We start from the raw sequence: 57,134 nt of genomic DNA on the forward strand, positions 1-57,134 counted from the left end.
GAAGCGCCTCCAGTCCTCGGCGTCGAGCGTCTCGATCTCGAAACGCACGCCGTCCGCCGAGCGGAAGGGCGGGGCACCGTACCCCGCCGGCCCGGCCGGGCCGGGTGAGCCGAGACCGGGCTCGGCGGTGGCCGCCGCGACGTACTGGGTGAGGGCCAGCAGCGCCGCCTGGGCGGCCGAGGTGGCCGCCGCCAGGGCCGGCCCACCGCGCAGCAGGGCCAGCACACCCGCGCTGACCGCCTGGACCGCGAGCACCCCGGCGCACACGGAGACGTAGTCCACGCGCAGCGGTCGTGGCCCGCCGGCGGCCCGCCCGTGGACCTGCATGATCCCGCAGGCGGCCTGCACGTCGCGTTCGCCGGCCATGGGCACGGCCACGGGCCCTGACCAGCCGATCCGGCACTCGGGCAGCGCACCGCCCATCGCCGCGAACGGAAGGCGGGTGACGCCCAGCCACCCCGCGGGTGCCCCGTCCGGCGGCGACTCGTTCCCCGTCTCGACGGCGCAGCCCAGCGCGCGCAGCCGCCGTACGGCGACCCGCAGCGCGGGTGAGTCGCCGAGCGCGCGCACGGCCGTCCCCGCCAGCGGCCGGCCCGCCGCCACCCCGGACCGGATTACGTCCACCGGCCCGTCCCGTGGGTCTCCCGCATCTCGCCGAGCCGGTCGCGCAGAGCCATCCGGCGGACCTTGCCGGTGCCGGTGCGCGGTATCTCATCCCAGGTCAGCACCACGGGGTCGGCCAGCCGCGGCAGATCGGCGGTGGCGCGCCGCCACGATCCGAGATCGAGTGCGCCGTTCTCGGTGACCACGACGGGCAGGGAGGGGCGCTCGGGAACGCTCAGGATGACGCACTCCAGCACCTCGGGGATACGGTCGTCGATGACGTCCTCCAACTCGACGCAGCTTCCCTCGGGGATGGCGTCCACCTCCCGATCCACGAAACGCATGCCGCCGCTGCGGGTGAGGGCGCCGACGTCGCCGGTGTTCCACCACTCGCCCGCCCGCTTGTCCTGCCAGCGGCTCTGCTCGCCGACGTATCCGAGGCACAGTGCCTTGGTCCGGCAGTACACCAGGCCGGTGGTGCCTCGCGGCACCGGTCGCAGTGTCTCGGGATCCACGACGCGCAGCCGGGTGCGGGTGGGGATCGGATGACCGAGGTCACGGGTGGTGGGGTGCCGGTCGTGCGCGGTGGCCATGGCGCGCCGGGTGAGGAAACGGAAGGTCAGCGGACCGGTCTCGCTCTGCCCCCAGCCCTGCAACCACACCGGGCGACGGTGCCGCGTGGTGTGCAGGAAGGCGCGCACGGTGGGCGGGTGCATGGCGTCGAAGGTGCTGATGTAGAGGCGGACGCGCTCGAACGGACCGCCCTGCTCCTCGGCGTGGCGCTGCCAGCGCACATAGGTCGCGGGCAGTGCTTCGAGGGTGGTGGGCCGATGCCGGTGCAGGAACGGGCCGGCCTCGGCCCAGTCGGGGGCGCAGACCGCCAGGAGTTTGGCGGGGGCCAGCCACAGCACGCTCGCGGCCTGGGCCAACGCGCGGCCGTGCGCGAAGGAGATCGCACTGGCCACGGTGTCGCCGGGACGGCTGCCGAGCACCGGCCAGCGGTGCGCCTCGAACCCGGCCAGGCGACGCATGATCGTACGGGTGGAGTGGACGACGAGTTTGGGCACGCCGGTGGTGCCGGAGGTGTGCATGATGGCCAGCGGGTCGTCGGCGGGCGGGCGGTACGCGGGCGGTGCGGCATGGCCGCGTACATCGTCGATGGACAGGGTGCCCTCGGCCGCGCCGTCGACGAGCAGGGTCCTGGTGGCGAAACAGGTCAGGTCGGTGCCGGCCTCGCGGCTCGACGCCAGCAGCGCGGAATCGGTGACCAGGAGGGCCGGCTCCAGTCGCTTCAGCAGCGTCTCCAGCACGTCGGGGGCCAGGTTCGCGGAGAGCGACGCGGGCACCGCGCCGATGCGCGCCGCCGCGCAGTTCAGCAGCACATAGTCCCAGTGGTTGCGCTTGGCGATGGCGACCCGGTCTCCGCGCCGCACCCCGGCGGCTGCGAGCCACCCGGCGACATCGCGGACGAGCCCGGCCAGGCCGGGAATGTTCAGCGCGGAACCCAGCGCGGGCGCGATGTCCAGCGGCCGGCTCAGGTGCACGGCCGTGGCGTGGCCTCGGTCGGCCAGATCGTCGAACAGGGTGCCCAACTCGATGGGCTTGGTGAGGAGTGCCATCTGCTCGCCTTCCGGTTCGGGGATGGGGGCGGGAAGCCGCGGCGCGGCCACGGCGGACGACCCCGGTCAGCCGGCGGGCGACAGGTGGGCGAGCACCCGCGCGGCGGCCCGCGCGGCGGAGGCGACCGCACCCTCGCTGCACGGGCGCAGCGCCGTCCAGTCGCCCGCGTACTCCACCGCCGAGGCCGGACGGGCCTCGAACGCGGCGCGCAGTTCGAGGGCACGCGGTGTCGCCTCGGGCAGGCCGTACCGGAACCGGTGCACGTGGGCGGAGGTGACGCACGCGGCCATCCCGGGCACGAAGTGTTCGGCACGGGCGGTGAGGCGGTCCTTCACCTCCTCGTCGGGGGCGTCGATCAGTTCGGCGGTACCCCGGGGTGAGGCGACGAGCGACACCAGGCCACGCCCCGCGGGCACCCGCCCGGGATGCTTGTGATGATCCACGGTGATCACGTTGACCAGGGGGTCCTCGGCGGCGGGGACGAGGGTGGCGAAGCCGCGCCGTACGCCCGTGGGGGCCATCGGCCGGTCCAGGACCAGGGTGAGACGGAGCATGGGCGCGTAGCCGCACGCATCCCGGTAGGCGCGTTCGACCGGCGGGGCGTCCGTGTGCAGGCGTGCCGCGACGGGGGCGGGCACGGCCAGTACCGCCGAGCGCGCGGTGACGGTACCGCCGGGCGACTCCAGCCGGACCTCGCCGGAGTCCGCGACCACCCGGGTCACGGTGTGCCCGGTGACCACGTCGAGCCGCGCGGCCAGCGCGCGAGCGAGGGTGTCCATGCCGTCGCGGTAGGTGTGCCAGCCGTTCGTGCTGCCCGAAGCCACCAGATGCGCGGCGAACGGGGCCGCCGCGGCGCGCTCGGGATCCCACCCGAAGAATCCGGCGACCAGCGGTTGGATGAGGTAGTCGCGAAGGTCGGGGTGATAGCGCCTGACGAGGTCGGCGACGGTGGCGGAGCCCAGTGGGCCGCGCTCCGGGCGGTCAGGGTCGAGGTCGCCGAGCCGGGCCAGGCGCGTCTGGAAGCGGAGCAGGTCCACCCGCGCGCGTGGCGGCAGCCCCGCCCCGGTGAGCAGTCCCAGCGGGCGACCGGCGTGTGGCCTGGATCGGCCGCCACGCCACACGGCGAGCGCGTCGCGCACCCGGGGCACGGCCTCGGGGTCGGCGTCGAGACCGAGGGCGGCGATGAGCCTCCAGGTGGCCGGGTAGCCCGCGGCTGAGGGGAGCATCTCGGCCCCGGTGTCGATCAGACAACCGTGGGCGCGCAGGGTGCGCATCCGCCCGCCGACCGCGTCGGCGGCCTCGAAGACTCTTACCGAGCACCCCGCCTCGGCGAGCGCGTAGGCGGCGGCCAGCCCGGCGGGACCCGCGCCGACCACCGCGACGTCCAGTGCGGAGGTCATGTGGCGGTGCCGGCGAGCAGGGGGGCGGCCAGGTTCGCGATGACCAGCAGGATCACCGTGACCCGGTGGGCGCGAATGGCGATCCGCCGGGCGCGCAGGATGTCACCTCGCACGGAGCCGATTACCAGGTGGGTCGCGCGCATGGCGAGAACCGGCACCAAGACGATCGGTAACCACCAGGGTGCGGCGCCGAGGAGGGGTCCGACGACGATGAGCAGGCCCGCGGCGGCGGTCATCACGGTGATGAACGCCGTGTTGACCCCGGCGGGCACCAGGGCCGCGACGGTGACGCGCCCGGCGCGACGGTCGCCGTCGATGTCGTGGGTGTTGGAGTAGAGCCCGAACAGCATCGGCCCGAATCCGAACAGCAGGGCCTGCACCAGAACCAGTTCGGTCACCTCGCCGGTGAGCAGGCCGTACGGCACCAGCACCCAGCCGACGCCCAGACCGATCAGGAAGATCTCTTGAAATCCTCGGTAGCTGATCTTCAGTCCCCAGGAGTACTGCACCGACGCCACGACGCACACCGCCGCCAGCACGACCGCCCACGGCGGGCGGTGTGGCGCGGCGGCCACCGCCAGCGCCCACAGCAGCACGCCGAGCGCGGTCGCCGCCCAGGCGAAACGGAGCGCCTGCGCCTCGGTGAGGGTGCCGGCGACCAGCGGTTTCCTGGCCAGGCGTCGCTTGGCGGCATCGGCGCCGTAGTTGGCCGCGTCGCTGCCGTCGCGGTAGCCGGTGATGTCGTCGAAGCCGACCATGGCGGCCACCACGGTGACCTCGGCGAGGCAGATCAGCACCAGTAGGCCGATGACGCCCGGCTCCCACCGGCCGGCGGGGGCGAGCAGCGTCCACACCAGTGGCAGGCCGATGTAGTAGTCGTAGACGTCGAGCTTGGCCAGGCGCGCGTAGGCCCCGAGGGTGCCGCGTGCGGTCGCGGCCGGAGCGGACTCCGCTTCCCTGCCGGTGAACTGATCGGTCATCGTGCTCCCCGGGTTTCGTGGGCGAAGGCGCAGACGGTGTCGGCGATGTGTTCCAGCTGGATGTCACTGAGGTGCGGATACAACGGCAGGGCGAGGTTGCGCCGGGCGGCCGAGGCCGCGTTGGGCCAATGTGTGTCGCGGGGCGCGTGCGGCGCGAACGCGGGCTGGGCGGGAAGGGTCCGCGGGTAGTAGACGTGCGAGTCGACGCCATGTGCGGCCAGGTGGGTTCTGAGCGCTTCGCGGTGGGTGGCCAGCACCGCGTAGACGTAGTGGCAGCGGCCGTCACCGCCGACGGGAGGTGCCGACACCCCGAGGGCGGCCAGGGAGGCGAACCGGGTGGAGTAGTAGTCGGCGATATCCGCCCGGCGCGCCAGCCGTCGGCCCAGACCGGCCAGCCGATGCGTCTGGAAGGCGGCCATCACCTCGTCGAAACGGCTGTTGTGCCCGATGCGGTGGTGGACGAATCGGCGCGTGCCGTCCTGGCCGTGATTGCGCAGCATCCGCACGCGCGTGGCCAGGTCGGCGTCGTCGGTGACCACCACACCGCCCTCACCCGGCATCCCGAACGTCTTGACCTGTACGAACGAGTAAACGCCCGCGTCACCCCAGCGACCCGCGGGACGTCCCAGCAGCGTGCCGCCCTGCGCGACCGCCGAGTCCTCCAGCAGGCGTAGGCCGTACCGGTCGGCCAGCTCACGGAAGCGGGGCATGTCCGCCATCGTCGAGAACATGTGCGCCGGCATCAGCGCCTTGGTACGCGGGGTGATGAGCGCCTCGGCGGCGGCGGGGTCCATGGTCAGCCGCACCGGGTCGACGTCGGCGAAGACCGGCCGGGCACCGATGTTGACGACGGTCGCGGCCAGTGGCGCGCAGCCGAAGGCGGGCACCACCACCTCGTCGCCGGGGCCGACCCCCATGGCGTTCAGCACCAGGGTGAGGGCGGCCGTGCCGCTGGAGCAGGCGACGACGTCGCCGGCACCCAGCCGGTCGCGCAGTTCCCGCTCGAACCGGGCCGTGTGCTCGCCCAGGATGAATCTTTGGGGGGCGGCGGTGCCGATGGTGCGCACCGTCTCCAGCAGTGCGTCGCGGTCCTCCTCGAACAGGTCGGGTGGGAAGAAGGGGATGGCCGTGGTGGTCGGGGCGGTCACCGTCGTCCTCCCGCGTAGAAGTTCTCGATCTCGTCGCACACCCGGTCCACCTGCCACTCGGCCAGGTCGGGATAGAGCGGTAGCGCGAGGGCTCTCGCGCAGGCCGCCTCGGCGCGTGGGAAGTCGCCGGGGGCGTGTCCCAGATGCGCGAAGCACGGCTGGAGATGCATCGGAACCGGGTAGTAGGTTTCGGACTCGATCCCCTTGGCGGCCAGATGCGCGACGAGGGCGTCGCGATCCCCGGCCTCGATGAGATGGACGTAACAGACCCGGTTGCCGCCGGGGTGCGGCGGGACGGCGCCGGGAACCGCGTACACCCCCGGGACACCGCGCAGCCGGTCGTCGTAGCGCGCCGAGAGCTCGTCTCGGCGGACGATGTCGGCGTCGAGGCGAGCGAGTTTGGCGAGCAGGACGGCGGCCTGGATATCGTCCATCTTGCTGTTGAGGCCGGAGAGCACCGTGGGGTTGGCGATACCGGGAAAGTGGTCCAGGGTGTGTCCGCCGCGACCGTGGTGGCGTAGCGCCCGCGCGGTCTCGGCGACGGCGTCGTCGTCGGTGAGCAGCGCCCCGGCGTCGCCGATGGCGCCGAGGGTCTTGGTCGGGAAGAACGACAGCACCCCGCCGACGCCGAGCAGCCCGGCGTGCGTGCCGTCCAGGCGCATGCCGATGGCTTCGGCGCTGTCCTCCAGGACGGTCAGCCCGTGTCTTCGCGCCACCTCGTGCACGCCCCGCATGTCCGCGAGGCGGTCGAACAGGTGTACCGGCATCACCATCCGGCTGCGGGGGGTCACCACGGCGTCCACGGACCGCGGATCGATCCCGTACCCGTGCTCCTCGATGTCCGCGAAGACGGGCACGCCTCCGGCGAGCACCACCGAGCCGGCCGTGGCGATGAAGGTGTAGGCGGGGACGATGACCTCGTCTCCGGGGCGCAGCCCGGCCGCGCGCAGCAGCAACACCAGTGCGTCGGTGCCGGAGTTGACACCGACGACGTGTCTCGCGCCGGTCCACCGGGCGAGCGCCCCCTCGAACTCCGCGACCTTGGCGCCGTGCGAGAACTTGCCCCGGTCCAGGATGTCGACGCAGTGAGCGCGGATCTCGGGCCACAGCTCATCGAACGATGCGGCCTGGGTGAAGAAGGGGATGGGCGCGGACTCGGTTCGCGCCGGGGATGTCGCGGGAGGAGGGAGGGGTCTCTCCATGGCTCTCTTCCTGTGCGGCATGGTCGGGGAGATCAGGTCCAGAGAGCACGGCGGCATGGCTCGGGAGGCCATGTGTCGGTTTCGCGCGTCCGGTCGCACCAGCCGTGGGCTGTCCGGGGCGCCTCCGGGCAGCCGCACGGCGGGCGCGCGGCGGACGCGTCTGGGTCAGCGGCCCAGCAGGGGGATGTCGTTCTTGCCGAGGTGGTAGTCGCGAACCGCGTCGATCAGCTCCGCCACGGAGAGCCGGCCGGTGCCGTCGGTGTCCAGCTCCCGGAACGCCTGGTCGGCCACGTCCGGCTCAAGGCCGATGGCCTCGAACCACTTGGTCATCTCCGTCTGGCTGACCTCGCCGTCGCCGTCGCTGTCCAGGACGTTGACGATGGCCTGGATGGTGGGGCCCACCACGCTGGCGAATCCGGCGTCGCCCTTGCTGATGATCTCCTGGTTGGCGGCCTGGATGAACTGGCCCTTGTCCATCTGGGGGGTGCCCGCGGCCCTGGACAGGCGGTCGAACATGGCCAGGTAGACCTGCCTGAGCTCGGCGCCCTTCGGGGTGCCCTGAGCGCCCAGGCCGGTGATGATGTCGTCGGCCTCGGTTTCGAAGTCCGAGCGCTCGATCACACCGTCGCCGTCCGAATCCCAGAGACGGAAGCGCTCTTCCAGACGGCTGCTCTGCTTGGTGCCTGCGGCCATTCCAGTCCTTTCCCGAGAATTTTGGGCAGCCCAATGAATGAGCGCCCGGGATGAGCAGAGTCGGCAGCAGAATTCCAACCCCTGGAATTCACCACTCTCCGCAACGGAGATATAGCCATGCGTGACGACTCGTAAACACAGGATCAAGAAAGTCCCACGGCTTTACAATGGCGAGGGAACAAAAAAGGGGATAGCTGGACATAAATCTGTTGTCCGCTGATATCTAAATATCGAGGATCGGCCAATTCTCATAGCCCGATCACCGTGAAATCACGCACGCCGGCACCGGGCTCATCCATGCCCCCGGGCTCGCCCTGCCGGAACACCAGCGACATCTCAGGTGCCAGGTTCAGATCCCGGCCGGTGACCATCGGATCGGCATGGATGAGCACGTTGTAGTGATTGGGGAAGTGGCAGCCGTCGAACCCGAGCAGCACGCCGATCCGGCGCCGGCCGATCCAGACCTCGTCACCACGGTCGAGCACACCCGCCGTGGCGATCTCGACGAAGCCGAGAAAACCGACACGGTCGATCCTGGCTCCGGCTGCGGTCTCGGTGTGGTCGGTGACGACCAACTCGTGTACCTCCCCGGCTCGCACGCACCGGCTTGCGTACGGTTCGAGTCGCATGCCCCGGTCCGTCCGACGGTGGACCAGCAGCTTCACCAGGGTCGCGGTGACCTCGCGCTTGGGACCGTCCTCGTCCGGGTTCACACCGTCTCCTTTCCGGTGGCCGCCAGCCGATAGACGTCCTCGACGAGACGTAGGGCGGGCAGCCCGCCGTCACCGTCCCCCGCACCGTTCCGGATCCGCCCTTCGAACGCGCGCAGCACCCCCACGTACTCGTGCCACAGGGAGTTCTTGAACCCCGGATGGCCCGTCAGCATGTCGGCGTAGAGCGTTCGGCCGTCGGCCAGCAGGACCTCGATGTCCTTGCGCTCGCCCGGATAGGACCAGTCGAGCAGCACCCGCACCGACGCCGCCCCGGCGCGCAGCCCGATGTCGGCCCGCCGATCGGTGTCCGCCGCGTCACGGGTGATCCGCGCGGACACCACCTCGGCCGGCCCCAGCAGCGACTCGACCAGATCGAACGCGTTGGGGCCGTTGTCGGCGACGCATCCGCCGCCGCACCGCCGCGCGTCCAGGTACCAGGTGTCCGCACCCGCGTGCTCCTCGATGCGTTCCAGGTAGCGCACCGTCAGCTTCTCGACCCGTGCCCCGGCGAGCCCGGCTCGCAACCGCCCGACCGCGTGGTTGTACCTGCGGTGGAAGGCGGTGAACAACGGGGCGTCCCCGCGCGCGGCCAGCCGCGTCAGCGAGACGCCCTGCTCCGTGTCCAACGCGAGCGGCTTCTCCACGCACACGGCCACTCCGCGCTCCAGCGCGTCCGCGCACACCCGCGCGTGCGCGTCGTTCGGCACGGTGACCACCACCGCGTCCGGACGTGCCTCGTCCAGCAGCCGCAGATGGTCGGTGTAGCCGGGCACCGAGCCGGTCCGCGCGGCCAGCACCGCCGGATCGCGGTCGCACACCGCGCTCAGCCGCAGCGTCGCCGAGCCGCGCAGCGCCGCGAGGTAGAAGCGGGAGATCACACCGAGACCGACGACCCCGATCCGCAGCGGGACCGTCATCGCTCCGCCAGGACGTCCGGTACGGCAAGACCGGCATGTGCCGCGACCTCCGCCAGCTCGGCGTATACCGTCGCGTCCAGCGGGACTCCCGTACTCAGGTGCTCCTCGGCACACCGGTGTTCGTGCCATCCGGGGTAGCGCACCGGCTTCGCCCGGTCGACGGGCGGGCAGGCCAGCAACGCGCCGAACAGGGCGTTCGCGTCGGCCTCGGCCCCCTCGCGCAACGCACCCGGCGCGACGGCCGCCACGAAGAAGCCGATGTCGTCGTCGCGCCCGCCCGGTCCGCCGTCACCCGCGAGCGCGTCGGGATGCGCGCCCAGCCCCGCGCCGGGCACCAGCGCGGCCAGCACCTCCACCGCGATGCCCAGCCCGAACCCCTTGTACTGCCCGGCCTCGCCCCCCAGCCACATCAGATGTGCCCGCCCGGCGTCGAAGGCGGCGGGGTCGGTGACGGAGGCGCCCCCGTCGTCGCGGAGCAATCCTTCGGGGACGGGTCGCCCGGCGCGGGCGGCCTGGCGGATGCGGCCGGTGGGGGCCGCGGTGGTGCTCATGTCGAGTACGAACGGGGGATGGTCGCCCGCCGGGGCGGCCACGCTGAGCGGGTTGGTACCCAGCATCGTCACCGCACCACCGGGTGGCCTGGCGATGCGCTGGCCGCCACAGTTGCTGGCGACCAGTCCGATCATGCCGCGGCTGACCGCGCGCAGCGCGTGGTGCCCGGCGCAGCCCAGATGGGTGGCCCCACGCACGGCCGCCACACCGATCCCGTACTCGGCGGCGCGTTCGGCCGCCACGTCCATCGCGACCCCGGCGACCCACAGGCCAAGCGCCCGGTCGGCGTCGATGAGCACGGCCGCGCCGCGGTCGGCGACCGTACGGGGCTCGGCGTGGGGGTTGACCCGCCCCTCGTCGAACAACGGCAGATAGAGCCGGGTCAGGTTGACCAGGCCGTGCGAGTTCAGGCCGGTGAGGTCGCCGTAGCAGAGCGCCCGCGCGGCCTCGTGCGCCCGCTCGGATGCCAGGCCCCGGGCGGCGAACACCGCCGAGGTGAAACCGAGCAGGTCGGCGTGGCGCACCCGTACGGTCCCCGGCACCGACGACGCGGGCTCGGGGTGTGGTCGCGCGGCTGACAGGGTTTGGTTCACGGTCGTCCGTTCGTGTCGTCGGTGAAGGCCAGCAGCAATCGGGCCACCGCGGCGGCGAACTCCGCGAGCTCGTCGACTCGCGCGAACTCGCCGTCGGCGTGGGCGTTGTTGGCGGCGAGGTCACCGGGTCCCAGCACCACGGTGCAGGCCCCGGCGACCTCCGACATCCAGATGGCGTCGCAGGTGAAGGCGGGCTCGTCGGACGGCCACGGCACGATCCCGGCCGCGTCACGCAGGAGCGCGTGCATCCGGAGGTCACGATCGTCCAGGACGGGCAGGCCGTGCTTGAGCCACTCCAGCCGGGTGATGACGTGCGCCTCGGTGGCGGTTCTGGCGAACAGCGTCGTGCCGGCGAAGGCCGTGACGAACGCGTCGAGACCATCGTCCAGGGCGGTTCGCAGGTCCCGCTCCAGCCGCCGCCCGGCGGCGGCCGAGGCGTAGGCGAGGTTGAGCAGTAGCGACCCGCCGCCATAGACCTTGTTGTGCAGGGTGCCCGTGTGCAGGCCCGCCACGCACACCGCGCCCTCGGCGGTGTGCCGATCGAGCGCCCGGCCCAGGTGCTGGGCGAGAAAGCCCAGCAGGACGCTGGCGTTGTGCCCGTGGGCGGGGTGGTCGTCGATGGCGTCCATCCCGTCGACGACCACCCGTGCGGTCATCGCCGCCGTGCCGCGCGGCAGGAACCGCAGCCGGGTGGGCTCGCAGAAGACGTTCAGTCGCCCGGTGTAGCCGCGCTCCACCAACGGCCTGGTGCCGAAGACGCCCATGGCACCGCCTTCCTCCCCCGCCACGGCCTGGATCAGAATCCCGATGTCACGGCCGATGGCAGGGCGCAGCGCCCGCGCGGCGCGCACCCCGGCGAGCAGTGCCACCGCGGGCCCCTTGGCGTCGATCGCGCCGCGACCGTAGAAGCACTCGCCGTCGAAACGGACGGGTTGCCATCCGGCGACGGTGTCCAGGTGCACGTTGAACATCACGGTGCGGGCGACCGGCAGGGCGGGACCCAGCAGCAGCACCAGGCTGGGCTGGTGTTCGAGGAAACCGGGGATGTCCAGCGCCGCGCGCACGGGTGCCGGGACATCGGGACGGTCAAGCTCGGCCCTCTCGGCGGGCGCATGGTGTACGCCGCGAAAGCCGACCGCGGCGGCGGCGCGGAGATAGTCGGCCTGCGCCTCGCGCAGCCTGGGCACGGGCGCCTCCGGGCCGGTCTCCAGCGGACCGGCGGTGGGCAGCCGCAGCAGTCGCAGCAGCAGGTCGCGGTCGGCCGGGGTGAGCGGGATCGAGGACACGGCGCGGGCGGGCGGAGCGGTCATCGGAGCTCTCCGGCCGGTGCGGCGACCTGGGCCACAAGCCGTTCCAGCGCACGCCCGTACGCCACGAATGCGGCGTGGTCGCCACGACCGGGGTCACCGGGCGCCGCGTCGGTGCTCGCCGCGGCGAGGTGCGGGCGCAGGTGCAGGTGCGGTTCGATGGAGAGCGCCCCGGTGTAGCCATGGGCGAACAGCAGGCGAAGGCATTTCGCGACCTGGGCCTCACCGGTGCCCGGCGGGACGAAGCCGACTCTGCCCTCCGGGCCGGTCACCGCGTCCTTGACGTGCACGTGCACCACGTGCTGGACGACGGCGGCCAGCATCGGCGCCGACGGGTATCCATACGCGACGCCGTTGCCGACGTCGAACAGCAGCCGCAGCGCCGGACTGCCGATGCCGGTCACCAGGTCCAGCATTCGTTCGGCGCGATCGCCTGCCCAGCCCGTGCAGTTCTCGTGCGCCAGCAGCAGCCCGGCGTCCTCGGCGCGCCGCGCCAGCTCACGCAGCCGCCGATGGGCGCGACGGCCCCATTCGGCCTCGGGCAGACCGCCCGAGGGGTAGGACATGACGCGCACCAGGCGGGTTCCCAGAACGGTGCAGCGTCGGGCAAGGACGTCCAGTTCGGCCAGGTCGAGGGCGAAGTCGCCGGTCACGGGCCGGGACCAGTCACCGATCTTGGAGGCGACGCAGACCACGGTGACGCCGGCCGCCCGGATGCGCTCCGCCGAGTGGGCGAAGGTGGCCTCGTCCAGCCTCGCGATGGGAAGGCCGCCGATCGTGCGCAACTCCAGGTGCTTCCAGCCCAACTCGTCCAGAGCGGCGAGTTGGCCGGGCAGATCGGGGGCCGCCTCGTCTCCGATCCCGGCCGGCACGACTCCGCCCGGCGGGGCGGGCGTGTGCTCAGCGGACGCCGTGGACACGCCGGACCTCCTTGTGCTGGGCGGTGTCCGGCTCGTGCGCGGTGCACAGATCCTTGGCCTCGTTGAGTAGCCGGACGGCGTCGATCTGCACCGGCAGCGCCCCCGGCGCGGAGGGAAACCGGGCGTAGCGCGTGTAGGCGCTGCGGACGAAGGCGGACAGGGCGTCGTCGGCGAACGCCGAGCAGGCCTGATCTCGGCCCTCGATCACCACCCGGAGCTGGGCGGTGTGGTCCGCGTCGCTGCACGGATAGTGACCGATGAGCGTCGCCCCCTCGAAGTCCAGGGTGATACGGCGCTCGCGCACGGGCGAGGTCAGGTCCGAGTCGATCTCGGTGCGCACGCCGGAATGGTGGTCCAACCGGAGCCTGGCGCGGCCCAGGCGTGGCAACCGAAGCTGGTCGGTCACCATGTCCGTCCAGGAGGCATCGGCGATCCGGGCACCACCGGCCAGGGTGAGCACCACGGCGAGCGCGTGCGGCATCTCGACGTCGAAGGCGGTGGGGTGGCCGGGGACCGTCGCGCTGCGGGTGAACCGGGGCTTGTTCTGCACCACACGGATGCCGCGCAGCCTGCCGAACTCCTCCGAGTCCACCGCCGCACGCAGGCGGTGGGTCAGGGAGCTGTGCAGCCAGTGGGTGGCGACGGTGATGTCCAGGCCCCAGCGTCGCCTCGTGCGTGCGATGGCCGCCAGGCCCATCAGGTCCAGGGCCAGGGGCTTCTCGATGATGATCTTTCGGTAGCCGAGCTCGGCCAGCCGCTCCAGCATGCCCGAACGAATATGCGGCGGGGTGCACAGGTGAACCACGGTGCGGTGGGGTGGAGTGCGCCCGGCAGCCTCCTCCAGGGTGCCGACCGTGACCACGCCGGCGACATCGGGGGGAGGCCGGAACGGGTCGTGGACGATGACCCGCCCGGGGGCGAGCAGGCCCGGGATCGCGGCGCGCACCCTGGACAGTGCCGGCAGATGCAGTCCTTCTCCGGCCCTGCCCATTCCAAGGATGAAGGTATGCAACATGATGCATCAGCGCCTTTCCGAGTTGCCTGTCACATAACTCCGAAACATGTTTTCCCGGGTACATGTCAGGCGTTCGGCGGAATCTTCATTCGCATGGTTCGACGCCACCGCGAGCACCCCGCAAACCGTGCTGCTCCACTCACCGCGTCGGGCTGGATGCCATCGAGCGTCAGATATCGAATATCGGATGTCGGGTGCCAGGTGAAGAAACGTGTACGTGGGACCGGGCCGCCGTGATGGGGACATGAATAAAGAGCCGACCGGCACCCCTGAACCCGAAAACCTGGAATTTCGCGCGATCGGGCCGCCGGCCTGTGCGGGTGGGAATTTTCCGGGTGACCTCCGCCCCCGATCACCGGTGGTCATGATTTTGACGGTCGGGTCGGCAGCGAGCCGGACGTGCCTACCGGGCGAACCCGGACCACGTCACGCCGTTCACCTGTCGCGATCAGGCTGTGGAGAAGCTGGACTGTCCGCCGGGCGGGGCGTGCCAGCCATGATTCGGCTCGACCGGAACACCGGGGCCAAGGCAGAGCGGACCCGCGTGGATGAAGACCTTGGAATCGGTCAGGTTGATCAGCAGATGCGCGGTCGGCGGGAGCCGTCTGCATCCACCGGCGGGCAGGTCCCGGTACCTGCCGAGCTCCTCCAACTCGGTGGTGAAGACGATGACCTCGCCCTCGGCGGCCGCACCCGGCCCCGCCCAGGCGAGAACGGCCGTGGCCGACACCGCGATCACCCCCAGAACAGCACCGAACAGCTTCATTCGCCCCTCCTGGATGGTCTTGAAGCATGCCACGAAAGATCTCGGTGCCCCGGCGTCGTCCATACGGAACCACCGACATCGGCCATCATCAGGTAATGGAAAGTAATGTGTCAATCACTCTGGGTAATGAAAATCCGAAGCCGGTCGACCCGGCGAACGTGCCGGCTCCGCGCGCCGGTCGAGCCGTACGGTGACCGTCTGCGAGCCGCCGCCCCGGCCTGCCAGTCGTCCGAAGGCGAGGGTGAGGCTCGCGCCGGTCGTGGCACTCGTCAGGAGCGGGTGTTCGCCGAGCACCTCGGCCACCGGCCGGTCCCAGGTCACGATCAGCTCGTCCAGGTCGCGCCGGGGATCCGACACGGTCAACGTGGCCGTACCGTCGCCGCGCTCCCTGACCAGGACCGCGCACGGGGCGGAGGCGGCCAGGCCGCCGACGGCTCCGTCGTTCCAGAAGTTGACCGCGGTGATTCCGAGAGACGGGACCCGGACGCCCTGCTGCCGGGCGGTGTTGGCGAGCACCCGTGCCCAGCCGGGGTCGGCGGCACGGGCCCGGGTCTCCGCCCGGCTCGCCCCCGGCAGGAGAAGGTAGACGTAACCGGCCGAGTCCGGGTCGACGCCGTGGTCCAGCCAGAGCGTCACGTAGCTCCGGGTCACCTGGCCTGCCGTGCGTTCCTCGCGCAGCGTGCGCAGCCGGGTGGGACAGGGCAGGACGTAGCCGCCGTGCCCGGCCAGATGTGCCCAGCCCTCCCGGTCGTCCACGGTGAGGGGCGCGCCGGTCCTGCGGTTGTCCACGACGGTCTCGACCACCGCGCCGTCCTCGCTCGTGATCCCGGCCCCCAGGCAGAGCACCGCGTCGTCGAGGAAGAACCACGACTTGAAAGCCTCCATCGTGCTCTCGAAGCCGTTCAGGTGCTGGCCGACCGTCGCGTAGGTGCCGTCGGTGGCGCCGCCCACCCAGCGGGCGGGCGAGCAGGTGTCGCCCCAGGCGTTACCGGCGCCGTCGGCCAGCCGCCGGGTGGAGACGGTCGTGCCCGGCAGGCGGTAGGGGTCGACGGTGGGCCAGAAGGAGTCCGAGTACTGGTCGCCGTGCCCCTCGCCCCACCAGTAGAGCATCCCCGAGCCGGTGTGCCAGCCGCGCCGGTTCTCGCCGTTGCCGTGCTCGTAGTGGCCGATCCGGTACGAGGCCATGCTGAGTCCCGCGCACCAGGCCGGCCTGCGGTGAACGGCGCGGGCGCTCATCGCCGTCAGCCGGTGCCCGAGCGGTTCCTCGGCCGCCGGGATCGCGTCGTCGTCCAGGGCCGCGGCGAGGCGGGCGTGAAACCCCAGGTCGCTCCTCTCTGCCGCGTCGAGCATGGGTCTGGAGGTGTCGCGCAGCGCCCACCCCTTGACCATGCCCTGCCAGCGGACCCGCTCGGCGGCGGAGGCCGCCTCCCCCAGCAGCAGGACCGCCGCGGCGATGTCGCGTCCCCTGCGGTGGTCGCCGTACGGTTCCCTGCCGATCCCCCGGCCGCTGACCAGGTCCATGCAGAAGCCGTCGTGGACGAACGGCGCGAACGACTTCTCGACGCCGTCGAAGACGACCTGCCTGTTCGGATCGGTGATCTCCCATGGCGAGCCGCGCAGCACCGCGAACAGTGTGGCGAGCCCGGACAGCAGCACCACCCCGTACCCGCCCTGGTAGGGGACGGAGGTGTGCTGGATGAACGAGCCGTCCCGATAGAACCCGTCGCCCTCGAAGACGTGGCGGAAGACCGGGGAGAGCGCGGAGGCGGCCGACGCGGCCTTCCCGGAGTCGGAGCCGAGGGTGGCGCGGAGCAGCATCACCGTGCACAGGTCCACCCGGTTGGCCCCGGTGCTGGTGCCCTCGTAGTCGTTCAGGCGGCACTCGGGGAGAAAGTGGTCCACCGCCTCCTGGAGCGCCCCGCTTCGTGGGTCTGTCAGGTGCGGACCGATCAGCACGGCCGCGTCGAGGAGCTTTCTGGGAACGCCGATCTGCCAGTTCCACCAGTTGCCCGCCGGGTCGGCGCCCGCGGCGTACACTCGCCGCCGGTAGTGGTCGATGCCTTCCGCGACGGCGACGGCCAGGTTCGCGTCGCCGGTCAGCCCGGTGCCCGGCAGCGCGTACGCCCGGGCCATGGTCCGCAACCGCGCCGGAGTGTCGGTGAAGGAGGGGAACGCCAGCCCTGGCCAGAGCCAGGTGTCGGCCGGTGCCATGGTGTCCCGGTACAGGGCGGCAGTCGTCCCCAGCCTCGCCAGCCGGGCGCGGTACGGCTCGGCGGTCGGGTCGAATCCCGAACCCGTCGTCACCTCACGCCAGCGGCGGCGCAGCAGGGCGAAGGAGTCGTCCTCCGCGGGCACGGTACGCGCCGGAACCAGCGCTCCAGCCGCGGCGGCACCGCCGAGCTGGAGAAATAATCGCCTGGAATATCCGCTCACATATAGATTGTGAGGCGACGGTCACCGCCGCCCCGGATGCTAAGCCGTACCGCCTCATGCGCTCGGGCACTCCGGACTTCCACCGGAGGCCGCCCCACCCGGGCATGAGGGCGCCTCGCCCGCGGCCTGTCCCGAGCGAGGCGCCCAGCCCTGGCCGACGGGCTGTCAGCAGCCCTTGGTGATCTTCTTCAGGTGGTAGCGGGTGACCCAGAACTTCTTCTTGCCACTCGTCTTACCGTTGGTGATCAGGCACTTCGTGGTGGTCTGGCCGCCGCCGGCCCTGAAGTGGAGCTTCGCCTTCACCTTGTGCGAGCAGTGGTTGTTGAAGTAGACAGTCGTGGAGTCGTTACTACCCGTGCCCCAGGAATAGTTGGCCTTCTTTCCCGCGGGCTTGGAGCAGGCGATACTCGCCCTCTTGACGTCCAGGGTTCCGGCCGTGTCCGCGGACTTCGCCGCCACCTTGGCGGCGGGCGCCGCAGCCTGGGCCGTGGCGGACATGGCGGGCGTGACCATCATCGCGAGCGCGACACCGGTCGCGGCCACCGCAGAGGTCAGTTTCCGGTGGTTCATGTTCTCTCCTTCTCGTCGGAACGCGGTTTTCCGGGGTGCGGTCAGTGGGACGGAGATGTTTTCCGATGCGGGCGCGCTTCCATCCACGGATGACGTCCGTGGATGGAAACGCGGCCCCGAGTCCTCGCGGCCCCCGTAGGCCCCGCTTCCTGCGTGGATCGCGAACACTGCGGGAATCCACGGAAGCGGTAAGGCGAGGAGTGGCCCCGACTATGCCGGTGTGCCGCGACCGGCGGCAAGGAGGATCCACCGGATATGCGGCCAAACATTGTCCAGACCCCTCTGGACAATTGACGGCGCAGGTCACAGCCGTGTGCTCTGCGGATCAGATCCGGGCCGCACGGCGGCGGACGGCCGGCAAGGGTGACTTCCGGTAATCTCCTCAGGTTTTGGGTGTACTGCCAAAGAGGCCGCGTCTGGGACGTGAGGATGTCCGTACGGCGGTGTCGAGCAGGGGGTGGATATGGCGGAGTCACCGAATCCACGGGACGGGGAGCCGGGGACACGGCGGGGGCGGAAACCGGTCCGGCCCGATCCTGAGTCCGGTCCTGTCGCGCTGCTCGCGCACCGGCTCTGGAAACTCAAGGAGGAGGCGGGCGACCCCTCCTTCGCCGAGATGTCGTCCCGTCTGGGCGCGGCCGCCTCGAAGTCGTCGCTGGCCGCCGCCGCCCGGGGGCAGGTGCTGCCGAGCTGGGAGACGACGTGGGAGTTCGTTCGGGTCCTGGCGGTCGACCGGCTGAGGCAGGACCCGGCCGAGGCCGAGCGCGAGTGGCGGGAGCACTGGGAGCGGGCCAGGAGCACCGGCCGGGAGCCCGTCCCGGCCGGGGCCGAGACCGGATCCCGGGGTGTTCGACGGTCGCGCGTCAGGAAGCCGGTCGTTCTCACCGTGCTGTCCGCCCTGGTCGCCGGTGGCGCGGGCGCCCTCATCGCCTTCGTCGCGTCGTCCGACGGCGGGGAGGAGAAGCCTGTTCCGCAGGCCCCCCTGACGCAGGCCGCCTCACCGCGCGACGACTCCGCCTTCGAGGGGGACGTCACGCATCCGGACGGGACCGTGGTGCGGGGCGGGACGCACTTCACGAAGGTGTGGAGACTCCGCAACTCGGGGACCATCCCGTGGCACAGGCGCTACCTCGACCGGATGAACGAGACCCCGTGCCATGCTCCCGAACGGGTCGCGATCGAGACGACCGCCCCCGGTGAGACCGTCGACATAGCGGTGCGCGTCCGCGCCGCCGACAGCCCGGGCAGGTGCAAGATCTACTGGAAGATGACCAACGAGGACGGGGCTCCACTGTTCGCCGGGAAAAATCCGATATTTCTGGATGTCACGGTGAAGTGATCGTCCACCTCGGAGAGCTTCACGGGTCGGACCCGGTGCCGGAGAGGGGTCGTGGCGGGCAGGACACCGGATCTTCGGGGACCACCACGAGCCCGTCCGGCGGCTGCGGTCAGTCCGGCCAAGGCCGGGGTGCCGCCCCTCGGCCTCCGTCGGCCAGATCGAGAACGTCCGAGGCGTGTCGATGGCATTGTTCAGCACGGCGGGCTCGCCGGTCAGGACGAGCGCGGCGAGTGCCGCCTCGGACAGCTCACCGAGGTCCTTTCCCAGTGCAGGACCGCGGGCTCCGGTCAGGTCGACGACCAGACCCGTGCCCCCGCGCGCAGCCGGACTATCCGCCCGTCACACCTGGGCATCGCGGTTCCTCTCCGGGCTTCCCCTGCCGGGCGCGGGAGACCGGTGCCGCCCGGTGAAGCGCCGCCTGCCGCGCGGCGCCCGGTTCCGCCGGGCCGCCCAACCATGATCGGGTACGCCACCCGGTGGCGCCAGGGAATCGGATACGGCGCCCGGGGAGCCGTGATCCGACGGGGGTCAGAGGTCCACGTCGTGGGAGGCGATCACGTGGACCCCCTCGGGATGCCGGCCCGCGGGAGTGACCAGGACCCGCCTGCCCTGCTCCCGGTAACCGTGTTCGGTCAGCCACATCAGGGCATACGGGCCGAGGTCGCTGAAATCGATCGGGGAGTCGGGCGAAAAGAGGTCCTTGCCCGACGAAGTACCGCCGGTGTCGCCTTCGACGATCGACAGGGTGTAGGTGGTCATGGCAGCCCCCGAGCCGTAGTTGTCCTCGGGGTGCTCCATACCCGGTCACCCGGGTTCTGCTCTCGGCTCCCGGTTTCCCCGTCCCGGACGCCGACCCCGGATGCCGGACATCAGGCGGCGCCCGCAGCTCGGCTGCCACACATCACCCGAAGCACCACTAAAGGCAATATAAAGGATATATAGGTATATAGTGGACAGAAATTTCCCTCCAGGAGGAGTCCCCCCCGCAGCACATGTGGTTGATCGCGAAGAGCGGCCCGGCCCAGGCCGAACCGGGTCATATCTCCGGCGCCGCCGCCCTTCCCGATCGCTCCTCCGACACGCTCACCAGCAGACCCGGAAGCCATGTCATGAGTCAGGACAGCGCCAGCCCGTATGTCGACTTCGAGATCGACCTCACCCTCGAGGAGACTCGCCGCCGCGCCGCCGTCATGGCGGCGCTGGAGCCGGACTGGGATCCGCCGGGGGTGCTGCGGGCCGAGGAGGAGGCGTACGACCTCCTCTACTCCGGCCTCGACAGCCGGCAGCAGGAGATCTACGACATGCTCGTGGCCGCCGGCGTGCTTCCCCCCAGGGAGTCCGGCCGTGCCGCTTGACCCACACGCCGACTTCGGACGCAGGGCGTGGGTGCCCTGCCCCGGCTGCCAGGACCACCGCGACTGCGACGACTGCCTCGGCGGCCGCAACTGCGGGGAGCACTGGCGCTACCTCATCGGCAACACCGGAAGCCTGCTGCACCTGCAGTGCCCGGGATGCACCCACCTGTGGAACCACGAGACGGGCTTCGGCGCGGGCGGCCGGACCACCTCCGGCTGACCTGGCCAAAGGTGTCAACGTCGCCCACGTGCGCGACGAATGCGAGCGGGTCAACGGCATCCTGCGACAGCTCCCCGACCGGGACTATCACTCGCCGACCGAGGCCGGCAAGGCGTTCGGCGAGGTCGCCCGGCGTTATCTGGAGGGGGTCTCCTACCCGGCCCAGCGCGAGCACCTGGTCGCGGAGGCCAGGGCCCGGGGAGCTCACCAGGTGGTGGTCGACTCGCTGCTGATGATCCCGGAACGGGAGGACGCGGTTCTGGTGGAGCTCATCGAGTTGGAGTAGACGGCTCCCCTGCCCGGGTGGGACGTTTCGCGTCGGCACCGGGCCTCCCCACCCGCGTTCGTCGCGGGCCGATCGCATGCCCGACGGGCCGTTCGGGGCGCCCCTCCTGAGGCGGGAGACCGTCGTCCCCCGGCGGGCACGGAAAAGACGGAGCTCCAATTCCCGGAACGGGGTCCGAGGCCGAACAGCCGAACCCGGGAAACGCATTCATATCAAGTTGTTATGGAGCTTGTACCAATCCGGAGTGTGAAAGGTTTTCGCGATCACTTGCCCCCTGCGGGACGCCCGGCCGGAGACCGGAAAGCCCAACGGAAGGTGAACAACGGGCTTGCTCTGGAAAAAGGGCAGTTCACCAAGGGGCACGGAAGGTCACCCGAAACCCAGAGATGACGGCACATCTCTAGAGAACTACTGGTACGGTCCATCGACAGGATGCCAGCAGGTGGGGGCAGTCCGTGTTTCGGACAGCCCATATATCGACTTAGGTGTTATTTATAATCAAATAGCCATAAGTACCAATTACTAAGCCCTTTACCTTCCCAATAGATCACGGTCAGTCTAATATTTGGACCTATGTCATGGCGTGCATCAGATTTCCCAGATGGACAGGCTGGGTCCTATGGCCGTGGCAGTGCTTCCTCCAGGCATGATTCCGAACAGGGATCCGACTGGCATCCCGAACGCCTCCTGTCATTCGATTGGCGGAAGGTCATTCTGTTCACGGCGGTTTTAGCGATCATCGCCGCCTCCGCGATCTGGCTCGCGACCAGAGAGCCCTCCGGTCCGTCCCTCGCGGCGAACCCCACCCCCGACTCCTCGGACGCCGGCTGGGAGAAGGCCGTTTCCTCGCCCTCACCGACGCCGTCCTCCTCACCCCCCACCCCCGGACCAACCCCGAAACCCGCAAAGAGCGGTAGGTCCTCTCCTCGCCCCGAGGCGACCGGCACGGAGAAACCCCCCACGGAGAAGCCCCGTACGGAGAAACCCCGGAGCGAGACGGAAACCCCCCCGCCCGACACCGACTCGCCGGCCGCGTCCCGCCCGCCTCAGCTCACCGTCAAGGAGGCGTACGGCATCCACGGCCGCTACCAGCGAGGGCTGTCGGCCGCCCAGAGCAGGAAGGACCAGGCCGCCATGGCGAAGCTGGAGCACGGGCTCGCGCTGGAGATGACGCGGGCCGGCTTCAAGACCGCCGAGATGGAGAAGAAGTCGCTGGCCTCGGGGATATGGCCCAACCCGCAGATGTGGATCCCGCGCCACGTGAACGGCACCGCCGACTGGTTCGTGGCGGTCTCGTACGAACCCGGTGTCGCCCGGATCGTCGACGTGATGAGCTCGGCCCCCGGTGGCTGGCGGCTCGTCGCCTCGGCCGCCGACACGCGTGCCACCCCGGCGCGGTTCCCCAAGATAGCGACCGACGCCGAAGGCTACGCGACGAGCCTGCCGGAGAACGCCACCGGGCTGAGCGCGACCCCTCGCCAGATCGCCCGCGCACACCTGGCGAGTCTGGAGAACGCCGAGGTCGACGCACGGTTCGACGAGGGGCCGTGGACCAGCGAGGCCGCACTGTTCTGGCAGCAGGAGCGGGCGCAGCTGGGACAGGCCGACTGGAAGCTCACGCTGTCGTACCGGCTTGAGGGACCGGTACGCGCGCTCAGGACCAGTGACGGGGGCGCCCTGGTCTGGTATGGAGCCCGATCCACCGAGGTCCGCGAAGCGGAGCGGGAGGGCGCGACGGTCAAGCTGAAGGGCTCGGCCGCCGTCCGCACCCGCGGTAAGGCCTTCGCCCACTCGGTGAGCGCCACATACGGACGCATGTATGTGACATATGTCCCCCCTGCCGGCTCGAACGAGCCCGCTCGCGTGCTGGGCGAGTGGAGCGACGTCCTGGAGAGCCACGGCGACTGACGTTTCACCGGAAGAAAAGGAACATTCATAATGACACCCTCACGTAAGCCATCACGCGCGACGGTGCTCACTGCGAGTGTCGCGATCGGCGTCTTCAGCGCCGGCGCCGGGCTGGGAACCGTCATCGCCGTCCGCTCCGACCCCGGCGGGGGGCAGGTGATGCGGCTGGCCGCGGGCACGTATCTCCTCGACGACCAGGCCAAGGCCTGGTCATCGAGCGCGTCTTCCGGCAGTGATCAACCGGTCCCGCTCTCCGGCGCCGACGCGGGCAGCACCATCGCGGGCGGTGCACGCAGGGGTGACTCCACGGACCCGCGGGTCTGTCTGACCACCACCACCGACGGGCACGCGGTCGAGGCATCGGGGGAAGGCTGTGTCGCCCTCCCGGTCCTGGCCCTGGCCGCCGCCGCAGCCCCTCTCGCACAGCGGCCCGGAAACCCCAAGAGCACGCCGACCCCGCCACCGCCCAAGACGACCACGGCGGCGAAACCCTCGACGAATGCCCCGGCCCCCAAGGCCACCTCTGCGCCGGTGCAGCCCGCCCCCAACCCGGGGCCGGTGCAACCCCCGGCTGCACCACCGGTGGGGAATCCCCAGCCCGTCAAGCCCCCGGCCCCTCCGGCGCCGACGCCGACGGAGAGGGTCAGCGGAAACATCTCGCAGAGCGAGAGCGAGAGCGGCAGCGTCATCGAGCACCCCGCGGAGAAGAAGATCGAGGTGGTCTCGCCGCCCAAGCCTGCTCCTGAGGCCGGCAGGACGAAGTCCTCGGGCCCCTCACTGTCATCGCAGCCCCAGCCCCCCGGCGGGAACCGAACCTCACAACCGCAACCCCCCGGCGGGAACAAGCCCTCCCAGCCTCCCGGCGGGAACCGAACCTCCCAGCCACAGCCCACCGGCGACAACAAGTCACAACCCCAGCCTCCCGGCGGCAACCGAACCTCCCAGCCAGGGGAGACGGCACCGCACACCCGGCCGACGGGCACCCTGCGGCCGGCGATCCGGTCGGGTACGGGCCAGCCGATCGTGCCCTCCGGCGATGTCAGGCCCCCCACGGCGCCCGTCGTCGTGCCCCCCGCGACCAGGCCGACGGACGACGCGGGCGCGCCTTCGCCGAGGAAACAGCCGTCGGCCCCGCCGAGAACGGTGACGCCGACAGCGCCCGGTGGCAGCCTGAAGCCTGTCCAGCCGCAGCCGCAGCCGTCCGCCGGTCCCGGCGAGAACGCGTCGCAGGGTCCCGACGGAACCGTGCTCATGCCGGCCACGCCGCAACTCCCCGGCGGCCAGAACGGCGTCTCGCTGCCGGTCTTCGAGGACCCTGAGCTCCTGCGGCGAGCCTACGAGGCCCTCGGGCTGGACAGGGGCATGCGCTACACGGACGAGAACGGCGTGTGGGATCTCAACATCGCCCCGCCGGGCACGCCACCATGCCGCAACTACACCGCCGAGGAGCTCCAGGCGCTGAGCACGTCCCAGGGGCCGAGCCCGGCCCAGAGCGGCCAGACGATCCCCCGCGACTCGTGCCTGTGGCCCGCGTTCATCCGCTGGCTCTACGCGGAGCCCGCATCCGGTGAGGTCAGCAACTGGACCAAGTTCACCGGCCTGCCCCAGCGGAACCTGGAACTCGTGGTGACCGACCCCGCTCCCGTGCCGCTTCCCCAGCCGGTGCCCGACCAGGTACAGCCCGATCCCGGTCAGTCCCTTCCCGGCCAGCCCGATCCCGGCCAGAACCTTCCCGGCCAGAACCTTCCCGATCAGAACCTTCCCGATCAGCCCGACCAGGGCCGGCAGGTTCCCGCACAGCCCGATCCCGGCCGGTTGAGCCCGGCTCAGCCGGGCACCGGAGACGGTGCCCCCTCACAGTGGGGGCGCGGCGAGAACGACCGCAACCGGACCTCCCCCTTCCAGCCTGACCAAGGCCAGGTCGAGCCGGACCCGGTCGGATACGACGGCCAATGAGCACACCCACCGGAACCGGGCGTTTCGCGCCCGGCCCCGGCCAGGGGGCGGCCTGGGTGCGCGAGCACGGCGCGCACCTGATGGACTACGCCGCCTCCCGCCTCGAATCCGGCCGGGCACGCGCGGCGGTCGTCGCCGCGCTGGCGGCCGGCCGGACCGAGGCCGCCCCCGAGGGCGTCACGGTCCGGGGACGGTTGCTGGCCGCGCTGCGACGTGACTGCCGCACCTCCACCGGCCACCGGGAGCGGTACGTGCCGGGTTCGGGGCCCGGCATGCCCGATGCCCTGCTGATCGAACGGGTGTGGACGATCGTCGACCCCCTGGGCACGGAGACGCTCAGGTTGATGTACCGCCACGCGCTCGGCATGGAGGATCTCCCCCACGTGCTGGGAATGCCCGCCGACGAGATCGGCAGGCTCGCCACCCGTACCCAGGATCTGATCGAGACCCTGGTGAGCGGGCTGGACGCGCTCGCCAACGGGCGGCGTACCTGTCCGGAGCTCGCCCCGCTGGTGGAGGCGGTCTTTCCCGGCGTCTTCCCCACCGGTAGGCCCGGTGGGCAGGCATCCTCCGTCATCGATCCCGACGACGCCCGGACGACCCTGCTCTCCCACATGATCAGGTGTTCCGTGTGCACGCGGCCGATCAACATCCGCTACACGGTCCCACAGATGATCTCCCACCCGCCGGTCGCGCCGCTCTCCGCCGAGGAGCGGCAGCGGCTCACGGACTCGCTGCCCCCGGAGGCGGTCCCGCCCGCACACCCGGCCCGCGGCGGGTCCGCGCTGCTGCCCGCACCTCCCGCCGAGGGCCGGTCCTCCGTCCTCCCCGCTCCTCCGGCCGGGAGCGGTGTCCCCGCCGCTCCGGTACCGCCGGCCGTGGCACTGCCCGCGCCCAGGGTCGGCACACCTCCCTATCCGCCGGTGGCCTCGAAACCGCCGGCGAAACCATCGGCGAAACCACCGGCCACGACGTCAACGGGCACGGGGTCGGCGAGTACGGTCACGCCACCGGCCGGCGGGCCGGCGGCGGGCGCCTCCGATCCCTCCGGCCTGCCCCCGCTGCCCGCCCTGCCACCCCGCAGGACCCGGCCGGTCCGCCCACCGTCCGCACCCCCCGTACCCGGGCACGACACCCCGCTGTACGACGCCCTGCTCACCCAGGCATGGGCGCGCGAGGTCCTCGCCCAGAGCGAGGAGATCACCGGCACCATCCCCAGGCAGGCGCCACCCGCCTCTCAACCTGTCGCCAGGGCCGAGCCCGTCGTCATCGCGGGGCAGGCGTCCGTCGAGATGCGCGACGACACCCAGGTGCCCGCGCTGCGCTTCCACACCGAACCCGACGACCGCCCCGACGAGGAGCGGATCGAGATGGGGATCCGCGTGCTGGAGGCGCTCAGCTGGGCCGGTACCCGGATCAGGAACATGACGATCAAGATCGTCATCATCGTCGTGGCAGGCGCGGCCGGCACCCTGACCGGAATGAACCTTCTCGGCCCCGCGATCGAGTCAAAGGAGCCGGCCAGGTCGCTGCAGGCGTCCACCAGCCAGACCACCCAGGCTCCCCCCACCACGGACGCGCCGGCGCGACGAGACGGACTCGCCTCTCGCCTGCGGGTCCCGCCCGTGGTGACGCTGGACGAGTTCGGCCAGGGAAGCATGGTCCTCACCGTCTCGGGAGAGCCGTTGAAGTGGCGGATATCGGCTCCCGGCCTGGCCGTGAGCCCTTCCGACGGCACGTTGCGGGAAGGGGTCACGCAGGTGATCAACCTGCGGGCCCACCGGATCCGCAACTGGTGTGGTGCCCCCGCCTCCGTCACCGCTCCGCTGACCGTTCACGGCCTCGACGACTCGATCAGTACGACGGTGCGCTGGCGGACCTGCTGACAGCCCCGTACCCCTCCCTGCGAAAGGAACTTGGCAATGACAGATACCTCCCCCCATATCCAGACATCACCGCCCGCTCCGGCCGAGCAGTTCCATGAAACGGTCCCGCTCACCGCAGAACACCTGCTCACCAACCGCCGTCCTGAGCCCGCCGGAGGATGGCGCCGCCTCGTCTGGCAACTCTCCGGCAGGCGCATCATCCCCGCGGAGTCGGCGGCGGAGCTGGAACGGCGCACGCTGATGGCGCAGGCACAGACCCCCGTCGCGAGCGGGCACCACCGGATCGCGGTCATGAGCCTCAAGGGCGGGGTGGGCAAGACCACGACGACCGTCGCCCTCGGCAACACCCTGGCCTCCCTGCGCGGCGACCGGGTGATCGCGATCGACGCCAACCCCGACCGCGGGACCCTGGGCCTCAAGGTCAAGTCCGAGACGGCCGCGACCATCCGCACCATGCTGGCCGAGGCCCCCCACATCCTGCGCTACGCCGACGCTCGTGCCTTCACCTCGCAGTCCCCCGCCCGGCTTGAGGTCCTCGCCTCCGACACCGATCCGGCCGTGAGCGAGGCCTTCAACGCCGAGGACTACCGCACCGTCGCCGGTCTCATCGAGCGCTACTACTCCATCTGCATCACCGACTGCGGTACCGGCCTGCTCCATGGGGCCATGGGCGCGACGCTGGAGCTGGCCGACCAGATCGTGCTGGTCAGCCTGGTCGCGGTGGACGGGGCGAGCTCTGCCGCCGCGACGCTGGACTGGCTGACCGCCCACGGCCACGCCGACCTGGTCAGGAACGCCATCGTCGTGCTGAACGCCGTGGAGGCCAAGTCCGACGTGGACCTGGACCTGCTGGAGCGCCACTTCACCTCCCGCTGCCGCGCGGTGATCCGTATCCCCTACGACCCGCACCTCAAGGAGGGTGCCGAGGTTGACCTGGTCCGCCTGCGGCCCACGACCCGGGGCGCGTACCTCCGCCTGGCAGCGGCGGCCGGGCAGACGTTCAACCAGCGCACCGATCGGAGCCACTAGTGCGCCATGTCGCCGACGATCCCGGGCTGAACTGGGATCTGGGCCCGCCGCCGAACGCTCGGCGCCGGATGATCATCGTGGTCGTCTCGATCGTGGGGGCGATCCTGCTGGCGGCCGCGGCATGGCAGCTCCTGCGATCCGAACCCGAAACCGTGAGCGCCTCCGTACCCGTCGGGAACGCCGGGGACACCGTCATGCTCGCCCCGCCCTCCGGTTACGAGGGCGCGGCCGGCTACCCCGTCGGATTCCCCCGCAGCGAGGTGGGCGCGATCTCGGCCGCCGCCGCCGCGCTGGAGGCGGCGTGGACCCTGGACTCCGCACAGGCCGAGCAGGCGGCGCTGCTGTACGCGGCACCCGAGCAGCACGACGCGGCACGGGCCGGCGCCCGCGAGGCCGTCGCCGGATGGCGCGAGATCCTCGGCCTTCCCAAGGACGGGGCGCTACCCGACGGCGCCGCCATGCGGACACGGACGGTCGGCGTCCAGTGGAAACCCCGCGGCCAGGATCAGACGCAGGTCTCGGTCCTGGTCCAGGTGACCGCCACCCGGGGCGTCGGGGACACCGAACCGACCTTCTCCAACTCGTACGCCATCAGCCTGCTCATGCGCTGGCAGCCCGGCATGCGCGGCGCGAACCAGGGGGACTGGGTCAACATCCGCGACCCCCTGGCAACCTCCGTGCCGCCGGTCGCCCTGCCGGGCACCCCCGAATTCACCACCGCCGGCTGGAGACCCATCTCCGGCCCAAAGCCCACCCCATAGATCCAGGAAGAGCCATCAATGCCCCCACGTAGCTCGTCCCGGCGAGTCAGCTTACTCTCCGGCCTACTGCTGGCCGCGGTATCCGCGACGACAAGCGCGGTCATCGCCCAGCCGTGGGCCGCCATGGCGGATCCCGCCGTGAGCACCACCTCAGGCCCGATCCAGGAGGCGCTCCCCCAGCAGGAGGCCGTCTCCGAGATCGTGATCCCCTCCGTCCAAAGGGAGAGCTCCCCGCCCACCCAGACGAGACAATCCCGCCCCGCCGAGGCCCCCGTGGCCCAGAGGGAGAGCCCTCCACCCACCCAGACGAGACAATCCCGCCCCACCGAGGAGAAGCCGGCGGAGGAGCCCAGGAGTTCCACCGGCGAGACCGAGGAGACCGCGCCGGTCTCCCGTAACAGCCCCGGTACGAGGAACGCCGCGCCCGCCCCACAGGAGGAGGTCCCCGCCGAGGAGACCACGGCGGCTCGGCAACCCGCACGGACCAGGACCACCGCATCGGCGGACCCGGTGCTCTCCAGGACGCGTCCGACCGGGGAACCACCCGCGAACACCACCACCAAGCGCACCACCGAGCCGACGACGCCCCCGAAGCCCACCCAGACGCCACCAAAGAGCACGCAGCCCACCAAGCCCCCTGGGGGCACCGAACCGTCGGCCACCACGTCGAACCCGCCGTCCGCGACGCCGGCCCCCTCCGACACCCCCGCGCCGAAGCCGAGTGAGACGGCCACCAGCCCGGCCACCAGCCCGGCCGCGACCCCGCCGGCCACCACGGCACCGGCCAGCACCCCCAGTCCCACGAGGCCGACACTCCCGAAGCCGACACTCCCGACGCTCCCGAAGCCGACGCTCCCGACACTCCCGAAGCCGACGTCGATCCCGCCGAAGGCGACGCCGAAGCCCTCGGCGAGTCAGCCCACCATCCCCACCACGCCACCGCACACGCCACAGCCCGCCCCCGCGCAGACCGGCGTCTACGAACCCACCCTGCTGAGCGAGTGGGTCCGTGACAACCAGCCCCAGGCGGTGAACTCCTCCCCACGGACCGTCGTGCCGCCGCCCTCGTTCAAGCGCTCCTCCTCGGAGGTGTGCGACCCCGCCGACATCGCCTCGTGCTGGAGCCTCGCGCCCTGGCGGAGCCGTACCGCGGAGTCTCCTGACGCCCTGCCGGTCTCGAACCAGGGATCGTCGCCGTCGAACGCGCCCCGCTGGGTGTTCGCACCGCCGCCCCAGTCCGCCCAGCCGCTGTTAAGCCCGATGAGGACGGCGGCCCCCAGCCCGACGACCGTCGGCTGCTGGAGCTTCAGCCCCTCCAAACTCTGCGCCAGGTCCTGGGAGGAGTGATCATGATCACCAGATCCCACGTGCGGGTGGCCGTACTCAGCATGGTGGCCGCGCTGGCGGTGAGCACTCTCAGCGCGGCCCAGGGAGAGGTGGTCACGGCGGCGCCCTGCGCCCCCGCCACGACCGGCGAGGCCAGCGCCGCGCAAGCCCTCAACTGGGGCACACCGTCCTGGTGCGCGGAGTTCGACGACTACCTCAACGAGTCCGACTGGGTGTTCTACGACTCGGCCGGGCACGCGGGTAACGGCCGCCGCTCTCCGCAGCAGCTCTACCTCGGCAACGGGGCGCTCTACCTGTACGGCCGTGAGGACGGGACCACGGCCGGGCTGGCCGCCCGTCACGACCAGGCCTACGGGCGCTGGGAGACCCGCATCCGCCTGTACCCGGGCGCCGGGTCGTACCATCCCGTCGCCCTGCTGTGGCCGAAGGACGGCGGCGGCAACGTGCAGAGCTCCACCGGCGAGGAGGTGGACTTCCTGGAGGTCATCGACGACCCGAACAGGCAGCGGCCGAACTTCTTCCTGCACACCCCGCAGGGACAGGAGCAGGCCCACGCCAACATCGACATGACCACCTGGCACACCTACGCGGTGGAGATCACCCCCAACAGCGTCGTCGGCTACATCGACGGGCAGGAGTGGTTCCGCTCCGGCAACGCCACCCGCAGTTCGATGTCGGTCTGCCTGCAGCTGGACTGGTTCCCGGGCCAGGGCAGCTCGGGAGAGGCGTGGATGGAGGTGGACTGGCTCCGCATCTACCCGTCCGGGACGGGCGTCGCGGGCTGACCCCATCTCGGTAGGGCCGGAGGGCGCGGGACATGGGTCCCGCGCCCTCCTCACGTTCCCGGGCAGGCTGGTCCACGGGGAAACGGGCGGCTGGAAGGTGCTCAGGCGAGCTGGGCGCCCTGCAGCCCGGCATAGGCGCCGCGCAACCGCATCAGCTCGTCGTGAGTGCCCACCTCCTGGATCCCGCCTTCGCGCATGACCACGATGCGGTCGGCGCCGCGGATGGTCGACAGCCGGTGAGCGACGACAAGGACCGTGCGCCCGGCGACCAGTCGGGTCAACGCCTCCTGGATGAGCGCCTCCGAGCGGGTGTCCAGGGCGGAGGTGGCCTCGTCCAGGATCAGCACACGCGGGTCGCGGATCAGGGCGCGGGCGATGGCCAGACGCTGGCGCTGGCCGCCCGACAGACGGGCGCCCCGCTCTCCGACGACCGTGTCGAGGCCGGCGGGGAGCCGGTCGATGAACTCCAGCGCGTTGGCGTCCTGGAGCGCCTGCCGCACCCTGTCGGAGGGGACGTCGGCCATGCCGTAGGTGACGTTCTCCCTGATGCTGCCCTCGAACAGGATCGACTCCTGCGGTACGACGGACAGGAACCTGCGGTAGGTCCGCAGGTCCAGCGTCTCCATGTCACGCCCGTCCAGCAGGATCCGGCCGGAGTTGGGACGCACAAAGCCGATGATGAGGTTGAGCACCGTCGACTTGCCCGCTCCCGAGGGGCCGACCAGCGCGATCGTCTCTCCGGGGGCCACCGTGAGGTTGAACCCGGTGACCGCGGTGCCCTCTCCGTAGGAGAACTCGACGTCGCGGAACTCGATCTCGCCGCCGACGGAGACGACCTGCTCCTTGCCCGCGTTGTGCTCCAGGTCGGGCGCCTGGAGCACCTCGCCGATGGATCGTACGGACGCCAGCCCCTTGCTGATCACCGGGGTGAGGCTGAGCAGGGAGGTGACGGCGGAGGTGAGGGTGGCGAAGAAGGTGGTGAGCATGACCACGTCGCCCGCGGTGATGGGGATGACCTGGTAGTAGGCGACGAACGCGGAGCCGGCGAGGAAGGCGACACCGAGCGTGTTGAGCAGGATCCAGGCCAGCGCGCCGAAACTGCCGTTGAGCAGGTCCAGCCGGAGCCCCTTGCGCAGCACCTTGGTCAGCGTGCCGTCGACGCGGTGCAGGGCGTCCTGTTCCAGGCCGTGCGCGCGGGTGATCGGGATGAGTGTGGTCATCTCGCCGACCCGGGTGGACAGCTGCTCGACCTCGCGGCGGAAGCTCTCGTTGTCGTCGCGCAGCCGGGTGCGCATCCGCATCACGAGCAGCGCGGCGGCGGGTACCACCACCAGGAAGACCGGCATCGCGGCGGGCACCCGCACGGCGATCACCACCAGGCCCCCGGCCAGCATGGTGAGCGCGGACAGGCCCATGTCCGCCGCCTGCTGGCTGGTCTGCTCCACGCTCTCGACGTCCCGGATGACCTTGGTCTGGAGTACGGCGGCGCTGACCCGCGAGTGGTAGCCGATGGAGAGCTGCTGCATGCGGCGGCAGAGCGCGGAGCGCAGGTCCGTCCCCATCCGGCGGATGGCTCCGTGCAGGCAGCGGACGTAGAGCAGGTGGAGGGGATAGTTGAGGAGCAGCAGGACGAGCAGCACGCCCGCGTTGACCCACAGGTGCGCGATCGGGCCGTGACCGACCACGATGTCGACGACATTGGCCGTGATCAGCGGCAGCAGCCAGGTGGGGCTGTGCTTGAAGAGGAAGGCGAAGACCGCCACGAGCAGCCTGAGGCGGTCCTCCCGGAAGAGGTAGGCGAGCGTACGCATTGGATGCTCACCGCGGTAGCGATGATCGAGAGCGCCAACCACAAATCCCCCAAATAATGGTAGATCTCCGGTCAATCCTCTCGTATCGAAATTTCGCCCGCGTGACAAGCCCGCGCGTGCCGCCGCCGGACCACCCCGCCCGTCGCGAGCCGTTCAGCCCCTCGCTGAGGGAAGCCTCATCTCCAGGAGCTGGCCGGGCCAGTCGCCGACCTTGAAACTCTCGGTCCTGGTGAAGCCCTGGCTCTCGTAGTACGCCACCAGGCGGCCGTCGTCGCCGCCGTAGCAGTCGACCCGCAGCAGCGCGACCTCCCGCTCGACGGCCTCGGCCCTGGCGCGCTCCAGCAGGGCCGAGCCGACCCCGCGACCGTGGAACCGCTGGTCGATGACCAGCCCCTGGACGTACAGCTCGGGCTCGGAGGCGGGGGTGACGTAGGGCATCGCGGACCCCACGACCAGACATCCCGCGGGCCGGCCGCCGAGTTCGGCGACGCGCATCCCGCCGGACGTCGCCCATGAGGTGACACTCTCCACACGGGCCGCGTCAGTCGAGAACGGTTCGCTGCCCCACTGGCCGGTGCGCCCCTGGGAGATCAGCCACGCCACCGCGCTGTCGAACATCGCCAGGACAGCCGGTACGTCGCCGAGGTGCCCGTCACGGATAATCACCGGCGGATCGTAACAGGACATGCACCCCTATACGGGATATGCCGCGTAAAGGATCTCACCGCGCCGGAAGATCAGTACACTCGGCGACGGCCGGAGTACGGCTCCTTGGTCACGGGCGCATGCCGTGGCCCCTTCCCCCCCGGGAGTCACGTGAGCAGCGGAGTGATCGGCGCGTTCCCCGAGCCGCCCCCGGTTCCACCCGGCCGGCGCTCGTTCCGCCCTGGTCGCAGGTGGCTGTGGTGGCTGGTGGCCGCCGTCACCGCCGTGCTGCTCGTGGCGGGCGGGACCGTGGCCGGCGCGTACGTCAAGCTGACCGGCAACGTCAAGCACGTCGAGGTCACCGCGGAGGACCTCGGACGCCGGCCGGCCAAGGTCGCGACCAGTGCGATGAACGTCCTGATCGTCGGCTCGGACCAGCGCAACGGCAAGAACGCGAGGTACGGCCGGGTGGCGGGCGAGCGGACCGACACGATCATGCTCGCGCACATCTCGCCGAAGCGGGACAACGCGATGGTCATCAGTTTCCCACGCGACTCGATGGTCCAGCTCCCCGCCTGCCGGGCCAGGCAGGGGCTGCCAGGGCAGCGGCCGCACCTGGGCATGATCAACGAGTCGTTCAACTCCGGCGGCATCACCTGCACCTGGAAGACCGTCGAATCGCTCACCGGCATCCACATCGACCACTTCGTGAAGGTCGACTTCACCGGTTTCAAGGACATGGTCGACGCGGTCGGTGGCGTGGAGATCTGCGTGCCCGAGGCGATCGACGACAAGAAGGCCCTGCTCCACCTGTCCGCCGGACGTCAGAACCTCGGGGGTGAGCAGGCCCTGGGCTACGTACGGGCCCGCTACAGCCTGGGCGACGGATCGGACATCGGGCGCATCCAGCGCCAGCAGATGTTCATCGCCTCCATGGTCAAGAAGGTCATGAGCGGCGAGACGCTCACCGACCCGGCCCGGCTCTTCGGCTTCCTGGACGCGGCGACGAAATCGGTCACCACCGATCCCGGCCTCACCCCGGGCGTCATGAAGGACCTGGCCACCAGCGCCGAGGGGCTCGCCGCCGGGCAGATCCACTTCATCACCACCCCGTGGCGCTACTCGCTGGTCCACCCGGGCCGGGTGGAGTGGGTCGAGCCGCAGAGCGGCAGGCTGTTCCGTATCGTCGCGACGGACCGGGCGATCGCCGGCTCCGGGGTCAGGGGCGGCCAGTCCAGGGTGCCCCGATCGAAGATCCAGATAGAGGTGCGCAACGGAACCATGCGGTCCGGTCTGGCCACCCTGGTAGCGGTCCAGTTGGAGGAGCGGGGCTATCACGTCGCCAGGATCGGCGACGCCCTGCGCAAGCCGTACCCGGCGACCACGATCGCCTACTCGCCGAACGGCACCGCCAAGGCACCCACCCTCAGCCGGGACCTGATCGTCTCCACCCCCAAGCCCGTCTCCTGGGCGACCACGGGAAGGCTCATCCTGACGATCGGTGACGACTGGAAAGGCCTGAAGCCGCTTCCCCACAACGACAACGAGAGCCTGAAGGGTTTCGACGCGACCCACGACTCGTGCACCGGCGCCTGACCGTTCCCGTCAGATGGACTTCGAGACGAGCCGTACGGGAGGGACGCCGAGCAGGCCATGATCGACCGGCTGCCATCGGGATGCCGCGAAGGCCCCGGCGGCTTCCTCCCGATCCCGTCTGAGCTGGAAGCCATTTCCCTTCACCATCAAATGAGCATAAAAACTTGACCTGGCTTTGCTGTCCGATTAATACCAATAACCTATAAATAGTCCTAAGTATGCATTTATAGGAGTAAAGACCCTTTCGAGGGGGAACGTCAGCATTGCGATATCCACGTTCGATCCAGGGCCGCATGACCCTCACCGCGCTCGTCCTGTTCATGCTGGTGCTGGGGATCGGCATGTTCGCCATACAGGATGTTGTGCTGGACAAAGTGTTGACCGACGCCACCGACACGGTGGCCGAGGCCGCCGGGAAGGCGGTCCAGAGCGTCGAGAACGGGCCCGCGAACGCCGTCGTCCTTCCCACCAGCCACATCTCCCTCATCCAGGTCGTCGCGGCCGACGGCCGGGTGGTCGCCGCCAGCCCCGCCATGAAGGGGAAGCCCAGGATCAGCGAAACACTCCCTACCGACGGCGACCTCCGGGTGAACGGGACGTCCTGCATAACCTTCCCCACGGGGCGACAGACGTGCTACATCATCGTGGGCTTCCGGATCGATCACTCCCCCTACGGCAAGGTGATGGTCTACGCGGCGGCACCGGAACCCCAACTGCTCCGTACCAACGTCCTGGAGATCTCACTGGCGCTTTTCGGCTCCGTGCTCCTCGCGCTGCTCGGCTGGGGCACCTGGCAGCTCGCCGGTCGCACCCTGAAACCGGTGGCGCGGATCCGCGCCAAGATGGCCGAGATCACCGCCACCGACCTCAGCCGCCGGATGCCCGTCCCCGATTCCGAGGACGAGGTGGCGCAGCTCACCAAGACCGTCAACGCGACCCTCGAAAGACTGGAGCGGGCTGTGGAGAACCAGCGCCGCTTCGCCTCCGACGCCTCCCACGAGCTGCGCACCCCGCTGACCGGGCTGCGCACCAAACTCGAACTGGCGATCTCCGATCCCGACGCGGAGGATTCGCGCACGACCATGTGCTCCGTGCTGGCGGACGCAGAACGGCTCCAGGCCATCATCGACGACCTTCTATTGCTCACCCGCCTCGACGCCGGCGTGCAGAGTACATCGGAGCAGATCAACCTCTCCGAGCTGGTCATCGCCGAGGTGGAGCGGTGGCCCCACCGGCACGAGGTGCTGTTGAAGCTCGCTCCCGACGTCGTGGTGCGAGGCAACCGGCTCCAGCTGACCCGGCTGCTGACCAATCTGCTCACCAACGCCGACCGGCACGCGACGAAGGAGATACAGGTCCGGGTCGGAAACGAACGGGGCGAGGCCGTGATGGAGGTCATCGACGACGGGCTCGGCATCCCGGTCGGGGAGCATGAGCGGATCTTCCAGCGGTTCACCCGCCTGGATTCGGCGCGCAGCCGCGACGCCGGGGGAACCGGCCTGGGCCTGCCCATAGCCAGGGACATCGCCCTGGCACACCAGGGCAGGCTCTATGCCACCGACCGCGCCACCGGCAACGGCGCCCGAATCGTCCTCTGCCTCCCGCTGTCGACCGCCACACGCCGCTGAGGGATCCCTCCGACGGGTTGGCGGAGAGACCACCCCGGTGATCACGAGGTGCGGTCCCTGCGGAGATGGCCCGCATCCGCCATATGTGAGAATCAGGCCATGCACAGGGTCGTCATATTCGCCATGGACGGTGTGATCCCCTTCGAGCTGGGCATCCCGCCGCGCATCTTCGGTATCGCCAGGAGCCCCGAGGGCGAGCGGCTCTACGAGGTGCTCACCTGCACCGTCGACGGCGCCCCGGTACGCACCGACGCCGACTTCTCGGTCGCGGTGGACCACGGAGCCGAGGCCCTGGCCGGCGCGGACACCGTGGTGATCCCCGCCACCCACGCGCTCGGCCCCGTCTCCACCGAGGGACGGCTCACCAGGCCCATGGCCGACGCGATCGCGCTCATCCGGCCGGGCACCCGCCTGGTCTCGATCTGCACCGCCGCCTACGTGCTCGCGGCGGCCGGACTGCTCGACGGCCGCCCCGCGACCACCCACTGGAGCCACACCGAGCACTTCCAGAAGCTGTTTCCCCAGGTCAGGGTCAACCCGGACGTACTGTTCGTGGACGACGGGGATGTGCTCACCTCCGCCGGAGTGGCCGCGGGGATCGACCTCTGCCTGCACATCGTCCGGCGCGACCACGGCACCGAGGTGGCCAACCGGGTGGCCAGGCGATGCGTCGTGCCGCCGTGGCGCGACGGCGGCCAGGCCCAGTTCATCGAGCGCCCGCTTCCCGCGCCGACCGCCACGACCACCGCGGCGACCAGGGCCTGGGCGCTGGAACGGCTGCACAAGCCGCTCCCCCTCAGCGAGCTGGCCGCCCACGCCCGGATGAGCCGCCGTACCTTCACCCGGCGCTTCCGCGACGAGGTGGGCCTCAGCCCCGGACAGTGGCTCATCCTGCAGCGGGTGGAGCTGGCCCGGCAGCTCCTGGAGAGCAGCGACCTGCCGGTGGACGGCATCGCCCTGCGGGCCGGGTTCGGCACCGCGGCCTCGCTCCGCCAGCACCTGCAGGTGGCCGTCGGCGTCTCGCCGTTGGCCTACCGCCGCACGTTCCGGCCCGTGGAGGCCGCACCGGGTTCGGAGCCGTCACCGGCTGCGTGACCACTCCTCCTGCAGGCGGGCCGCCGCCTTCTCCGGGGTGATCCTGCCGTGGGCGACATCGAGGATCACATCGCCCTCCGCGCGCTCCAGGAACACCTCGTCGGGGACGTTCAGCGAGCCGCCGCCCCGGATGAGTTCCTGGAGCGCGGCGTAGCCGTCCTTACCCTCCGGGGTGGCGAAGACCGACGATTCCACCTTGAAGTCCGCAGCCGCGGGGGCCATCGTCAGGTCTCCGGCCCAGCTGGAGACGCCGTCGCCCACGGTCAGGAATTCGATCAGCGTGGCCGCCTCGGCCACGTGCCCGGACTTCCTGGGGACGGCCAGGCCCACCTCGGCCGTGCTACGGACGGCCGGCCTGGCGTCCGGCAGGAGGGGGGGGAAGGGGCCGGCGCCGATCTTCTTGACGGAGAACTTGCCGGTCCTGCGGTAGGACGTGGACAGCATCGAGCTCTGGCCTGAGCCGTCCACCAGGAACAGCGCCTTGCCGGAGCGGAAGAGCTCGGCCGGGCCGTCGCCCCTGAGGGCCAGCGTGGACCTCGCCAGTATGCCCCTGTCGAACATCGCCCCATAGGCGGTCAGGGCCGAGACCATCTCGGCGCTCTTCCACGACTTTCCGCCGGCCAGCAGGTCGTCGGAGAGGGTCGGGTGGGTCTGGCCGGCGATGGTGAACAGCAGTTCCTCCTGCCGGCGCGGCTCGCCGGAGAAGACGATCGGCTGGAGGTCGGGGATCTCCTTCCTGACCCGCATGACGATGGATTCGAGATCGGCGACCGTCTTGGGGAAGGACTCCCCGAGCTCGGACAGGAGAGCCGCGTCGTAGTACATGACCGCGCCGGCGGTGGATCCCATCGGGACCGAGTAGAGCGTGCCGTCCTTGGCGACCTGCTCCGTCTGCTTGACCGCGACCGGGTCGAGTTCCCCGAGCAGGTCGCCGGAGATCTCGTCCTTCCAGTCGGCGACCGGACGGAGCCGGTTCTTGACCGCGCCGGTCATGGTCGGGATGTGGATGCCGACGACGTCGAGCGCCTCGCCGCCGTCGAGTGCCTTGGGCAGCCGCTTGCGGTAGTCGGCCTCACCGAAGGTGCGCAGGTCGACCTTGATACCGGGATTCGCCTCCTCGAAGGCGGCGAGCGCCGCCTTCAGCCCGGCCTCGGGCGGGGAGAAGGTCCAGTACTTCAGGGTGACGGGCCCCGCGGGCTTCTCGGTCGGCTTCTCCGTGGGCTTGGAAACGGACTGCTCGGCCGGTTTCCCGCCCTCGGCCGCCCCGCCGGCACCGCAGGCGGTCAGCCCCAGGGCGAGGGCTGCGGTCATGGCGAACACGCGAGCTGTACCACGCATGCATACCTCCAAAAGGATCACGGTGCGGGTGACGGTGTTCAGCCCGGCGAGTCCAATCATGGTGTAGATCGTGAAAAAAGATCTTATGTGCTCCTCTGCCGCGACGACGGCCGCTAAAACCCCGCTGCGCCCCTCAACCCTGCCGTGTAACCGCGCGGCGAACCCCGGCGACAACCGGACGGGCGGCTCTCAGCCCTCGACGATCTCGTGACGGAGGTGCTCGCGACTGAGGTCGAGGAGCATCCTGACGTGGGCGTCGGCGAGACGGTAGTAGATCATCCGGCCGGACCGGCGATTGGCCACGATGCCCGCCGTCCGCAGCAGCCTCAGGGCGTGCGACACGGCGGTGTCGCTGACCTCGACGGTCTCGGCGAGATCGCAGACGCACAGCTCACCGGCCTCGAGCAGCGCGTACAGCAGCTGCGCGCGGGTCTGGTCGCCCAGCAGCCTGAACAGGTCGGCGAGCCGGGCCGCCTCGCTCGGGGTGACAAGGCGATCCCGTGTCGCCGCCACCCTGGCCTCGTCGGGCTCCACGGTCACGCACGCGTCCAGACCGGCGACGACTTCCATGGGCGAACTCCTGAACAGATACTCAAATGATAACGACTATCGTACCAAGTCGCCCGGACGGCGGCGGGTCCCGCGAGCCCGGCGGGACGGTCAGTCCTGCTTGGCGCTCAGTGGCTGGGCGATGTCCTCCAGGCTCCTGCCCTCGGCCTTGACCCCGAGGAAGAGCTCCACCAGCCCTGCGATGATCATGAGGGTCGCGCCGATACAGAAGGCCAGCGCCGTGTCACCGGGTCTGCCGCTCTTGACCAGGTTGGCGAAGACCAGCGGTCCGGACACGCCACCGGCGAAGGTGCCGATCGCGTAGAAGAACGCGATCGCCATGGCCCGGGTCTCCATCGGGAAGATCTCGCTGACCGTCAGATAGGCCGCGCTCGCCCCGGCGGAGGCGAAGAAGAGCACGACGCACCAGCAGGCGGTGAGCGTGACCGCGGTCAGCACCCCCTGGTCGAACAGCCAGGCCGTGCCGAGAAGGAGCACCCCGGACCCGATGTAGGTGCCGGAGATCATGGGGATGCGGCCGACCGTGTCGAACAACCGCCCGAGCAGGAGCGGGCCGAGGAAGTTGCCGACCGCGATGACCGCGAAGTAGTAGCCGGTGTGGGTGACGATGCCGAAGAAGGTCGACAGGATCTGCGCGTACCCGAAGGTGATGGCGTTGTAGAGGAACGCCTGACCGATGAAGAGCGCCAGGCCGAGGACCGTGCGCTTGGGGTAGCGGGCGACCATGGTGTGCGCGATCCGCCCGAAGCCGATCGACGTGCGCTGGTGGATGGTCATCGACCGCGAGGGCTCGTCGAGCGGGATGCCCTCCTCGCGCTCGATCCGCTTCTCCACCTCGTCGACCAGCCTCTCGGCCTCCCGGTCGCGGCCGTGGATGAACAGCCAGCGAGGGCTCTCCGGCACGTGTCTGCGGACCAGCAGGATGGCCAGGCCGAGCACCACCCCCATCCCGAAGGCGACACGCCAGCCGATGTTCAGCGGGAGGTTGTCGAGCAGCGGCACGGTCAGCAGCGCGCCTCCGGCGGCGCCGAGCCAGTAGCTGCCGTTGATGATGATGTCGATCCTGCCGCGATGGCGGCTCGGGATGAGCTCGTCGATGGCCGAGTTGACGGCCGCGTACTCGCCGCCGATGCCGAAACCGGTCAGGAACCGGAACAGGAAGAACCACCAGACGGAGAAGGAGAACGCCGTCGCGGCGGTGGCGACCAGGTAGACGGCCATCGTGATGATGAACATCTTCTTCCGGCCGAACCTGTCGGTGAGCCAGCCGAAGAACAGCGCCCCGAGACACGCCCCCGCCACGTAGAGGGCCGCGGCCTGCCCTGCGACCTGGGCCTGGGTGATCGCCAGGCCGCTGCCCTCCTTGGCCAGCTGGGCGGAGAGGTTTCCGATGATCGTCACTTCGAGGCCGTCGAGGATCCAGACGGTGCCGAGGCCGACGACGATCATCCAGTGCCATCGTGACCACGGCAGCCGGTCCAACCTCGCAGGGACCTTCGTGGTCACGGTCCCCGTCTGAACGTCGCTCACGACAGGAGCGGTTACCCCCGCATAACCGGCTTATGCCGGTGTGAGACGCGCCGTTTCATTGGTCCTCAGCTGCACGATCAGGACAAATCCCCACCTTTTCGATACATTGCGCGAGCATGGGGACATAGGGAGACTTAATCCTGTTTAGGGAGATCAATGAAAGCCCGGATCACGGGCGTCGCGACGTATCTGCCGGAACGGACCATGTCCAGCGCGGATGTGGAGCGGCGGATCGAGGGCTACGTGCCCTACGGAGGCGTCGTCGAGAGGCTGACGGGAATCCGACGGCGCCATGTGGCCCGCGATGACCAGCAGGCCTCGGACCTGGCCGCCGAGGCGGCCCGCGGCCTCGACCACTCAGGCGTCGACCTGCTCGTCTTCGCGTCGGCCTCGCAGGACATGGTCGAGCCCGCCACCGCGCACATCGTGGCGGCCAAGCTGGGACTCTCCTGCCCGGTGTTCGACATCAAGAACGCCTGCAACAGTATGCTCAACGGGATCCAGATCGCCGAGGCGCTGATCCTGTCCGGGGCGCACCGCAAGGTACTGGTCTGCTCGGGCGAGATCCCCTCACGGGCGATCCGCTGGCGGGTCAGGGATCGCGCGCAGTTCGTCGACTCCTTCGCGGGCTACACGATGTCGGACACCGGAGCCGCGGTCATGGTCGCCGCCGATATGGAACGCGGCATTTTCTACCGCGACTTCGCGGCCGACTCCACGGCGTGGGCGATCGGCACCCTGCCGGGAGGCGGTTCGGCGCATCCTCGCGACCCCGAATACTCCTACTTCCGCGGCGACGGGCGCAGGTTGAAGGAGGCGTTCGAGATGATCGGCCCGGACATCTTCCTCAACGCGCTCAAGCGCACCGGCCTGACCTGGGACGACTTCGCCATCGTGGCGGTACACCAGGTGGCGCTGCCCTACCTGCGCTTCCTGGCCCAGGTGCTCGACATCCCCGCCGACAGGCTCGTGGTCAGCCTGCCCGAGCACGGCAACTGCGCCTCGACCACGCTACCGCTCCAGCTCGCGCTGGGCGGCTGGCGGCCTGGCGACCGGGTGGCGCTGCTCGGGCTGGGCGGCGGGATCAGTACCGGCGTGATCCTGGCGGAGATGTGATGGACCTCTGGGTGATCATCCCTGCCTACAACGAGGCCCACGGCATCGAGGCGACGCTGAGGGCGCTGGCCGAGCAGGACGACCGGGACTTCACACTGCTCGTGGTGGACAACGCGAGCACCGACGGCACCGCCGAGATCGTCCGGCGGCACGGTGTCCAGGTGATCGTCGAGACCCGGAAGGGCACGGGCGCCGCCTCCGACACCGGCATGCGCCACGCCATCGCGCACGGGGCGACCCATCTGGCCAGGACCGACGCCGACTGCCTGCCCCGCCCCGACTGGGTGCGCAACATCCGGCGGGCCTTCGGCGACGGGCTGGAGATGGTCGGCGGCCAGCTGCGCCCCCGGACCGACGAGTTCCGGCTGAAGTTCTGGGAGCGGCACCTCATCCCGTTCGTGGTGGAGGTGGCGGCCACCTTCGGGCGCTTTCGGCCCGGCAACAGGGACCCGCGCTACCTGGGGCCGTACGTGATGATGCCCGGCGCCACCCTGGCCATCACCGCGGAGCTCTACGACCGCGCGGGCGGCTTCCCCAGGACCGCGATCGAGGAGGTCCACGAGGACCGCGCCCTGGTCAACCGGGTGCGCATGCTCACCGCCGCGTACGGCTCGCGCCGCGACGTGGTGGTCTTCGGCTCCGTGCGCAGGCTCAGGGCGTACGGCCTCGCGGGCACCCTCGCCTGGTATGCCGACCACCACTACCGCCCAGAAGTGATCGACGTCCGGTGAACCACGAGACGCGGCTCTACCTGGCCGCGCATCCCTTCGCCTACCCGCTCCTGCGACTGCTGGCCAGACTCGGGCCGGTGGTGCGGGTTCCCGGGCTGGGCGTCGTGGTCAACGACGCCACCGTCGCGCGGGCCGTGCTGATGGACGAGCGGTTCCGCAAGGACGGTCCCGGATCGCCCGGCGACCTGTGGACGCCCGTGCTCGGCCCCTCCGTGCTGCTCAACATGGAGGGAGCGGGCCACCTCGCGCTGCGCAGGAAGCTGATGCCGCTGTTCACCCCCGGGTACGTCTCGGCGCTGGTGGACGACGTGCTCCGCGGGCCGCTCGACGACCTCTCGGCGCGGCTGGGACGCGGCGAGGCGGTCGACCTGGTGGACGCCATGCGGCTGATGGCCGGAGCGGTGATCTGCCGGGTGATCGGGCTGGGCGAGGTCTCCGAGGCTCGGGCCAGGGAGCTGTTCGCGGACGGGGAGCGGGTCGTCTCGATGGTCTCGCTCCGCTCGCGGCGGCTGTCGGATCGGCAGGTGGCGGCCGCCCGGCAGGTGCTGGACCGGATCGGGGACATCGCGCAGGCCGCCTATGAGGCCGCCGACGAGTCCACGGTGATGGGCCGGATGCGGGCACAGGGGCTCTCGCCCGCCGAGGCCAGGGGAGCGGCCGGGGCGTTCTTCCTGACCGGTACCGAGACGGTCGCCACGTTCGTCCCCCGGCTCTTCGCCCTCCTGCACGACCACCGGACCCCGGTGGACGACCTGGACCGGATCATCGAGGAGGCCATGCGGGTCACCACGCCGACCCCGCTGATGCTCCGCTCGGTGTCCACCGCCGCGCGCGTCGGCAAGGCCGCGGTGCGCCCCGGTGACCGGGTGCTGATCGTCACCCACAACTGCGCCAGGGCGTACGGCCCGTTCGATCCCTCCCGCCCCCACCCGCCCGAGCTGCGCAGGCTCTGGTTCGGCGCGGGCCCGCACTTCTGCATCGGCTACCCGCTGGCCCTGGCGGAGATCCGGGCGGTGGCCTCCGTCCTGCTCTCCCACCGGGTACGCGTCCTGCGACGGCGCGCGGCCAGAGGGGTCCTCATTCCCACCTACGAGCACCTGTGGGTCAGTGCCACATGAACGACATCATCAACGGGATCATGGCCATCGCCGGGCGGGAGCCGGGACGGACCGCCATCGTCGACGGCCGAGGCCGCGAGATCACCTACGGTGAGCTCGCCCGCCGGGTGTCGGCGGTCCGCGACGCGATGGGCGGACCGTCACCTGAGGACGGGATGCGGCCCGGGGACGGGGTGCTGTTCGCGGTGCGGCCCGGGGTGGACGCGGTGACGCTGGCGCTGGGGGCGGTCGCGGCGGGCGGGACGCTCGTCCTCGCGGACCCCGGGCTGGCGCCCGACGTGCTCGCGGCCCGCATGGCCGCGACCCGGCCCGCGTGGGTGATCAGCGAGTCCCTGCTCTACACGCTGAGCGGCCCGCTCAGGAGCCTGGCCCGCCGCCGCGGCCTGCTCCTGCCGAACCTCGCCGATCCGCTTCCCGGCCGGCCCGTCCGCCACCTGTACACCGGCCCGTGGCTGCCGGGGGTTCCCCGAGGGGCGCTGCGGCTGCCTGGGATCCTCCGATCGCCGTCCGGCCCGTCCGGGCCACGGGCGTACCGATCCGACCCGGACCAGCCGGCGGCGGTGATCTTCACCTCCGGGACCACGGCGCGCCCGCGAGGGGTGGTGCACACCCGAAGATCGCTCGCGACCGGGCTGGAGATGTTCAGAAGCGTGTTCCCGCTCGGCCCCGGCGACATCGTGCACACCGACCAGCTGATGCTCGGCCTCCCCGCCCTGCTGGCCGGGGCGACCTGGTCACTGCCCGGAGGCGGGGACCTCGCCGCCGAGCTGGCCGCGAGGCGGGCCACCCACACCTTCGCCGTGCCGGTGCACCTGGACAGGCTGCTGCGCCAGACCCCCAGACTTCCCGGAACCCTCCGCTACCTCCTGCTCGGCGCCGCCCCCGCCCCGCCGGGCGTGCTCCGGCGCGCGATCGAGGCCGGCCCCGAGGTGCTGTCCGTCTACGCGATGACCGAGGCGCTCCCCATCGCCATCGCGTCGGCGCGGGAGAAGCTGGCCCAGGCCGAGGGGGACCTGCTCGGGGCACCGCTGCCCGGTGTCGGCGTCCGGATCGCCGAGGACGGTGAGCTGTTCGTCTCGGGACCCCACCTCGCGCGGTGCTATCTCGGGGAGGAGCCGTTGCGCGAGATCGCCACCGGCGACCTGGTCCGGCTCGACGCCGGTCGGCTGGTACTGCTCGGCCGGAAGAAGGACATGATCCTCCGCGACGGCGTCAACATCTATCCGGGCCTGTACGAGTCCGGCATCGCGGCGCTGCCCGGGGTGGCCGAGGCCGCGATCGTCGGACTCGCCGACCCCGACACCGGGGACGAGGAGGTCGTGCTGGCCGTCGTGCCCACCGGCGGCTACGACGAGGGCCGGCTGCGCGGGGCACTCCCCGAAATCATGGACTCGGCGGCCCTGCCCGACCGGATCGAGCCGCTCGACGCCTTTCCCCGTTCAGGGCGGGCCGACAAGCTCGACCGGGCCGCCCTGCGGGACCTGGTCGCCCGCCGTGACTGAGCATCGGGACCGCCCGCATCGGGCCGGCACCGATCCCGGGCCGGGCGGCAGGGCGTTGCGGGTCGCGGTGACGGGGGCCTCGGGGTTCGTGGGAGGCGCGGTCTGCCGGGCGGCCGTGGCGGAGGGCTGGACGGTGTTCGCCTTCGGCAGGCGGTCCGGAGTGGACGGCGGGCACGTCGGCCACGCGCCGTACACACCGTGGGATCTCCTCGGCGGGCGACCGGAGCCGCGGGAGGTGGACGCGGTGATCCACTGTGCCGGGAGCGTCACGGACTGGGGGCCGGCGCGTGACATCTGGGCGGCCAATGTCGACGGCACCCGCAACGCGGCCGCGGCCTTCCCCGGCGCCAGGTTCGTGCACGTCAGCACGGCGAGCGTCTACGACCCGTTCCTGCCGACCGTGATGGCCACCGAGGAGGCCGCCCCGGTCGAGCGGTACGCGAGCGCCTACGGCGCCTCGAAGGCCGCCGCGGAGAGGTGTCTGGAGCGGGCGGTCATCCTGCGACCGCACGCGGTCTACGGCAGGGGGGACACCACGCTGCTTCCCCGAGTCCTCGGCGCGGTCAGGGGTGGCAGGCTTCTCGCGGTGGGCGACGGACGCCAGCGGATCAGCCTGACCTCGGTGGACAACCTGGTCCTGGCCTGTCTGCTCGCCGCCGCGGGCCCCGTCGACCACGGTGTCTTCAACGTGACCGACGCCGAACCCGTCATACTCGACGACGCCCTGCGCTCGATCCTCGCGGAACGCGGCATCGACGCCGAACCGTACTATCTGCCCCTGAAGCTGGTCGACCCCGTCGCGGCCGTCGCCGAGGCCGCCTTCCGGCTGCTCCGGCGCCCGCACCCGCCCCGGCTGACGCGCTACGCCGCGGGCCACCTGGCCGTCGAGCGGACCCTCGACATCACCGCGGCGCGCGCCCGCCTCGGCTACCGGCCGTCGGCGACGTCGTTCGTCGGCTCCTCCGACTGGTGAGCGCGGGATTCGAACATGGCGGCGGCGGCCTGGTAACGGATGAGCCCGTTCCTGGCGACGAAGACCACCCCCGCCATGAGCAGGCCGAGCGTGAAGAGCACGCGCAGGCCGTTTCTCAGGAAGGCGGTCAGCGCGTCGAATATCACGAGCACGGCGGCGACCGGCAGGCCGCCGGGGCTGGTGGAGTCCGGCAGGTAGATGTTACGTAGCGCGGACATGGCGATCGCCAGCGTGAACATGCTCCCGGCCATGCCGATACCGGCACCGATCAGTGCGGTGCACCGGTCGCGGGCCAGGAAGACCCCGGCGGCGATCAGGGCCGGTGACGTACCCGCCAGGACCCACCTCAGTGAGATCAGCCTGTCATGGATGTGGTCGATCTTGGCCACGGCGGAGGCGGGGAGCACCTCGGCGACGGGATGTGTCCTGGGCAGGCGGGAGGCGGCTTCCAGACCGCCGCTCCGCAGCCGGTGTTTGACCAGTTCGTACATCGGGGCGAGGTCGTAGCCGATGCTGCTTGGTATGCCGGAATCCGCGCTCAGGACCGCGACGAACCGGCGGTGCGCCAGCCTGTTGGTCTCCACCCAGGCGGTGACGAAGTCATCGTCGACCTGATCCCCCACCGCGTTGTGGACAAGCCCCTCCTCGGCCGCGACACCCAGCTCGCGCAACCTCAGGGTGATCTCGTCGGCGACGCGACCGGTGACCGCGTCCCTTACGTCCGGGTGGCGGGCCAGCGGCGCCATGTTCCTGAGGTAGCCGCCGGGGTCCGCCACCTCGTTCGCCGTCCAGAACGCCACGAGGGTAAGGGGCGCGAGAAGGCAGCCGAGCGCGATCAAAATCGAGCTGATCATTTTACGCACGGGACCTCCTAACCGCTTTACCTGGAAATCCCCTCGTTTGCCAGTCAAAATCGATTACGTGTCCTTTTTGACCATAACTTGGAGGTCAGCGTCATCCCGACGGCGCGATCTGGTTTACAAACCTTGACCGACCACCCTCAGCGCGTCGAACAACCACATAGCCCATTCAACTGGAAACCGTTACTAACCTGCGACGTATTGGGGTGACGGACAGGAGATGTAGGGCTATGGCCGATAACACGGGGCGGACAGGCGTCGGATCGAGTCTGGCACTGACACTGGGCTCGGCCGTTCTGTGGGGCCTGGCCCATGTCTGGGCGGGCCGCCGCCTGACGGGCGCCTTTCTGATGGGCATCGAGCTGACCCTCGCCGGAGCCGCCGCGATCGCCGTGCTGACCGCGGGGCCCGCCCTGCTCGCCCTCGCCGTACAGCCCGCCTGGCTCTGGGCCTTCGCGCTCGCCGCGATGTTGCTGGCCGCCGTGGCGGTGGCCGTGGTCATACACTCCTACCTGCTGGTGCGGCCGGAGTCGTCATCGCCCGCGGCCCAGTACCTCTCAACCGCCGCCGTCGGCCTGCTGTGCGTGCTGGTGACCGCTCCGATGATCTATGTGGCTCGGCTGGCCTACGTCTCCCAGAGCGTGGTGACCTCGGTGTTCGCGGAGAGCATCACGCCGATGCCGACGGACCCGTGGAAGGGCATGGAGCGGATCAACATCCTGCTCATCGGCGCGGACGCGGCGGCCAACCGGGTCGGCGTGCGCACCGACAGCATGACCGTGGCCAGCGTCGACACCCGGACCGGCGAAACCGTGCTTTTCGGCCTGCCGAGGAATCTGGAGAAAGTCCCGATGCCGCCGGGCCCGGCCCGCGAGCGATTCCCCTTCGGCTTCGAAGGCGAGCCGCCTTACACACCGGGCATGCTCAACGAGGTCTACCAGTACGCCGAGGACTACCCGGAAATGGCCCCGAAGCTGGGCAAGAGACACCGCGGCCCCTCGCTGCTGAAAAGGACGATCGGCGGCATCCTCGGACTCGACATCTCCTATTACGCGATGGTTGACATGAGGGGGTTCGTGGAAATCGTCGATGCGATGGGCGGCGTGCGGATCCGCATCAAGGACCCCATCGTGTACGGCAGGCAGAACGAGGGCCGGATCGAGGCGGGCCGGCGGAAACTCTCGGGCGAGGAGGCGCTCTGGTACGGCAGGTCCCGCACCTTCAGCGACGACTACGTACGGATGAGCCGCCAGAAATGCCTGCTGAACGCCGTCGCCAAGCAGGCCGACCCGGTGACGGTGTTCAAGAGCTTCGAGAGGCTGGCCACCGCCACCGTCGAGGCGATCTCCACCGACATACCGCGGCAGCTACTGCCCGACCTGGTCGAGCTTTCGGAGAAGGTGAAGAACTCCAGGATCAGGAGCCTCCAGTTCGTGCCCCCGCTGATCTATACGGGTGCGCCCGACTACCACCTGATCAGGCGTGAGGTCACCGCCACCCTGGCGGCCCCGCCCGCCGGGGCCGACGCCGCCGTGCCCGCCGTGCCGACGGGGAACCGCGGCAGGAACGCCGGGGAGCGCGCGGGGGCGAGCGCCGTCGTCCTCGACTCCGCCTGCGACTGACGGACGGCAGATCAGCGGGTAACGGCTGATGAGCGACACACCCGGCGCGTTGAGAGCGCCCACGAGGGCCGGAATGCTGTTATGGAGTGATTACTTAGAGTCACCATGGAGGTAAGAGGATGAAACGCCGCCTGGCCAGCCTGAGCCTGCTCACCGCGGTCGCCGTACCCGCTGCTGGATGGCAGCCGGCCTGGGGTGATCCGGTCCCCTCACTCTCAATCTCCCTCGACGACGGGACGAGGGACACCACTCCCGGCGCGGAGAGCACGTACACGCTCCGTATCAACAACCAGGGAACCACCCGGTTGAGGCACATCCTCCTGGTGCAGTCCCTGCCGCCGTCGATGACCTTCGTGAAGGCGGACGCCGGGGGCCGCGTGGAGCAGGGCAAGGTGGCGTGGACCGTGAACGTCCTGCCCAGGAAGGAGACCGTCGTCCACCTGAGCGCCCGGGTCGGCGCGGTCGCGGGGGCGCAGGTGCGGGACCTGGCGACGACTGCCTGCGCCCGCAGGAGCGCGGCCGGCCCCGTGCTGGTCTGCGCCACGGACGTCAACACCGTGGCTTCGCCGGAGACGACCGACTGGGTCCTGCCGATCTCACTGGCCTCCGCCGCCGCGGCCGGGCTGGCCACCGCCGGGTTCCTGCTCCGTCGCCGTCGCCGCCGGGCCCAGCCGGCCTGACCCGCGCGAGAGTCCTGGTCCGACGTTCCTCATCGGAGACCGTCCTGACGGCCTCAGCCTCCCGGTCGCGCGTTCGCGACCTCCGTTGAGGAACGGAGCATCAGGGCGTCCCGCGCCGGCGACACAGCCGCGGGGCCAGGCCGAGGCCGAGGAGCAGGAACCCCGCCAGGACCGGTCCGAGCGGCAGGCCCGTGAACGGCAGCGCGGGACGGCCCGGTCCCGCGCAGGGCCCGCCGACGGGACAGGGGATCGGCAGGGGCCGTTCCCAGGCCGGCCCGTACGACGGCGCGGAAGACGGCTCAGGCACCCGCGCGGGCGAAGGGATCCGGGCGGGCGACGAGGTCCGGACGGGCGAGGGGATCGGCACCAGATCGGAAGCGGGCGGCGACGCCGGTTCCCTGCCGGGGACCGGCGCCGACTCCGGTACATGATCGGTGACGGCCCCCGGTTCCGGGCCGGGGCCGGCCTCCGACGCCGGTGCCGGTGCCGGTGCCGGTGCCGGTGCCGGTGCCGGTGCCGGTGCCGGTGCCGGTGCCGGTGCCATCCTCACCGGCTCCGTCCCGCAGTCGGGATCGGTCGACCCCGCGGAGCAGTTGGACTCGGGCTTCACGCCCACCACCTCGTCGCGCAGCATGGAGTCGCCCGAGGGAGGGTCGCCCACCGTGACGCGGTAGGTGATCGTCACCGCGGACTCCGCCGGAATGTCACCCCGCCAGTCGAGCACCGGCTCGGCATAGCTGACGGTGCCCGAGGAGGCCTCCACATCGCCGAACACCGCGTCGTCGAGCACCCCCGACAGATCGTCCGTGAGGCGGGCTCCGGGGTACGCGATCCGCCCCGGGTTGGTGACCGTGATCGTGTAGGTCACGGTGTCACCCGCCCCGGGCTCCTCCGGCGTGAGCGTCCTGCCGATCGTCACACCCTCCACCGCGACCCGCTGCGCACAGCCGAGGCTCGCCCCGGGAACGGGCTCACCGAGACTGGCCGGTCCCGGCGCCGGGCCGGGGCAGTTCGTCCCGCCCCCGCGAGCCTGGACGGCGCTGTCCAGCACCCGGTCCCCGGTGTCGGGGGTGTTCACGGTCACGCTGTAGGTGATCGTGACCGTCTCACCCGCCGGGATGTCGCCGGTCCAGGCCAGCTTCGACGCGCCGTACGAGACGGTTCCATCCGTGGCCCGCGCGTCGCCGTTGTAGATCGCGTCGTCGAGCACCCGGGAGAGTTCCCCGGTGAGCGCGGCCCCCTGATAGGCGGCGGTGCCGACATTGCCGACGGTGACCGTGTACGCGACCACCTCGCCGGGATCGACCGTCTCCCGGTCCGCGGTCATGAGGACGTACAGCAGCGGCAGGCCGGGCGCGTCGAGGTTGCCGCAGGCGGGATCGGTGGAACCGGCCTCGCAGTTGGAGCCCTCGCCACCGACCAGTTCGCCGGAGAGCCGCAGGTCCCCCGCCGGAGGGTCGTTCACCGTGACTCCGTAGCTGACCGTCACCGTCTGACCGGCGGCCACATCCCCCGACCAGGTCACCCTGGACTCGGCGAAGGAGACCGTCCCCGAGGTGGCCGACTCGTCGTGGTCGAAGTCCGCGTCGTCGAGCACGCCCGACAGGTCGTCGGTGAAGGTGAAGTCCGGCCGGTCGTCGTCACCGGTGTTGCGCAGTTCGACGGTGTAGGTGATCTTCTGCCCGGGCCTGGCGAGGACGGGCGAGGCCGTCTTGGTGATCTCGACCCCCGCCTCCTCCACCTCCGCCGGAGCGGGCAAGGACCTCCCGCCGGACTTGGCGGGAACAGGCGAGACCGTCCTGGTGGCCCCGGCCCCCGCCTCCACCGCCTCCACAGCCTCCACCGGAGCGGACAGGGCTCTCTCGCCGGCCTCCGATCGATGCGGAGACGTCACGGTGGCCGGGTGGGACGGCGGCGTCTCCGTCCCGTTCCGGGGCGGGGCGGACACGACCAGCGGCGTCGCGAGCATCGCGAGCGCGACCCCCCACGCGGCGAATCCGTCGGCTCGCCGCTCGGAAACGCGACGTGACCGGGTATCGGTACCTATCACCAAAGCCCCTTGCTGACCCCTTGTCCACGATCCCGCCGGGGGGCTCAAGATCAACCGACTCGGGGTGGGATACCCGGGCGGCCGGGGTCTCACCGGAGTCGACGGCAAACATCTGCCCTACCCGTACCCAAGGCCGTCGCCGAGTCCGTACAGGAGGGAGCGAAGCGGTAACGGCGGATCTTCAGCACCGGTCATGACATGGCAGGTGTTTTCCCTCAGACCCCACATCCGTACTTGTCATGAGAGACCACTTTCATCCGTGTTCGCAGCGCGGACACCCTCCCAGCCCGCTCGGTGATACACGTCACGCGCCCTCGCCCGCCGTGGCATGATGGTCCCCCGCAGTAGTTGCAATGATTTTCATAATCAGATTGGATCGTCGTCGTGAGGGTGGCATTCGTCGGCAAGGGCGGCAGCGGCAAGACGACTCTGTCGGCGCTGTTCTCGAGATACACAGCGAGCCGGGGCGGTCCCGTCGTGGCCGTCGACGCCGACATCAACCAGCACCTGGGCATGGCACTGGGAGTGGCCGATGGTGCGCTGCCAAGACCGATGGGCTCGCACCTGACCGAGATCAAGGAGTACCTGCGAGGTGACAACCCCCGCATCTCCTCGGCCTCGGCGATGGTCAAGACCACCCCGCCGGGGCGCGGCTCGCGACTGCTCCGCCTCGACAAGCGGAACGACCCGATCCACCGCGGATTCGCCGCCGCCGCACCCGAGGGGCCCCTGCTGATGGTCACCGGGCCGTTCAGCGAGGATGACCTGGGAGTGGCGTGCTACCACTCCAAGGTCGGCGCCGTGGAGCTGTATCTCAACCATCTGCTCGACGGCGCGGGTGAGTACGTCGTGGTCGACATGACGGCCGGGGCCGACTCATTCGCCTCGGGGCTGTTCACCCGCTTCGACATGACCTTCCTGGTGGCCGAGCCGACCCGCCAGGGGGTGAGCGTCTACCGGCAGTACCGTGACTACGCCGCCGACTACGGCGTGCCGATCGCGGTGGTGGGCAACAAGATCCACGGCCCCGGGGACGTGTCGTTCCTGCGCGAGCAGGTCGGCGACGACCTGCTCGTCTGCCTGGAGCACTCCGCGGCGATCCGCGCGATGGAGCAGGGCCGCCCCTTCACCCTCTCCGACCTTGAGGTGGCCAACTCCCGGGCTCTGGGCACGCTCCTCGACCATCTCGACGCCCAGGAGAAGGACTGGGACCGCTTCGGCCGCCAGGCCGTGCGGTTCCACCTCCGCAATGCCGAGGCCTGGGCCAACAGGGCCACGGGCGAGGATCTGGCGGCTCAGATCGACCCCGACTTCGTCTTCGGGCCCACGCGAGTGTCGCTCTCCCGCTAGATGGAGCGATCACCACGCCCGACCTAGTGTCTGATTGATCCCCTTCCGAGAGGAGAACGCAGTATGTCGCTGACCGTTTCGAACGATCTTCTCGACCAGGCCAGGACCGGTGAGGTGGACGACGCGGCTTTTGTCACCTGCGTCAGAGACTCACTGCCCTACGCCTGGTCGCTGATCAGCGACCTGGTCAAACAGCGTGAACATACCGGTGCCGAATTCGCCGACAACACCGTGCCGCCGCCGGACGAGGCCGCCCGCGGCCAGCTCCTGCGCGCGCTCGCCAGCGACGCCATGCGTGGCGCCCTGGAGCGGCACTTCGGGGTGCGGCTGGCCTTCCAGAACTGCCACCGGGTCGCGGTCTTCGACCCGGCCGCCACCGGGGCCCACGCGGAGTTCATCACCGCCAGGTCTCAGATCCTCAACCAGACGCCCGAGCTCGTCGACTGCTGACGGCGGCCTCACTCCGAGGCCTTCCTTCCCCGTGCCCGCCGCACCCGGCGGGCACGGCCGGAGAGCCTGGGCAGCACCTCGGCTCCCAATCGCCTGATGTTCTCAAGGGTGCGGGCGCCCTCGCCCGCGCCCTCCACCATGAGGATCAGGTGCCGCAGGCCGGTGACCTCGGCGGTCCGCTCGATCCTCGCCACGCAGAGATCGGGCGAGCCGACCGGATGCGTCCCGCAGAGGAAGTCCACGTACTCCCCGACGTCGCGCGCCGGCCGCGCCCGCCCGTCCACCGGTACGTATCCCGCGAGACCCGGCTCCAGCCAGCGCGGCATGGCCTTCCGCATCTCCCGCACGGCCTGATCCGTCGTGTCGGCCACATAGCCCACGGCCGCCGCGACATGACCGGGCGGTGACAGCGGGCCCGCCGCCAGCGCACCGTAGTCGCGGATCATGGCAGCCTTCTCCTGATCCCCGACATGCATGCCGAGCAGCATCGGCAGCCCGCGCTCGGCTGCGATCAGCACGGTCGCGGGAGAGGTACACGCGACGATCGGCCTGATCCGGGCCGCCGGCACCATCGGCACCTGCCTGAAGTTGAAGAACTCCCCGCTCGCGGAGAGCGTGTCACGCGAGAGCGCCTCGCACAGCAGGTCGAGCGACTCGCGGAAGCCGCGCTCGAACCTCGCCAGGCCCGTGCCGAACACCTCCAGGTCCACCCACGGCCCGCCCCTGCCCACCCCCAGGGCGAACCGGCCCCCGGAGACCTGGTCGAGGATCGCCGCCTGCTCGGCCAGATCCACCGGATGCCGGGTGGACAGGACGCTCACCGCCGTCCCGACCCTGATCCTGGCGGTGCGCCCCAGCGCCACACCGGCCAGCGTCGCCGCCGACGGGCAGACACCGTACGACATGAAGTGGTGCTCGGCGATCCACGCGTCATCGAATCCCGCCTCCTCCGCGGCCACGACCGCGTCCACAGTGTCGCGCAGCACCTCTCCCGGTTGCCGGCCGGGAAATCCCGCCGCGACCAGGAAGACTCCGATTCGCACTCTTCGATGATGTCCGATGTCCGCCGCTAGCCGAAGAGGTCGAGCTGGCCCTCACCGGCCAGTGGGTTGCGGTGCCTCTTGAGGTGGCGCCAGCGGGGCAGATCGTCCAGGTACGACCAGGACAGGCGGTGGTGCTCCGTCGGGCCGAGCTCGGCCAGGGCCGCCTGGTGGACCGGGGAGGGGTAACCCGCGTTCTCGGCGAACCCGTACTCGGAGAAGCCCAGCGAGGCCATGTAGGTGTCCCTGCGGACCTTTGCGATCACGGAGGCCGCGGCCACGGAGACACAGGACAGGTCGCCCTTGACCTCGCACCGGACCGGCCAGGGTGCGCCCAGATAGTCGTGCTTGCCGTCCAGCACGACCACGTCGGGCCGGACGGGAAGCCCGGCCAGCGCCCTCCTGGCCGCCCTGCGCAGGGCCTCGGTCATCCCGAGCGCGTCGATCTCCTCGTGGGACGCCTCGCCGTACCCGATACCGGCCGCCCAGGCGGTGATCTCGGAGACCATGGCGGCGCGGCGGGCGGGGGTGAGCAGTTTGGAATCGGTGAGACCGGCGGGCGGTTCCGACAGGTCGGTGACCACGGCGCAGACCGCCACCGGGCCCGCCCAGGCTCCGCGCCCGACCTCGTCCACCCCGGCGACCAGCTTGGCACCGCCGTCGTTCAGCAATCGCTCGAGCGCGTAGGAGGGAGGCATGCGCCGACGTTACCGGCAGGGGAGCGCGACCGCCTCCCGGTGTGCCCGAGGGCGTCATCTGGGCACGGGCTCGACCGCCTCCAGGTCGGCGGCGAGGAGCCTGGCGGCGACGTGGACGGCCCTGAGGGTGACGGAGACGGCAGGGCGGTGAACGCTGGAGGATCGGGCGACGGCGTGGACGGTCCGGCCGACCTGCGGGCCGGGCAGCCGGCGGACGACGATGCCCCGGACCCCCGCGGCCAGCGCCAGAGCGGGAACGGCCGCGATGCCGATGCCCTTGGCGACCAGGCCGATGATCGTGCTCAGTCCCTCGAACTCCCAGGGCACCGGCCGGTGGCCACCGACGTCGGCCATCAACCGGTCCACCGCCAGCCGGGAGGGCTCGCCGTCCGGGGTGGCCATCCAGGGCTCCTCCCTCAGCTCGCGCAGGTCGACGGGGATGTCGGGGGAGGCGAGCCGGTGCGTGCGCGGCACCACGAGCACCAGCGGATCGCGCAGCAGCGGGAAGACCCGCATGGTGTCCGGTTCGCGCATGCCGCCGTACCAGTCGTCGATCAGGGCGATGTCCACCTCGCCCGACTGCACCTCGCGCATCCCGCGCCCCGAGCGCCCCTGCCCCATCCGCAGGGTGATCTCGCCGTGTCGGCGGAGCGTCCTGGTCAGCGCGGGCGCGAAGGCCACCGCGGCGGTGGGGAAGGCGGTCACGGTGACCCGTCCCGCCGGGGTGACGGCCTGGGCCGACAGGTCGGACTCGGCGCTCTCCACCATGGCCAGGATGCGCTCGGCGTGCTCGACCAGGCGGCGCCCCGCGTCGGTCAGCTCCGCGCTCCTGGCGGTTCTGTCGATCAGCGCGGTCCCGGCCTGGCGCTCCAGCGCGGCCAGCTGCTGGGAGACCGCCGAGGGGCTGTAACCCAGGGATGCCGCGGTGGCGGCGATGCTGCCCCGGCGGGCGAATTCGCAGATCAGCGCGAGTCTCCGCAAATCAAGCATCAGCTTTCCTTATGCCCACCCGCGAGAACCGAAGCTTGTCCTTACGCCCCTACCTCATCAGGGTTGGGAACGTTCCGCAACGAGGGAGGGAACCTCACGATGAACGTCACCCTTTCCGCCACCCTGGCGGCCAACGAGGACATCGAGCGAAGACGGCTCGCCGGGGAGCGCGTGCTGCACCTGGCCTTCGGAGAGGCGGGGCTGCCCGTTCATCCGGCTCTGCGCGAGCGGCTGGCCGCGGCGTCCGGGCACAACGGGTACGGACCTGTCGCCGGCGCGCCGGTGCTGCGCGAGGCGGCCTCCGGCTACTGGTCGCGGCGGGGTCTGCCCACCGACCCGGAACTGGTGGTCTGCGGCCCCGGGAGCAAACCCCTGCTGTACGGCCTGCTGCTGGCGATCGGCGGCGACATCGTGCTGCCGATGCCGAGCTGGGTCAGCTACGCCGCCCAGGCCGACCTGGTCGGGGCGCGGTCCCTGCTCGTTCCCGCGCCCGATGGCGAGGGTGGGGTGCCCGACCCCGAGCGCGTGGCGGCGGCGGTCACGCACGCCCGCGCCCAGGGACGTGACGTGCGTTCGCTGCTGGTCACACTGCCCGACAACCCCAGCGGCACGCTGGCCGGGGCGCCCACGATCCGGCGGATCGCCGAGGTCGCCCGCGAGCTCGACCTCACGATCATTTCCGACGAGATCTACCGCGACCTGGTCCACTCCCCGGCCACCGGCTTTCTCAGCCCCGCCGACGTGGCCCCCGAGCGGACCGTGATCACCAGCGGGCTCAGCAAGAGCCTGGCCCTGGGCGGCTGGCGGATCGGGGTGGCCCGGCTCCCGTCCGCGGGACTGCGTGACCGGCTGCTGGCGGTCGCGAGCGAGATCTGGTCCAGCCCGGCCGCACCCGTCCAGCAGGCGGCGGCGTACGCGTACACCGAACCGCCGGAGCTCGTCGAGCGGATCGGCGAGAGCCGCAGGTTGCACGGCACGGTGGTGCGGGCGGTGCACGAGCGCCTCGTCCGCGCGGGCGTAAGGGTGGACGCGCCGCAGGGCGGCTTCTACCTCTATCCCGACTTCACCGGGCTGGACTTCGCGTCCTCCGCCGACCTGTCGGCGTATCTGCTCGACCGGCACGGCGTCGGGGTACTCCCCGGCCACGTCTTCGGCGACGACCCGGCGGCCCTGCGGGCGCGGGTGGCGACCAGCCTCCTGTACGGCGAGACGACGCGGCGTCGGCTGGCCGCGCTCGGTGCTCCCGACCCCCTGGGGCTGCCCTGGATCTCGGCCTCGCTGGACCAGTTGAGCGAGGCATTGGCCGGCCTGCGCGCCGCTCGGCGGCCACCCCGCCCGCAGGTACGCGCCCCGCTCGCCACGGCCCCCGCGACGGGGTGAGATCGCATCGCGACCCCCGCGTCGGCGACGCGCGTTCCAAGGGTGGATTTAGCACCT

General features: G+C 70.8%; 52 protein-coding genes (1 of these 52 running past the window's edge). 24 read left to right on the forward strand and 28 right to left on the reverse strand.

The annotated features are described in order from the left end of the window. The 16 genes from ACWD3H_RS01490 to ACWD3H_RS01565 all read right to left on the reverse strand — a co-directional run. Nucleotides 1–624: the 5' portion of a CoA transferase gene (locus tag ACWD3H_RS01490; RefSeq protein WP_451953656.1), read on the reverse strand. 1,140 nt of this gene lie to the left of the window's left edge; 624 of the gene's 1,764 nt are visible here — the first part of the coding sequence; the start codon lies at nt 622–624; its stop codon lies beyond the left edge, outside the window. Next, on the reverse strand, nt 615–2,222 hold the full coding sequence (locus tag ACWD3H_RS01495; RefSeq protein WP_451953657.1) for a class I adenylate-forming enzyme family protein: 1,608 nt from the start codon (nt 2,220–2,222) through the stop codon (nt 615–617). The genes ACWD3H_RS01490 and ACWD3H_RS01495 overlap by 10 nt, the downstream gene beginning before the upstream one ends. A gap of 66 nt (nt 2,223–2,288) precedes the next feature. Beyond that, nucleotides 2,289–3,623 carry a protoporphyrinogen/coproporphyrinogen oxidase gene (locus ACWD3H_RS01500; protein WP_451953658.1) on the reverse strand — a complete coding sequence of 445 codons (1,335 nt, stop codon included), beginning with the start codon at nt 3,621–3,623 and terminating at the stop codon, nt 2,289–2,291. Continuing rightward, entirely contained in the window at nt 3,620–4,603 is a 984-nt protein-coding gene (locus ACWD3H_RS01505) for a UbiA family prenyltransferase (protein ID WP_355547455.1), read from the reverse strand. Before ACWD3H_RS01505 ends, ACWD3H_RS01500 begins: the two co-directional genes overlap by 4 nt. Then, entirely contained in the window at nt 4,600–5,751 is a 1,152-nt protein-coding gene (locus ACWD3H_RS01510; protein WP_451953659.1) for a DegT/DnrJ/EryC1/StrS family aminotransferase, read from the reverse strand. The genes ACWD3H_RS01505 and ACWD3H_RS01510 overlap by 4 nt, the downstream gene beginning before the upstream one ends. Then, on the reverse strand, nt 5,748–6,953 hold the full coding sequence (locus ACWD3H_RS01515; protein ID WP_355547461.1) for a DegT/DnrJ/EryC1/StrS family aminotransferase: 1,206 nt from the start codon (nt 6,951–6,953) through the stop codon (nt 5,748–5,750). The genes ACWD3H_RS01510 and ACWD3H_RS01515 overlap by 4 nt, the downstream gene beginning before the upstream one ends. A gap of 165 nt (nt 6,954–7,118) precedes the next feature. After that, on the reverse strand, nt 7,119–7,646 hold the full coding sequence (locus ACWD3H_RS01520) for an EF-hand domain-containing protein (RefSeq protein ID WP_451953660.1): 528 nt from the start codon (nt 7,644–7,646) through the stop codon (nt 7,119–7,121). A 248-nt stretch (nt 7,647–7,894) separates the two neighbouring features. After that, on the reverse strand, nt 7,895–8,359 hold the full coding sequence (locus ACWD3H_RS01525; protein WP_350952918.1) for a DUF6917 domain-containing protein: 465 nt from the start codon (nt 8,357–8,359) through the stop codon (nt 7,895–7,897). Then, entirely contained in the window at nt 8,356–9,276 is a 921-nt protein-coding gene (locus tag ACWD3H_RS01530; protein ID WP_451953661.1) for a Gfo/Idh/MocA family protein, read from the reverse strand. The genes ACWD3H_RS01525 and ACWD3H_RS01530 overlap by 4 nt, the downstream gene beginning before the upstream one ends. Further along, nucleotides 9,273–10,421 (reverse strand): Ldh family oxidoreductase, encoded by a 1,149-nt coding sequence (locus ACWD3H_RS01535; protein WP_451953662.1) that lies wholly within the window; start codon nt 10,419–10,421, stop codon nt 9,273–9,275. The genes ACWD3H_RS01530 and ACWD3H_RS01535 overlap by 4 nt, the downstream gene beginning before the upstream one ends. Further along, complete coding sequence (locus tag ACWD3H_RS01540) at nt 10,418–11,731, reverse strand: M20/M25/M40 family metallo-hydrolase (RefSeq protein ID WP_451953663.1); 1,314 nt, start codon at nt 11,729–11,731, stop codon at nt 10,418–10,420. Before ACWD3H_RS01540 ends, ACWD3H_RS01535 begins: the two co-directional genes overlap by 4 nt. After that, nucleotides 11,728–12,648: a sugar phosphate isomerase/epimerase family protein gene (locus ACWD3H_RS01545; protein ID WP_355547476.1), complete on the reverse strand. Its 921-nt coding sequence runs from the start codon at nt 12,646–12,648 to the stop codon at nt 11,728–11,730. The genes ACWD3H_RS01540 and ACWD3H_RS01545 overlap by 4 nt, the downstream gene beginning before the upstream one ends. Beyond that, nucleotides 12,629–13,663 carry an oxidoreductase gene (locus tag ACWD3H_RS01550; RefSeq protein ID WP_451953664.1) on the reverse strand — a complete coding sequence of 345 codons (1,035 nt, stop codon included), beginning with the start codon at nt 13,661–13,663 and terminating at the stop codon, nt 12,629–12,631. Before ACWD3H_RS01550 ends, ACWD3H_RS01545 begins: the two co-directional genes overlap by 20 nt. A gap of 448 nt (nt 13,664–14,111) precedes the next feature. Beyond that, the gene (locus ACWD3H_RS01555) at nt 14,112–14,429 is read right to left on the reverse strand and encodes a hypothetical protein (protein WP_433369644.1); all 318 of its coding nucleotides are present in this window, start codon (nt 14,427–14,429) and stop codon (nt 14,112–14,114) included. Between the two features lie 114 nt (nt 14,430–14,543). Then, complete coding sequence (locus ACWD3H_RS01560) at nt 14,544–16,862, reverse strand: polysaccharide lyase 8 family protein (RefSeq protein WP_451953665.1); 2,319 nt, start codon at nt 16,860–16,862, stop codon at nt 14,544–14,546. A gap of 165 nt (nt 16,863–17,027) precedes the next feature. Then, complete coding sequence (locus tag ACWD3H_RS01565; protein ID WP_355612903.1) at nt 17,028–17,432, reverse strand: hypothetical protein; 405 nt, start codon at nt 17,430–17,432, stop codon at nt 17,028–17,030. Nucleotides 17,433–17,895: 463 nt separating this feature from the next. On the opposite strand from ACWD3H_RS01565, the gene ACWD3H_RS01570 reads away from it, so the two are divergent. Beyond that, nucleotides 17,896–18,771, forward strand: coding sequence for an NBR1-Ig-like domain-containing protein (locus ACWD3H_RS01570; protein WP_451953666.1), 876 nt, complete (start codon nt 17,896–17,898; stop codon nt 18,769–18,771). A gap of 528 nt (nt 18,772–19,299) precedes the next feature. Here the strand turns inward: ACWD3H_RS01570 and ACWD3H_RS01575 are convergent. Then, nucleotides 19,300–19,569 carry a hypothetical protein gene (locus ACWD3H_RS01575; protein ID WP_355547488.1) on the reverse strand — a complete coding sequence of 90 codons (270 nt, stop codon included), beginning with the start codon at nt 19,567–19,569 and terminating at the stop codon, nt 19,300–19,302. A gap of 311 nt (nt 19,570–19,880) precedes the next feature. On the opposite strand from ACWD3H_RS01575, the gene ACWD3H_RS01580 reads away from it, so the two are divergent. The 10 genes from ACWD3H_RS01580 (at nt 19,881) to ACWD3H_RS01625 (ending at nt 30,304) form a co-directional block, all read left to right on the forward strand. Continuing rightward, nucleotides 19,881–20,126: a DUF6400 family protein gene (locus tag ACWD3H_RS01580; protein ID WP_355547491.1), complete on the forward strand. Its 246-nt coding sequence runs from the start codon at nt 19,881–19,883 to the stop codon at nt 20,124–20,126. Continuing rightward, nucleotides 20,116–20,346, forward strand: a complete 231-nt coding sequence (locus ACWD3H_RS01585) for a hypothetical protein (RefSeq protein ID WP_350913499.1) — start codon at nt 20,116–20,118, stop codon at nt 20,344–20,346. Before ACWD3H_RS01580 ends, ACWD3H_RS01585 begins: the two co-directional genes overlap by 11 nt. A gap of 28 nt (nt 20,347–20,374) precedes the next feature. Continuing rightward, the gene (locus ACWD3H_RS01590) at nt 20,375–20,632 is read left to right on the forward strand and encodes a DUF2795 domain-containing protein (RefSeq protein ID WP_451953667.1); all 258 of its coding nucleotides are present in this window, start codon (nt 20,375–20,377) and stop codon (nt 20,630–20,632) included. A 1,134-nt stretch (nt 20,633–21,766) separates the two neighbouring features. Then, the gene (locus ACWD3H_RS01595; RefSeq protein WP_355612891.1) at nt 21,767–22,540 is read left to right on the forward strand and encodes a hypothetical protein; all 774 of its coding nucleotides are present in this window, start codon (nt 21,767–21,769) and stop codon (nt 22,538–22,540) included. Between the two features lie 63 nt (nt 22,541–22,603). Continuing rightward, nucleotides 22,604–24,496, forward strand: a complete 1,893-nt coding sequence (locus tag ACWD3H_RS01600; RefSeq protein WP_451953668.1) for a hypothetical protein — start codon at nt 22,604–22,606, stop codon at nt 24,494–24,496. Then, nucleotides 24,493–26,382, forward strand: a complete 1,890-nt coding sequence (locus ACWD3H_RS01605; protein ID WP_451953669.1) for a hypothetical protein — start codon at nt 24,493–24,495, stop codon at nt 26,380–26,382. Before ACWD3H_RS01600 ends, ACWD3H_RS01605 begins: the two co-directional genes overlap by 4 nt. 36 nt (nt 26,383–26,418) lie before the next feature. Next, nucleotides 26,419–27,411 carry a nucleotide-binding protein gene (locus ACWD3H_RS01610; protein ID WP_451953670.1) on the forward strand — a complete coding sequence of 331 codons (993 nt, stop codon included), beginning with the start codon at nt 26,419–26,421 and terminating at the stop codon, nt 27,409–27,411. After that, nucleotides 27,411–28,172, forward strand: a complete 762-nt coding sequence (locus tag ACWD3H_RS01615; RefSeq protein WP_355547507.1) for a hypothetical protein — start codon at nt 27,411–27,413, stop codon at nt 28,170–28,172. Before ACWD3H_RS01610 ends, ACWD3H_RS01615 begins: the two co-directional genes overlap by 1 nt. A 138-nt stretch (nt 28,173–28,310) precedes the next feature. After that, the gene (locus tag ACWD3H_RS01620) at nt 28,311–29,519 is read left to right on the forward strand and encodes a hypothetical protein (protein WP_451953671.1); all 1,209 of its coding nucleotides are present in this window, start codon (nt 28,311–28,313) and stop codon (nt 29,517–29,519) included. A gap of 2 nt (nt 29,520–29,521) precedes the next feature. Further along, nucleotides 29,522–30,304, forward strand: coding sequence for a glycoside hydrolase family 16 protein (locus tag ACWD3H_RS01625; RefSeq protein ID WP_355547513.1), 783 nt, complete (start codon nt 29,522–29,524; stop codon nt 30,302–30,304). A gap of 101 nt (nt 30,305–30,405) precedes the next feature. On the opposite strand, the gene ACWD3H_RS01630 is transcribed toward ACWD3H_RS01625, so the two are convergent. Together ACWD3H_RS01630 and ACWD3H_RS01635 are read right to left on the reverse strand one after the other, a co-directional pair. Continuing rightward, entirely contained in the window at nt 30,406–32,115 is a 1,710-nt protein-coding gene (locus ACWD3H_RS01630) for an ABC transporter ATP-binding protein (RefSeq protein ID WP_451953672.1), read from the reverse strand. 153 nt (nt 32,116–32,268) lie between these two features. Next, on the reverse strand, nt 32,269–32,781 hold the full coding sequence (locus ACWD3H_RS01635; RefSeq protein ID WP_451953673.1) for a GNAT family N-acetyltransferase: 513 nt from the start codon (nt 32,779–32,781) through the stop codon (nt 32,269–32,271). 150 nt (nt 32,782–32,931) lie between these two features. On the opposite strand from ACWD3H_RS01635, the gene ACWD3H_RS01640 reads away from it, so the two are divergent. Continuing rightward, nucleotides 32,932–34,356: an LCP family protein gene (locus ACWD3H_RS01640; protein WP_451953674.1), complete on the forward strand. Its 1,425-nt coding sequence runs from the start codon at nt 32,932–32,934 to the stop codon at nt 34,354–34,356. 9 nt (nt 34,357–34,365) lie between these two features. Here ACWD3H_RS01640 and ACWD3H_RS01645 read toward each other — a convergent pair whose 3' ends face one another. Then, nucleotides 34,366–34,503 carry a hypothetical protein gene (locus tag ACWD3H_RS01645; RefSeq protein WP_451953675.1) on the reverse strand — a complete coding sequence of 46 codons (138 nt, stop codon included), beginning with the start codon at nt 34,501–34,503 and terminating at the stop codon, nt 34,366–34,368. A gap of 146 nt (nt 34,504–34,649) precedes the next feature. Here ACWD3H_RS01645 and ACWD3H_RS01650 point away from each other — a divergent pair, with 146 nt between their 5' ends. Together ACWD3H_RS01650 and ACWD3H_RS01655 are read left to right on the forward strand one after the other, a co-directional pair. After that, nucleotides 34,650–35,984: a sensor histidine kinase gene (locus ACWD3H_RS01650; protein WP_451953676.1), complete on the forward strand. Its 1,335-nt coding sequence runs from the start codon at nt 34,650–34,652 to the stop codon at nt 35,982–35,984. Nucleotides 35,985–36,083: 99 nt separating this feature from the next. Beyond that, nucleotides 36,084–37,079 (forward strand): GlxA family transcriptional regulator, encoded by a 996-nt coding sequence (locus ACWD3H_RS01655; protein WP_451953677.1) that lies wholly within the window; start codon nt 36,084–36,086, stop codon nt 37,077–37,079. Here ACWD3H_RS01655 and ACWD3H_RS01660 read toward each other — a convergent pair. The 3 genes from ACWD3H_RS01660 to ACWD3H_RS01670 form a co-directional block, all read right to left on the reverse strand. After that, entirely contained in the window at nt 37,065–38,417 is a 1,353-nt protein-coding gene (locus tag ACWD3H_RS01660; RefSeq protein WP_451953678.1) for an ABC transporter substrate-binding protein, read from the reverse strand. The genes ACWD3H_RS01655 and ACWD3H_RS01660 overlap by 15 nt on opposite strands. Nucleotides 38,418–38,606: 189 nt before the next feature. Beyond that, nucleotides 38,607–38,987, reverse strand: a complete 381-nt coding sequence (locus ACWD3H_RS01665; protein WP_350913531.1) for an ArsR/SmtB family transcription factor — start codon at nt 38,985–38,987, stop codon at nt 38,607–38,609. A gap of 90 nt (nt 38,988–39,077) precedes the next feature. Continuing rightward, on the reverse strand, nt 39,078–40,436 hold the full coding sequence (locus ACWD3H_RS01670; RefSeq protein ID WP_451953679.1) for an MFS transporter: 1,359 nt from the start codon (nt 40,434–40,436) through the stop codon (nt 39,078–39,080). A gap of 237 nt (nt 40,437–40,673) precedes the next feature. Between ACWD3H_RS01670 and ACWD3H_RS01675 the strand changes: the two genes are divergently transcribed. The 5 genes from ACWD3H_RS01675 to ACWD3H_RS01695 are packed head-to-tail and all read left to right on the forward strand — an operon-like array spanning nt 40,674 to nt 45,957. Continuing rightward, entirely contained in the window at nt 40,674–41,633 is a 960-nt protein-coding gene (locus tag ACWD3H_RS01675) for a 3-oxoacyl-ACP synthase III family protein (protein WP_451953680.1), read from the forward strand. Continuing rightward, a complete protein-coding gene (locus tag ACWD3H_RS01680; RefSeq protein WP_350952970.1) occupies nt 41,633–42,364 on the forward strand; it encodes a glycosyltransferase family 2 protein in 732 nt (243 codons plus the stop codon). Before ACWD3H_RS01675 ends, ACWD3H_RS01680 begins: the two co-directional genes overlap by 1 nt. Beyond that, nucleotides 42,361–43,482, forward strand: a complete 1,122-nt coding sequence (locus ACWD3H_RS01685; RefSeq protein WP_350952972.1) for a cytochrome P450 — start codon at nt 42,361–42,363, stop codon at nt 43,480–43,482. The genes ACWD3H_RS01680 and ACWD3H_RS01685 overlap by 4 nt, the downstream gene beginning before the upstream one ends. Beyond that, nucleotides 43,479–44,984, forward strand: a complete 1,506-nt coding sequence (locus tag ACWD3H_RS01690) for an AMP-binding protein (protein WP_451953681.1) — start codon at nt 43,479–43,481, stop codon at nt 44,982–44,984. Before ACWD3H_RS01685 ends, ACWD3H_RS01690 begins: the two co-directional genes overlap by 4 nt. Beyond that, nucleotides 44,977–45,957, forward strand: coding sequence for an NAD-dependent epimerase/dehydratase family protein (locus ACWD3H_RS01695; RefSeq protein WP_451953682.1), 981 nt, complete (start codon nt 44,977–44,979; stop codon nt 45,955–45,957). The genes ACWD3H_RS01690 and ACWD3H_RS01695 overlap by 8 nt, the downstream gene beginning before the upstream one ends. On the opposite strand, the gene ACWD3H_RS01700 is transcribed toward ACWD3H_RS01695, so the two are convergent. Next, a complete protein-coding gene (locus ACWD3H_RS01700) occupies nt 45,912–46,820 on the reverse strand; it encodes a hypothetical protein (protein ID WP_355547552.1) in 909 nt (302 codons plus the stop codon). The genes ACWD3H_RS01695 and ACWD3H_RS01700 overlap by 46 nt on opposite strands. A 227-nt stretch (nt 46,821–47,047) precedes the next feature. Between ACWD3H_RS01700 and ACWD3H_RS01705 the strand changes: the two genes are divergently transcribed. Then, nucleotides 47,048–48,439 carry an LCP family protein gene (locus ACWD3H_RS01705; protein WP_451953683.1) on the forward strand — a complete coding sequence of 464 codons (1,392 nt, stop codon included), beginning with the start codon at nt 47,048–47,050 and terminating at the stop codon, nt 48,437–48,439. 119 nt (nt 48,440–48,558) lie between these two features. Continuing rightward, nucleotides 48,559–49,119, forward strand: coding sequence for a hypothetical protein (locus ACWD3H_RS01710; protein ID WP_451953684.1), 561 nt, complete (start codon nt 48,559–48,561; stop codon nt 49,117–49,119). 100 nt (nt 49,120–49,219) lie between these two features. On the opposite strand, the gene ACWD3H_RS01715 is transcribed toward ACWD3H_RS01710, so the two are convergent. Continuing rightward, nucleotides 49,220–51,169 carry a DUF7927 domain-containing protein gene (locus tag ACWD3H_RS01715; protein ID WP_451953685.1) on the reverse strand — a complete coding sequence of 650 codons (1,950 nt, stop codon included), beginning with the start codon at nt 51,167–51,169 and terminating at the stop codon, nt 49,220–49,222. Nucleotides 51,170–51,553: 384 nt separating this feature from the next. Here ACWD3H_RS01715 and ACWD3H_RS01720 point away from each other — a divergent pair, with 384 nt between their 5' ends. Both ACWD3H_RS01720 and ACWD3H_RS01725 read left to right on the forward strand, forming a co-directional pair. After that, nucleotides 51,554–52,519, forward strand: a complete 966-nt coding sequence (locus ACWD3H_RS01720) for an ATP-binding protein (protein ID WP_451953686.1) — start codon at nt 51,554–51,556, stop codon at nt 52,517–52,519. Between the two features lie 63 nt (nt 52,520–52,582). Then, a complete protein-coding gene (locus ACWD3H_RS01725; protein ID WP_343971632.1) occupies nt 52,583–52,969 on the forward strand; it encodes an SCO5389 family protein in 387 nt (128 codons plus the stop codon). An 8-nt stretch (nt 52,970–52,977) separates the two neighbouring features. Here the strand turns inward: ACWD3H_RS01725 and ACWD3H_RS01730 are convergent, their stop codons facing one another. Genes ACWD3H_RS01730 through ACWD3H_RS01740 form a run of 3 tightly spaced genes read right to left on the reverse strand, consistent with a single transcriptional unit; the run spans nt 52,978 to nt 55,697 of the window. Next, on the reverse strand, nt 52,978–54,012 hold the full coding sequence (locus ACWD3H_RS01730; RefSeq protein ID WP_355547569.1) for an LLM class flavin-dependent oxidoreductase: 1,035 nt from the start codon (nt 54,010–54,012) through the stop codon (nt 52,978–52,980). A gap of 26 nt (nt 54,013–54,038) precedes the next feature. Continuing rightward, complete coding sequence (locus tag ACWD3H_RS01735; protein ID WP_350913557.1) at nt 54,039–54,707, reverse strand: ribonuclease HII; 669 nt, start codon at nt 54,705–54,707, stop codon at nt 54,039–54,041. Nucleotides 54,708–54,761: 54 nt separating this feature from the next. Further along, nucleotides 54,762–55,697, reverse strand: a complete 936-nt coding sequence (locus ACWD3H_RS01740) for a LysR family transcriptional regulator (protein ID WP_451953687.1) — start codon at nt 55,695–55,697, stop codon at nt 54,762–54,764. A 99-nt stretch (nt 55,698–55,796) separates the two neighbouring features. On the opposite strand from ACWD3H_RS01740, the gene ACWD3H_RS01745 reads away from it, so the two are divergent. Then, nucleotides 55,797–57,077, forward strand: a complete 1,281-nt coding sequence (locus tag ACWD3H_RS01745; protein ID WP_451953688.1) for a pyridoxal phosphate-dependent aminotransferase — start codon at nt 55,797–55,799, stop codon at nt 57,075–57,077. Nucleotides 57,078–57,134: the final 57 nt, after the last annotated feature.

The organism is Streptosporangium sp. NPDC002607, from assembly GCF_053592655.1.

Excerpts from the sequence above, each read along its gene's own strand:
- ACWD3H_RS01550 (WP_451953664.1), bottom strand. The coding sequence starts at position 13,663 with ATGTTGCATACCTTCATCCTTGGAATGGGCAGGGCCGGAGAAGGACTG.
- ACWD3H_RS01580 (WP_355547491.1), top strand. The coding sequence starts at position 19,881 with ATGAGTCAGGACAGCGCCAGCCCGTATGTCGACTTCGAGATCGACCTC.
- ACWD3H_RS01655 (WP_451953677.1), top strand. The coding sequence starts at position 36,084 with ATGCACAGGGTCGTCATATTCGCCATGGACGGTGTGATCCCCTTCGAG.
- ACWD3H_RS01625 (WP_355547513.1), top strand. The coding sequence starts at position 29,522 with ATGATCACCAGATCCCACGTGCGGGTGGCCGTACTCAGCATGGTGGCC.
- ACWD3H_RS01595 (WP_355612891.1), top strand. The coding sequence starts at position 21,767 with ATGGCGAAGCTGGAGCACGGGCTCGCGCTGGAGATGACGCGGGCCGGC.
- ACWD3H_RS01605 (WP_451953669.1), top strand. The coding sequence starts at position 24,493 with ATGAGCACACCCACCGGAACCGGGCGTTTCGCGCCCGGCCCCGGCCAG.
- ACWD3H_RS01660 (WP_451953678.1), bottom strand. The coding sequence starts at position 38,417 with ATGCGTGGTACAGCTCGCGTGTTCGCCATGACCGCAGCCCTCGCCCTG.
- ACWD3H_RS01530 (WP_451953661.1), bottom strand. The coding sequence starts at position 9,276 with ATGACGGTCCCGCTGCGGATCGGGGTCGTCGGTCTCGGTGTGATCTCC.
- ACWD3H_RS01670 (WP_451953679.1), bottom strand. The coding sequence starts at position 40,436 with ATGATCGTCGTCGGCCTCGGCACCGTCTGGATCCTCGACGGCCTCGAA.
- ACWD3H_RS01505 (WP_355547455.1), bottom strand. The coding sequence starts at position 4,603 with ATGACCGATCAGTTCACCGGCAGGGAAGCGGAGTCCGCTCCGGCCGCG.
- ACWD3H_RS01500 (WP_451953658.1), bottom strand. The coding sequence starts at position 3,623 with ATGACCTCCGCACTGGACGTCGCGGTGGTCGGCGCGGGTCCCGCCGGG.
- ACWD3H_RS01520 (WP_451953660.1), bottom strand. The coding sequence starts at position 7,646 with ATGGCCGCAGGCACCAAGCAGAGCAGCCGTCTGGAAGAGCGCTTCCGT.
- ACWD3H_RS01650 (WP_451953676.1), top strand. The coding sequence starts at position 34,650 with ATGACCCTCACCGCGCTCGTCCTGTTCATGCTGGTGCTGGGGATCGGC.
- ACWD3H_RS01555 (WP_433369644.1), bottom strand. The coding sequence starts at position 14,429 with ATGAAGCTGTTCGGTGCTGTTCTGGGGGTGATCGCGGTGTCGGCCACG.
- ACWD3H_RS01740 (WP_451953687.1), bottom strand. The coding sequence starts at position 55,697 with ATGCTTGATTTGCGGAGACTCGCGCTGATCTGCGAATTCGCCCGCCGG.
- ACWD3H_RS01690 (WP_451953681.1), top strand. The coding sequence starts at position 43,479 with ATGAACGACATCATCAACGGGATCATGGCCATCGCCGGGCGGGAGCCG.
- ACWD3H_RS01680 (WP_350952970.1), top strand. The coding sequence starts at position 41,633 with ATGGACCTCTGGGTGATCATCCCTGCCTACAACGAGGCCCACGGCATC.
- ACWD3H_RS01665 (WP_350913531.1), bottom strand. The coding sequence starts at position 38,987 with ATGGAAGTCGTCGCCGGTCTGGACGCGTGCGTGACCGTGGAGCCCGAC.
- ACWD3H_RS01745 (WP_451953688.1), top strand. The coding sequence starts at position 55,797 with ATGAACGTCACCCTTTCCGCCACCCTGGCGGCCAACGAGGACATCGAG.
- ACWD3H_RS01575 (WP_355547488.1), bottom strand. The coding sequence starts at position 19,569 with ATGGAGCACCCCGAGGACAACTACGGCTCGGGGGCTGCCATGACCACC.
- ACWD3H_RS01630 (WP_451953672.1), bottom strand. The coding sequence starts at position 32,115 with ATGCGTACGCTCGCCTACCTCTTCCGGGAGGACCGCCTCAGGCTGCTC.
- ACWD3H_RS01645 (WP_451953675.1), bottom strand. The coding sequence starts at position 34,503 with ATGGTGAAGGGAAATGGCTTCCAGCTCAGACGGGATCGGGAGGAAGCC.
- ACWD3H_RS01705 (WP_451953683.1), top strand. The coding sequence starts at position 47,048 with ATGGCCGATAACACGGGGCGGACAGGCGTCGGATCGAGTCTGGCACTG.
- ACWD3H_RS01675 (WP_451953680.1), top strand. The coding sequence starts at position 40,674 with ATGAAAGCCCGGATCACGGGCGTCGCGACGTATCTGCCGGAACGGACC.
- ACWD3H_RS01710 (WP_451953684.1), top strand. The coding sequence starts at position 48,559 with ATGAAACGCCGCCTGGCCAGCCTGAGCCTGCTCACCGCGGTCGCCGTA.
- ACWD3H_RS01495 (WP_451953657.1), bottom strand. The coding sequence starts at position 2,222 with ATGGCACTCCTCACCAAGCCCATCGAGTTGGGCACCCTGTTCGACGAT.
- ACWD3H_RS01725 (WP_343971632.1), top strand. The coding sequence starts at position 52,583 with ATGTCGCTGACCGTTTCGAACGATCTTCTCGACCAGGCCAGGACCGGT.
- ACWD3H_RS01570 (WP_451953666.1), top strand. The coding sequence starts at position 17,896 with ATGGCGGAGTCACCGAATCCACGGGACGGGGAGCCGGGGACACGGCGG.
- ACWD3H_RS01610 (WP_451953670.1), top strand. The coding sequence starts at position 26,419 with ATGACAGATACCTCCCCCCATATCCAGACATCACCGCCCGCTCCGGCC.
- ACWD3H_RS01565 (WP_355612903.1), bottom strand. The coding sequence starts at position 17,432 with ATGAACCACCGGAAACTGACCTCTGCGGTGGCCGCGACCGGTGTCGCG.
- ACWD3H_RS01515 (WP_355547461.1), bottom strand. The coding sequence starts at position 6,953 with ATGGAGAGACCCCTCCCTCCTCCCGCGACATCCCCGGCGCGAACCGAG.
- ACWD3H_RS01540 (WP_451953663.1), bottom strand. The coding sequence starts at position 11,731 with ATGACCGCTCCGCCCGCCCGCGCCGTGTCCTCGATCCCGCTCACCCCG.
- ACWD3H_RS01735 (WP_350913557.1), bottom strand. The coding sequence starts at position 54,707 with ATGCCTCCCTCCTACGCGCTCGAGCGATTGCTGAACGACGGCGGTGCC.